Source organism: Massilioclostridium coli (genome assembly GCF_900095865.1).
Classification (GTDB): domain Bacteria; phylum Bacillota; class Clostridia; order Oscillospirales; family Ruminococcaceae; genus Massilioclostridium; species Massilioclostridium facile.
Window position 1 is genome coordinate 57,672 of sequence record NZ_FMIZ01000004.1, and the last position, 52,956, is coordinate 110,627.

The 52,956-nt window shown below is 38.5% G+C and carries 36 protein-coding genes, 2 tRNA genes and 3 rRNA genes (1 of these 41 cut by a window edge); 31 read left to right on the top strand and 10 right to left on the bottom strand.

All coding sequences use genetic code 11. From position 1 onward, the window contains the following. The 3 genes from BQ2683_RS00335 to BQ2683_RS00345 all read left to right on the top strand — a co-directional run. A protein-coding gene (locus BQ2683_RS00335; protein ID WP_159427339.1) for a TrkH family potassium uptake protein crosses the window boundary here: on the top strand, positions 1 to 1,288 show its 3' portion. Its footprint begins 83 nt before the window's first position; only the last 1,288 of its 1,371 coding nucleotides appear in the window; its start codon lies off the left edge, out of view; it ends in the stop codon at positions 1,286 to 1,288. Positions 1,289 to 1,489: 201 nt separating this feature from the next. Continuing rightward, positions 1,490 to 1,867 (top strand): hypothetical protein, encoded by a 378-nt coding sequence (locus tag BQ2683_RS00340; protein WP_069986745.1) that lies wholly within the window; start codon positions 1,490 to 1,492, stop codon positions 1,865 to 1,867. Between the two features lie 169 nt (positions 1,868 to 2,036). Further along, positions 2,037 to 3,944 (top strand): TIR domain-containing protein, encoded by a 1,908-nt coding sequence (locus tag BQ2683_RS00345; protein ID WP_069986747.1) that lies wholly within the window; start codon positions 2,037 to 2,039, stop codon positions 3,942 to 3,944. A 3-nt stretch (positions 3,945 to 3,947) separates the two neighbouring features. On the opposite strand, the gene BQ2683_RS13855 is transcribed toward BQ2683_RS00345, so the two are convergent. Then, complete coding sequence (locus tag BQ2683_RS13855; protein WP_416348756.1) at positions 3,948 to 4,262, bottom strand: DUF2752 domain-containing protein; 315 nt, start codon at positions 4,260 to 4,262, stop codon at positions 3,948 to 3,950. A gap of 152 nt (positions 4,263 to 4,414) precedes the next feature. Here BQ2683_RS13855 and BQ2683_RS00355 point away from each other — a divergent pair, with 152 nt between their 5' ends. Both BQ2683_RS00355 and BQ2683_RS00360 read left to right on the top strand, forming a co-directional pair. Beyond that, positions 4,415 to 5,068, top strand: a complete 654-nt coding sequence (locus BQ2683_RS00355) for a DUF2238 domain-containing protein (RefSeq protein WP_069986751.1) — start codon at positions 4,415 to 4,417, stop codon at positions 5,066 to 5,068. Between the two features lie 640 nt (positions 5,069 to 5,708). Further along, a complete protein-coding gene (locus BQ2683_RS00360) occupies positions 5,709 to 6,785 on the top strand; it encodes a M23 family metallopeptidase (RefSeq protein WP_235843869.1) in 1,077 nt (358 codons plus the stop codon). Here the strand turns inward: BQ2683_RS00360 and BQ2683_RS00365 are convergent. Together BQ2683_RS00365 and BQ2683_RS00370 are read right to left on the bottom strand one after the other, a co-directional pair. After that, the gene (locus BQ2683_RS00365; protein ID WP_069986756.1) at positions 6,756 to 7,517 is read right to left on the bottom strand and encodes a biotin--[acetyl-CoA-carboxylase] ligase; all 762 of its coding nucleotides are present in this window, start codon (positions 7,515 to 7,517) and stop codon (positions 6,756 to 6,758) included. The genes BQ2683_RS00360 and BQ2683_RS00365 overlap by 30 nt on opposite strands. Then, positions 7,514 to 7,999: a YfcE family phosphodiesterase gene (locus BQ2683_RS00370; RefSeq protein ID WP_069986757.1), complete on the bottom strand. Its 486-nt coding sequence runs from the start codon at positions 7,997 to 7,999 to the stop codon at positions 7,514 to 7,516. Before BQ2683_RS00370 ends, BQ2683_RS00365 begins: the two co-directional genes overlap by 4 nt. Before the next feature lie 79 nt (positions 8,000 to 8,078). Between BQ2683_RS00370 and BQ2683_RS00375 the strand changes: the two genes are divergently transcribed. The 7 genes from BQ2683_RS00375 (at position 8,079) to BQ2683_RS00405 (ending at position 12,884) form a co-directional block, all read left to right on the top strand. Further along, the gene (locus BQ2683_RS00375) at positions 8,079 to 8,297 is read left to right on the top strand and encodes a hypothetical protein (RefSeq protein WP_069986758.1); all 219 of its coding nucleotides are present in this window, start codon (positions 8,079 to 8,081) and stop codon (positions 8,295 to 8,297) included. Further along, complete coding sequence (locus tag BQ2683_RS00380) at positions 8,290 to 8,694, top strand: hypothetical protein (RefSeq protein WP_069986759.1); 405 nt, start codon at positions 8,290 to 8,292, stop codon at positions 8,692 to 8,694. Before BQ2683_RS00375 ends, BQ2683_RS00380 begins: the two co-directional genes overlap by 8 nt. 19 nt (positions 8,695 to 8,713) lie before the next feature. After that, positions 8,714 to 9,067, top strand: a complete 354-nt coding sequence (locus BQ2683_RS00385) for a hypothetical protein (RefSeq protein ID WP_069986761.1) — start codon at positions 8,714 to 8,716, stop codon at positions 9,065 to 9,067. 196 nt (positions 9,068 to 9,263) lie between these two features. Beyond that, positions 9,264 to 11,063, top strand: a complete 1,800-nt coding sequence (locus tag BQ2683_RS00390) for an ABC-F family ATP-binding cassette domain-containing protein (protein ID WP_069986762.1) — start codon at positions 9,264 to 9,266, stop codon at positions 11,061 to 11,063. After that, positions 11,060 to 11,728 carry a M48 family metallopeptidase gene (locus tag BQ2683_RS00395; RefSeq protein WP_069986764.1) on the top strand — a complete coding sequence of 223 codons (669 nt, stop codon included), beginning with the start codon at positions 11,060 to 11,062 and terminating at the stop codon, positions 11,726 to 11,728. Before BQ2683_RS00390 ends, BQ2683_RS00395 begins: the two co-directional genes overlap by 4 nt. Further along, the gene (locus BQ2683_RS00400) at positions 11,729 to 12,175 is read left to right on the top strand and encodes a YaiI/YqxD family protein (RefSeq protein WP_069986765.1); all 447 of its coding nucleotides are present in this window, start codon (positions 11,729 to 11,731) and stop codon (positions 12,173 to 12,175) included. A gap of 13 nt (positions 12,176 to 12,188) precedes the next feature. Continuing rightward, a complete protein-coding gene (locus BQ2683_RS00405) occupies positions 12,189 to 12,884 on the top strand; it encodes a flavodoxin family protein (protein ID WP_069986766.1) in 696 nt (231 codons plus the stop codon). Positions 12,885 to 13,398: 514 nt separating this feature from the next. Here the strand turns inward: BQ2683_RS00405 and BQ2683_RS00410 are convergent. The 6 genes from BQ2683_RS00410 to BQ2683_RS00435 all read right to left on the bottom strand — a co-directional run bounded on the left by BQ2683_RS00410 (position 13,399) and on the right by BQ2683_RS00435 (position 25,576). Next, entirely contained in the window at positions 13,399 to 14,601 is a 1,203-nt protein-coding gene (locus BQ2683_RS00410; RefSeq protein WP_069986768.1) for an IS110 family RNA-guided transposase, read from the bottom strand. A gap of 285 nt (positions 14,602 to 14,886) precedes the next feature. Further along, positions 14,887 to 15,375: a DUF2798 domain-containing protein gene (locus tag BQ2683_RS00415; RefSeq protein WP_069986770.1), complete on the bottom strand. Its 489-nt coding sequence runs from the start codon at positions 15,373 to 15,375 to the stop codon at positions 14,887 to 14,889. 336 nt (positions 15,376 to 15,711) lie between these two features. Then, positions 15,712 to 17,184 carry a glutamate synthase subunit beta gene (locus BQ2683_RS00420; RefSeq protein WP_069986772.1) on the bottom strand — a complete coding sequence of 491 codons (1,473 nt, stop codon included), beginning with the start codon at positions 17,182 to 17,184 and terminating at the stop codon, positions 15,712 to 15,714. Between the two features lie 11 nt (positions 17,185 to 17,195). After that, positions 17,196 to 21,713, bottom strand: coding sequence for a glutamate synthase large subunit (gltB, locus tag BQ2683_RS00425; protein WP_069986774.1), 4,518 nt, complete (start codon positions 21,711 to 21,713; stop codon positions 17,196 to 17,198). Positions 21,714 to 21,733: 20 nt separating this feature from the next. Continuing rightward, the gene (gene asnB / locus BQ2683_RS00430) at positions 21,734 to 23,314 is read right to left on the bottom strand and encodes an asparagine synthase B (RefSeq protein WP_069986776.1); all 1,581 of its coding nucleotides are present in this window, start codon (positions 23,312 to 23,314) and stop codon (positions 21,734 to 21,736) included. Between the two features lie 165 nt (positions 23,315 to 23,479). After that, positions 23,480 to 25,576, bottom strand: a complete 2,097-nt coding sequence (locus tag BQ2683_RS00435; protein WP_069986779.1) for a glutamine synthetase III family protein — start codon at positions 25,574 to 25,576, stop codon at positions 23,480 to 23,482. Positions 25,577 to 26,400: 824 nt separating this feature from the next. Between BQ2683_RS00435 and BQ2683_RS00440 the strand changes: the two genes are divergently transcribed. From BQ2683_RS00440 to BQ2683_RS00460, 5 genes are all read left to right on the top strand, one after another. Beyond that, a complete protein-coding gene (locus BQ2683_RS00440; protein WP_069986783.1) occupies positions 26,401 to 27,591 on the top strand; it encodes a glutamine synthetase family protein in 1,191 nt (396 codons plus the stop codon). Between the two features lie 52 nt (positions 27,592 to 27,643). Next, a complete protein-coding gene (locus tag BQ2683_RS00445; RefSeq protein WP_069986785.1) occupies positions 27,644 to 28,231 on the top strand; it encodes an ANTAR domain-containing response regulator in 588 nt (195 codons plus the stop codon). 47 nt (positions 28,232 to 28,278) lie between these two features. Further along, entirely contained in the window at positions 28,279 to 29,079 is an 801-nt protein-coding gene (gene dapF / locus BQ2683_RS00450; protein WP_069986787.1) for a diaminopimelate epimerase, read from the top strand. After that, positions 29,076 to 30,284, top strand: a complete 1,209-nt coding sequence (locus BQ2683_RS00455; protein ID WP_069986788.1) for an LL-diaminopimelate aminotransferase — start codon at positions 29,076 to 29,078, stop codon at positions 30,282 to 30,284. The genes dapF and BQ2683_RS00455 overlap by 4 nt, the downstream gene beginning before the upstream one ends. Before the next feature lie 198 nt (positions 30,285 to 30,482). Then, complete coding sequence (locus BQ2683_RS00460) at positions 30,483 to 31,055, top strand: CDP-alcohol phosphatidyltransferase family protein (RefSeq protein ID WP_069986789.1); 573 nt, start codon at positions 30,483 to 30,485, stop codon at positions 31,053 to 31,055. A 62-nt stretch (positions 31,056 to 31,117) separates the two neighbouring features. Here BQ2683_RS00460 and BQ2683_RS00465 read toward each other — a convergent pair whose 3' ends face one another. Then, a complete protein-coding gene (locus BQ2683_RS00465) occupies positions 31,118 to 32,176 on the bottom strand; it encodes an AraC family transcriptional regulator (RefSeq protein ID WP_069986790.1) in 1,059 nt (352 codons plus the stop codon). A gap of 246 nt (positions 32,177 to 32,422) precedes the next feature. Here BQ2683_RS00465 and BQ2683_RS00470 point away from each other — a divergent pair, with 246 nt between their 5' ends. From BQ2683_RS00470 to rrf, 14 genes are all read left to right on the top strand, one after another. Further along, entirely contained in the window at positions 32,423 to 36,889 is a 4,467-nt protein-coding gene (locus BQ2683_RS00470) for a family 78 glycoside hydrolase catalytic domain (protein ID WP_069986791.1), read from the top strand. Between the two features lie 572 nt (positions 36,890 to 37,461). Further along, positions 37,462 to 38,406: an L-lactate dehydrogenase gene (locus tag BQ2683_RS00475; RefSeq protein ID WP_069986792.1), complete on the top strand. Its 945-nt coding sequence runs from the start codon at positions 37,462 to 37,464 to the stop codon at positions 38,404 to 38,406. A 557-nt stretch (positions 38,407 to 38,963) separates the two neighbouring features. Further along, positions 38,964 to 39,011 carry a potassium-transporting ATPase subunit F gene (locus tag BQ2683_RS13860; RefSeq protein WP_416348757.1) on the top strand — a complete coding sequence of 16 codons (48 nt, stop codon included), beginning with the start codon at positions 38,964 to 38,966 and terminating at the stop codon, positions 39,009 to 39,011. Positions 39,012 to 39,062: 51 nt separating this feature from the next. Further along, entirely contained in the window at positions 39,063 to 40,799 is a 1,737-nt protein-coding gene (kdpA, locus tag BQ2683_RS00480) for a potassium-transporting ATPase subunit KdpA (protein WP_069986793.1), read from the top strand. Positions 40,800 to 40,813: 14 nt separating this feature from the next. Then, a complete protein-coding gene (gene kdpB, locus BQ2683_RS00485) occupies positions 40,814 to 42,871 on the top strand; it encodes a potassium-transporting ATPase subunit KdpB (RefSeq protein WP_069986794.1) in 2,058 nt (685 codons plus the stop codon). 16 nt (positions 42,872 to 42,887) lie between these two features. Next, positions 42,888 to 43,541, top strand: coding sequence for a K(+)-transporting ATPase subunit C (locus BQ2683_RS00490; RefSeq protein WP_235843870.1), 654 nt, complete (start codon positions 42,888 to 42,890; stop codon positions 43,539 to 43,541). Positions 43,542 to 43,853: 312 nt separating this feature from the next. Continuing rightward, positions 43,854 to 44,531, top strand: a complete 678-nt coding sequence (locus BQ2683_RS00495; RefSeq protein WP_069986795.1) for a zinc ribbon domain-containing protein — start codon at positions 43,854 to 43,856, stop codon at positions 44,529 to 44,531. A gap of 337 nt (positions 44,532 to 44,868) precedes the next feature. Further along, positions 44,869 to 46,560, top strand: coding sequence for a helix-turn-helix domain-containing protein (locus BQ2683_RS00500; protein ID WP_069986796.1), 1,692 nt, complete (start codon positions 44,869 to 44,871; stop codon positions 46,558 to 46,560). A 24-nt stretch (positions 46,561 to 46,584) separates the two neighbouring features. Continuing rightward, a complete protein-coding gene (locus BQ2683_RS00505) occupies positions 46,585 to 47,382 on the top strand; it encodes an amidohydrolase family protein (RefSeq protein WP_069986797.1) in 798 nt (265 codons plus the stop codon). Positions 47,383 to 47,949: 567 nt separating this feature from the next. Beyond that, a 16S ribosomal RNA gene (locus BQ2683_RS00510) occupies positions 47,950 to 49,474 on the top strand. Between the two features lie 117 nt (positions 49,475 to 49,591). Then, positions 49,592 to 49,667: transfer RNA gene (locus tag BQ2683_RS00515), tRNA-Ala, on the top strand. A gap of 51 nt (positions 49,668 to 49,718) precedes the next feature. Beyond that, a tRNA-Ile gene (locus BQ2683_RS00520) sits at positions 49,719 to 49,795 on the top strand. Positions 49,796 to 49,937: 142 nt separating this feature from the next. Beyond that, positions 49,938 to 52,775, top strand: a 23S ribosomal RNA gene (locus tag BQ2683_RS00525). Between the two features lie 63 nt (positions 52,776 to 52,838). Next, positions 52,839 to 52,955, top strand: a 5S ribosomal RNA gene (gene rrf / locus BQ2683_RS00530). The 16S, 23S and 5S rRNA genes sit together here with 2 tRNA genes alongside, the layout of an rRNA operon. The last annotated feature ends 1 nt before the right edge of the window (position 52,956 follow it).

Below are 52,956 nucleotides of genomic sequence, written 5' to 3' on the forward strand. Positions count from 1 at the left end.
TGTAGGAACAATTTTATTAACCCTTCCCATATCTTCAAAAGCGGGAACGGTTACTTCTCCTTTAAACTGCTTATTCACTGCAACTTCAGCTACTTGTGTAACAGGATTAGTTGTATATGATACGTTTACCCAGTGGACACCATTTGGGCAAGGGGTTATTTTGGTACTCATCCAGTTGGGTGGATTAGGGTTAGTAAGTTTTACGACATTTTTTACTCTTTCTATCCGTGGAAAATTAGGGCTACGTGATTTGCGGATAGCTGGGGAACATATGAATTTTGGCAGCTTAGATGGGATTCAAAGTGTTATGAATACCATTATTCGTGTAACCCTTTTATGTGAAGGCATTGGCGCTATTTTATTAATGTTCCGTTTTATTCCCATGTTTGGATTAGAAGGTATTTTTGTTTCTGTCTTTATGGCGGTTTCAGCTTATTGTAATGCTGGTTTTGATTTGTTAGGACAATTAGAGCCTGGAGCTAATTTAACAGTAATAGCGGACGATTGGTTTGTGCAGCTAGTATTAGCGGCTTTAATTATCGTGGGTGGCTTAGGTTTTATTGTTTTCCATGATATTTTTACTTCTAGAAGGCACCATGAAAAAGTGCATAACTTAATGTTACATTCTAAGATAGTGTTAATTACGACAGGGCTATTATTATTGATAGGAACTGTATTAATTTTTATTTTAGAATATAATCATACCTTAAGTGGAAAACCATTGTGGGAAAAAGCTGTGAATTCGTTTTTCAGTTCTACAACCGCCCGTACAGCAGGATTTAATGTAATTAATTATGGCGAGGCTGTCCCTTTAACTAAAATGCTAACCTGTGTATTGATGTTTATTGGAGCGTCCCCAGGTGGTACAGGGGGTGGTGTAAAAACATCTACTCTATTTGTATTGTTAATGACAGTATACAGTGTGATGAGGGGGTTTGAGGACACCACGACATTTAAGCGCCGTGTAGGGCGTTCCACCATTTATAAAGCGATTGCTTTGGTGTTTTTTTCTATTATGCTATTGACTATTTCTACAATATTATTGATGATTTTCGATAGTGATCAAAGTGGATTAAATTTATTATTTGAGACTACATCAGCCTTTTCTACCACTGGATTAAGTGCAATTGGTTCTGGAAATCTTTCGGCACCGTCTAAAATTGTTTTAATTTTATTGATGTATATTGGAAGGGTAGGACCCATTTCATTTATTTTAACATTAAATAGTACCTATGGTTCTAAAGGTAAAAATATGACTTTACCAGAAGGAAAAGTGATGGTAGGGTAACTTCTATTGTATAAAACTGCTTAAATCCCGAAATTTTTTTGGATTTAAGCAGTTTTTTGATTAATTAGATTGATTTTTATAATAATTTGTTGACAATTAACAAATATTCCGATATAATGATAGATAATTAGAAAATAGAAAAAATAATCCAAATATAACGGAAGAATAACATATTATTTGGTAATAAAAGGAGAATGAAATATGCAAAACGGTTTTTCACAACCACCTTACCCAAATCCCAATATGCCACCATACTATCCACCTCAACCGCCACGTAAATCCAGTGGAAAATCAATCGCTTCTTTAGTGTTGGGAATCATTTCAGATGCATTATTGGTAATTACTTGTTGTGTTTTCCCTTGGATTTCATTAATATGCTCTATTATTGGTATTATTTTAGGGATGTTAGGGAAAAAAGAAAATTCGAATGGAGTTGCAATTGCCGGATTAATCACCAATATTATTGCATTGGTTTTATCTATTGCAATGGTATTTTTGGTTATTTTAGTTTATATTGGTATCTTGGATACTTCTGGATGGTACTATAATTATTCTTTCTATAGTCCATTTATTCAATAATGAGGAATTAGATAAAGACCTGTAGTAAATTACTACAGGTCTTTTATTATGTCGGAAATTGAAGCCATATTATTGACAATAGATAGAAAAATAGATATATTAAATAATGGAAAATAATATAATAATGATGGCATAAATTGAAACTTTATTTAGCTCAGGAGGAAAAATAATGGAGATTTTAAAATGTAAAATGTGTGGAGGAGATATCCAAGTAGAAGGAAACCAAGGATTTGGAACCTGTGAATACTGTGGAACCACCATGACTTTACCAAAAATAGATAGCGAACAACAGGCCAACCAGTTTAATCGCGGAAATCATTTTAGAAGGAATGGAGAATTCGATCGTGCCTACCAAGTATATGAACGTATCATAGAGCAGAATCCTACTAATGCGGAAGCTCATTGGTGCTTAGCATTGAGCAGATATGGGATTGAATATGTAGAAGACCCAACCAGCCATGAGAGAATACCAACTTTTCACAGAATGAGCTATGACCTGATCATGAATGATGCTGATTATCAGGCGGCATTACAGTATTCAGAAGGGATAACCCGTTCGTTATATGAAAAAGAGGGGAATCGGATAGCGGAAATCCAGAAAGGGATGCTGGCGATATCACAGCAGGAAGATCCATATGATGTATTTATTTGTTATAAAGAAACGGATGAGAAAGGAGAAAGGACGCAGGACAGTGTGATAGCCCAGGATATCTACTACCAATTGGTAAATGAAGGGTATAAAGTGTTTTTCTCACGGATTACATTAGAAGGAAAATTGGGACAAAAATATGAGCCCTATATTTTTGCAGCATTAAACAGTGCAAAAACAATGCTGGTAGTGGGAACAAAACCAGAGTATTATAATGCAGTATGGGTAAAAAATGAATGGGGTAGATACCTACAATTGATGAAAAAAGATAAAAATCGGTTAATAATTCCATGCTATCGAGATATGGATCCATATGACTTGCCAGAGGAACTATCTTATTTCCAAAGCCAGAATATGGGGAAAATAGGATTTATACAAGATTTAATTCATGGGATAAAAAAGATATTATCCGACAAACAGGAACCTGTCCAAGCAACAGTACAGCAGGCTGTATCTGTCCAGAATACGGTGAATGACCAATTGCGAAATATTGTGGCATTGGGTTTCATGGATTTAGAACAGGGGAAAAATGAGTCCGCAGAACAAACTTTTCGAGACGCATTGAAAATGGATATGAAATGTGCTGAAGCATATTTGGGATTATATATTGTAACCCATAGCAAAGGGCATAAAAATTTGCAAGGAGAGTTAAACTCATATGCATCCAAAATGAAACGGTATGCTCCACAAATGACAGAATTTGAAAAAGAACTGTTTCAAGATGAAATGCAGTTGAAAATTGTACAGTCATACCTTTATATGAAGGACAACGATCGTATTAAAACAATTCTACAGATACAACCGGATATTTTAGAATCCAGAATATATGAACCAACAGCCCATTATCCGTTGTTGACCTGGGCCATTTTAGAAAAAGATATGGAAATGGTGGCCGTCTTATTAGAAAATGGAGCAAATCCAAATGGAGAGAGAATTTGTACAACAGATTATGCCGAAGTACATATTAGCCCGTTAGGGGATGCTATTTGGAATGAACCAAATGTAGAGATTGTAAGGTTGCTATTGCAATATGGAGCGGATGCCAATGGATATAGAGTATATCAAAAAGACAATGAGTATGCTGTATACAGTTTACTATCCGATGCCATTTGGAATGCACATAATATAGAGATGGTACAGCTATTGCTACAACATGGCGCAAACCCCAATTTTATGTATCAAAGCCATAATGAAGATGGAACAGTAGATGAATATACTATGTTATCCGATGCCATTATTTATGCACAAAATATGGATATGGTGCAATTATTGTTGCAATATGGAGCCTCTTTAGATACTGAAATTACAGTGGAAAGAAGAAAAAAACCAATCCGGAAATTTCCATTCCGCCGTTTAATGAAAACGACCATATCCCCTGACTTTTTAAGACAGTTAAAAACTATTGGTTGGAAAGAGGGATGGTTTTAATCTCTAAAAGTAAAAATACTGTAAATACCAGCTGGTATTTCGGAGAATAAAAAAAGCAATTAAACTGATCATAAACAGTACAGCATACCACCAGTGAAATTTTATTTTAATCGGTTTATCTGCAAAGAAAATAGAATGGATGGTAAACCAAATAAGAAATAATAACCCTATAACAATCCACAGGAAAAAGTAAGGATTGTATCGAAAGGCTTGTAATAAATCCAACTGTATGATACAATCGAACATACGGGTTAATCCACAGGACCAGCAAGCTAATCCAGTGGTGTTTTTTATGATACAACCTTCTGATAGTCCCATCCATTGGGTGGGATACCATTGGAAGTGATGGAATAAAAACCAGCCAACGAACAATACGGTCCAGATACCGATACATAAAATACGTTTTGTTTTATGGGAAAGTGTCAATGGAAAATCCCTTCCTTTCAAAAATCTCAAATAGGGGTGTTATGATGGAACGACAAGAAAAAATTTTTCAGCATGTGACCAAATATCTCACCATTGGTTTTATCCTTTTCGGACTAGTGATGACGATATACAATCTATTTTATTCTACACCATACTATATAGCTTTAAGTGCGGCATCTATTTTGTTCGCATTTATCCCTGCTGTGGTGTACAAGATATTCCGATTAAAACCAGTATACTCGTTAACTTTTTTATCCGATTTATTTTGCATTTTAGCCTTTACCATAGGGATGGTATTTCATGGTTATACAACCCTTCCCGGCTTTGATAAATTTGTGCACACATTATCAGGGGTATTTTTTGCCTTGGTAGGGTTAGGCCTTTATTATCTGTTAAAGCCAGATCGAACAATGCAAAAATCCGATGGACCACAAGCAATTGTGTTTAGTGTCTCGTTTGCTATGTTAATTGCGGTAGTATGGGAAATTTTTGAGTACGCAATTAATTTAGTGTTGCATAATGACCCGCAAAAAGTGTTAAATACTGGTGTAAATGATACGATGCTGGATATGATTGTGTGTTTGATTGGCGCACTGTTTTTGGCTATCTGTATGTATTTTTATTATCAAAAAGGAAAAAAAGAGTTTTTTATGCGAACCTTTGAAATCTTTTGTATTAAGAATATTCAGAGAAAATAATTTATTTTTTTACCCATTTACAGCATTGCTGTAAATGGGTTTTTTATTGATTAGGGAAACCACCGGCTATGCCAGTGGAGGTGCCTCGTAAAAAAGCTTTCGCTTCAAATATCGAGCGAAGCGAGCTACTAACAAGCAATCTAGCAAGTTCATCAAGCTCGGAAAGAAGCATAAGTGCCTGTTTACGGGCGGCGGAGCAGTAGATGCAAGAGAAAGAATGTTCAGTGCATCTTTAGATGCCCGCCAGTAAAATGCCCTTCTAGGGCTTAATCAAGCCTCCGGCTTAGCCGGAGATCATGGCTGCTATAATAACACAAATAAATAGATTGTTAAATGACTTGGATTATATGTAAATAAATAATATCTATTTTAGAAATTTTGCACTTACTATTTTATCAATTCTTATTTTGGGTCATAAAATATTAAACCTTATCCAATAGGAAAAATATGATTCATTTTCGTCAATAGTATATTTACAGCCAAAAAGGTTTCGTATGATAAATCATTTTTATTACATCATGTTAAACCATATTTTGTTCCGTATGGTTTTTATTATAATAAAATTTTATCATAAATACAACTGGGATTTTGTTCTGTTTTTTCGGTAGCATCCATATAATTTGGATATGGGGTGATGCCAGTGAATTGGAAACAGAAATTATTTGGTTCGGTTTGTGTTCTCTTAGTAGCTGCAATCGGATGCAATTTTATTGGAGCTGTTCAGAAATATACATCTTCCCAGTCGTTGGTGCAGGCAGCAGATGGAAAACCAATCCAGTGGGTAACATTTGATCCCCCTTATTCTGCATTAGTAAAAGCAATGAACTATGATATAGAGAGCCAGTCTCAAGAAATCCAAATTGACTGGGTGGATCTGCTCGCCTATTTATCCGCCAGTTATTGGGGGGAATGGAAAAAGTATAAGGCAAAAGATATGGAGGAAGCAGTAGAAAAGTTAAAGTCAGGTGTAAAAATAGAAGAACTAGCAGCCGATTATCAATATTTTTCTTATTATCAACAAGCTTATACCGCTGTACTTGGCGGGATGGTAGGGGAATATCAAATTGGAAATGGAGAAACCGATGCTTCTGGTAACCCTATTATGGAAACAAAATATGGATTAAAGGCATATTCCCCAATTGCATATGGATATTCTTTTAGCCATTATGATGATTTTGGAAATTCCCGAAACTATGGATATAAACGAAAGCATCTTGGAAACGATCTGCTTGCTTCAATTGGAACGCCAATTGTCGCAGTAGAAAGTGGGATTATTACCCATATAGGTTGGAACCAATACGGTGGATGGAGAATTGGCATCCGAAGTTTAGATGGAAAGCGGTATTACTACTACGCTCACTTGAGAAAAGACCATCCCTTTCGGCAAGACTTGACAGAAGGTACCTTAGTGGAAGCCGGTGATTTGATTGGTTATGTTGGAATGACTGGATATAGCACGAAAGAGAATGTGAACGGGATGCAAGTACCACATTTGCATTTTGGCATGCAGTTGATTTTTGATCCATCCCAGGAAGAAGGAGAACATGAGATTTGGATTGATGTGTATGAAATTATTAAATTACTGGAAAAACACAAATCGCCCCTCTTGCAGCAAGAAGGGCAATCCGATTATATTCGTAAATATGAATTTGTTGACCCAACAGTAGAAGAATATGTTCGTAAAGGTTCAGATATAACCCCACAACCCTCTAATTGAGGCTTCTCCGTGATGGATATATTGTTGCTTACCGTCAATTTCACAAATTAATTGGCCAGTATCTGAAATAGCAACTGCTTTGCCTTGTTTTTCTACTTGGTGAAATAATACCCGGACCTGTTTTCCCAGTGTAATACAATGCTTTTGATATTGTGGTAGGATGCCTTCTACAAAACCTAATTTTTGGTATTGTTTCCACAATTGGTTGAATTCCTCCAGATAACCGGATAAGATTTCTTCCATGGTATAGTTTTTTTGGGTTTCCAACCATAAGCTAGTAGCATAAGTAAGCTGTTGTTGCTCAAATTTGTTTTGCGTTTGATGCAAGTTAATCCCAATCCCACAAACCACATGAATGGAGGAACCTTCAATTGTACTTTCACATAGAATACCGGAGACCTTTTTTTGGTGAACAACAATATCATTTGGCCATTTAATTCCAGCATCTGAAACAGATAATTTTTGAAATAATACTATTTCAGCTAAGCCACAAATCAAAGATAAAAAACTTAAATCCTGCGGTTGGCAATTTTTTAGTACAAAGGAAAAAGCAATTGCGTCCCCAGGCGCAATCTCCCAAGACCTTCCTTTGGTACCTTTTCCGCCAGTCTGGCAATCAGTATAAACAACAGTGCCATTTTCTAGTAGGTCCATTCGCTGTTTACAATAGGTATTCGTAGAATCCACTTGCTTTAAATAGATGGTGCGGTGCCCAACAAAAAATGGTTTCAAAACCGTTCCACCTCCACTGTATGCATGGCGATACCAGCTTTGGTAATATCAATAACGCCGTAGCTGGGTAAACCGTTCCGTGGCAATGTTATGCTGCCAGGGTTCATAATATATAAGCCGTCTTCATAGTCTGTAAAGTTTTTATGGGTATGGCCATATAATGCAATAGAGGCATTTTCCATCCGCGCTTTGGCTTTTAATTTGTCCAAATTGGATTTTACACCATAAATATCCCCATGGCATGCAAATATAAGATTACCATTACAGTCAATAGTACGGGTTAGTTTTTCATCGGAATAGCGGTCACAGTTGCCATGTACCGCAAGAAATTTTTGTTCCGGATACAGGCAGCGGATATCCTCTAACTCCTGCAAACCATCTCCAAGATGTAGGAATAAATCAGTAGAATCCAGGTGGCGCTTTATGACCCAGTGTAACCGTTTAAAGTTTCCGTGAGAATCGGATATGACGATTATTCTCATAACTTTTTACCTCCGGCAAGATATTTGTATGGTAAAACTTATTTTATCATAAAAAATTTAGAAAGAAAAGGGGACTCCTATGAACAACAAATCTTCTCAAACCAATATGGATGATTTTTTACAAAAACACAAAAATATGAAGGGCAAGCAGCCAGAAGAGATTTTAAAATCCTTAAAGCCAGAGGATGCTGAAAAAGTGCGTAATATTATGAATAACCCTGAAATGACAAAAAAAATTTTAAATTCCCCACAAGCTCAGGCGTTAATGAAAAAATTGATGGGTGGTAAACATGAGTGAAGATTTATCCCAAATGCTGCAAAATTTTTTGGGAACGAAAGAAGGGCAGCAACAGCTACAGTCAGTAGCGGAAATGCTTGGTTCGGGAGAGGGCGGTTTTGACCTTTCCCAGCTAAGTGGGCTGTTGGGTGGAGGGGAATCACCAAAAAAGGAAGAACAAAAACCCACCGCAATGGATTTTGGTGGGTTGGATATGAATATGATTATGAAATTACAACAGATGATGGGACAGTTCAATAGCCATGACAAAAATACAGATTTAATCATGGCGTTAAAGCCGCATTTAAAGCCAGAACGTCAGTCCAAAGCAGACGATGCTATTAAGATTATGCGGTTAATCTCCCTTTTACCTTTGCTAAAAGACAGTGGATTGTTTGGTAAGCTGGGTGGGGAATAATACGGGAAGGAGGAGTAAAATGGCACAACAATATTCTCATTCCGAAATGATGGCGATGCAGCAGGATGCAATCCGCAGGGTACAAGAAATGCATCGGCGTTCTCAGCAAAAAATTCAAAATCAATCCCACCATTCCCGTAATAATACCCATCCATCCTCCCAGCAGAAAAATCAGGAATTTCCTGACAAAAAACAGAATAGCCAACAGCCTATTGTACCCGCTAAGCCAAACGAAGAATCTCCATTATCCAAAATTTTAACAGATTTAAATCTGGACCATGACCGGATTATCATTTTAGCTTTAATTGTACTGTTGTTAAATGAAGGTGGAGATAAACTATTGATTTTAGCGTTGTGCTATCTATTAGGATAGTATTTAGAATTATATTTGAGTATTGGCGTTTTGATTTTGTTGTGATATAATACAAGATAGTTCAACCAAAATCCAATTAGATAAAATCTAATTTTGATAGGAGATACTGATAAAACCAGGAGATAGTTCCCGGTTTTATCAGTCTTTCTTTGTGCTCATTCAAAGGACAAGGCTGTTTTCTGTCAGGAGGTACAGTATGGTATTGCTAACATTAGATCAGATAACAAAATCTTATACAGAAAAAAAGCTATTGAATCAAATCAGTTTTACCTTAAACGAAGGGGATAAAGTAGGAGTTATTGGAATTAATGGTACGGGAAAATCCACCCTGTTAAAAATAGTTGCTGGGATTGAACAGCCGGATCAGGGAAAAGTGGTAAAAAGCAATTCGGTACGGATTGGGTACCTGCCACAAAACCCTGTGTTCACCCCTGGAAACACTGTTTTAGAGCAGGTATTAGATGGAATATCAAACCAGTTGGATACCAAAGAATATGAAGCAAAGGCGATGCTGCAGAAATTAGGGATTGCAGACGATACCCAGTTAGTGGATGAACTATCTGGTGGGCAGAAAAAGCGAGTAGCAATTGCGGCTGCACTGCTCCATCCCTGTGAAGTCCTAGTAATGGATGAACCTACTAACCATTTAGACCATAAAATGGTAACTTGGCTGGAAGAGTATTTGAAAAAATATCGTGGAGCATTGTTGATGGTAACCCATGACCGCTATTTTCTAGACCGTGTTACCAATCAAATTTTAGAAATTGACCGTGGCGCTATTTACCAATATGAAACCAATTATTCTGGTTTTGTACAGCGAAAAGCAGAACGTGAAGAAATGGAAGCTGCTTCAGAACGCAAACGGCGTTCTCTATTAAAGAAAGAGTTAGCTTGGATGCAGCAGGGACCAAAAGCACGAGGTACCAAAAGTAGATACCGAATTGAGCGATATGAAGAATTAAGCAGCCAACAAGGAAATCTACCAGAACAACAGTTAGAATTAAATTCCTTGGCATCTCGCTTAGGAAAAAAGATTGTAGAACTAGAGAATATTTCAAAATCCTATGATGGACAGCTTTATATTAACCAGTTTAGTTACAATTTGTTGCGCAATAGCAGGATAGGAATTGTCGGCCCCAATGGATGTGGAAAATCCACATTGCTAAAGATTATTTGTGGAAAAATCCAGCCGGATTCTGGAATAGTACATATCGGAGAAACGGTTAAATTTGGATATTTTTCTCAGGAATGTGATGAAATGGACCTTTCCATGCGGGTGATTGATTATATCAAGGAAGTGGCAGAAAGGATTCAAACTCCAGATGGTGTTTTGACTGCTAGCCAGTTATTGGAGAAATTTTTGTTTCCCGGGGATTTGCAATGGAATACGATTGGAAGATTATCCGGAGGAGAACGGCGGCGGTTATTTCTTTGCCGCATTTTGATGAATGTTCCTAATGTGCTTTTATTGGACGAGCCTACCAATGATTTGGACATCCAAACGATGGTAGTGTTGGAGGATTATCTGGAACATTTTGATGGTGCTGTAATTGCGGTTTCCCATGACCGTTACTTTTTAGATAAAATGGCAGATTTTATTTTTGCTTATCAACCTGGTGGGATTATCCGACAATATGTAGGCGGTTATACTGATTATGAACAGCAGATCAATTCGGAAGAACTATCTTCTAAACCAGTTCAATCCAACGGAAAAAATGTAAAAAATATACGGCCTAAAAAGCAGGATATGCCAAAAACAAAATTTAGTTATAAAGAACAGTATGACTATGACCACATTGACGGTGAAATTGAAGCATTAGAACAAAAGTTGGCAGAAGTTGCCCGCCTGATTGAAGAACAGTCCAGCGATTATAGTAAGCTGCAGGAATTGCTGGAAGAACAGGAACAATTGAATGAAAAACTGGAAGAAAAAACAGAACGCTGGGTCTATTTGAACGAGCTGGCGGAACAAATAGAAAATGCGAAAAAATCATGAATTATCAATTGATACGTTCTAAACGAAAAACAGTAGCGATTCAAATCAAACAAGATGGGACGATTCAAATTAAAGCACCGAATCGTCTTCCCTTGCGGTACATCGAACAGTTTCTTCGGGAAAAGCAAGGATGGATTCGGCAGCATGTTTATCAGATGTCACAATGGATGGAACAGAAACAGCAGTTTTCTATTCAACCGGGGGACAACATGTTGCTGTTGGGAAAAGAGTATCCAGTTCAGTTGGGGGACCAAGTATGTTTTCGAGAAAATAATTTTTATGTCCCCAAAATGGAATTTTCAGCATTGCAGCCAAGATTAATACAGCTTTATCGTGAACTTGCACAACAAATCATTCTTCCACGTGTAGAATGGTATGCAAAAAAAATGGGGCTATCCCCTACTTCAGTGAAAATTAGTTCCGCAAAGAAACGCTGGGGTTCCTGCTCTGGGACAAATCGGATTAACTTTAGCTGGAGGTTGGTAATGGCCCCTTTGTCAGCTGTGGATTATGTGGTGGTACACGAACTTTGCCATATGATAGAACATAACCACTCAGCAAATTTTTGGAAGTTAGTTTCCCAGATTGTTCCGGATTATTCAGAGCAAAAGCAACAGTTAGCAGAACTTTCCTATCGTTTGATACAAGAAAATTGGGGTGATTAAATGGTGACAATTTGGGTGGATGCAGATGGATGTCCGGTTGTAAACCAAACAATTCAGATTGCTTCAAAATATCAATTGGATGTTTGGCTGGTGTGCGATACTTCTCATGAATACCATCGGGAAGGTGCAAGAACTCTGGTAGTGTCTAAGGGGAGAGATAGCGCTGATTTCGTTTTGGTAAACCGTATCTGTAAAAATGATATTGTGATTACCCAAGATTATGGTCTAGCTGCCATGTGCTTGGCAAAACAGGCAGTTGTAATCAATCAGGATGGAATGCGATACAATGAATTTAACATTGACAGTTTATTGTTAGCACGGCATACAGCAAGAAAAATCCGAAATAGCGGCGGTAGGTTAAAAGGGCCTTCTAAACGGACAGAGCAACAAAATAAGATTTTTCAGAGAGAATTAGAACAGTTAGTAATAAATCAATTTGAAATATAGGAGGTGGGGTAGGATGAAAGTTACCATTATTCATTCTAACGGGAGAAAAGAGAACACATGGGAGATTACCCAGATGTTCCGGTATCAACTATCAAAATATCAAAAAATAGAATTTAAAGAGCATGATTTATCTTCTGAGTTTCCTTATTTTTGTACAGGTTGTCATAACTGTTTTTTACATGGAGAACAAACCTGTCCCCATTTTCAAAAATTGCAGCCTATTTTAGAGGATTTCCTCTCTGCAGATGGGGTGATTTTAGATAGCCCTGTATATTGCATGGATGTTAGCGGGCAGATGAAGTCTTTTTTAGACCATCTTGGTTATATGTGGATTGCGCATCGTCCACGAATCGCTAATTTCTTTGCGGTTGGAATGGCAATCTCTACAGCAAGCAATGGAGGTTGTAGTTATACAAATAAAACTATGGAGCGCAGTTTCGAATATTTAGGATTCCGGCGTTGGTATCATCTTGGTGTGTTAAAATCGGAAATTGAGGAGGAAAAGACCAGAAAAAGGGTTGTAAAAGCAGCAAAAAAATTTTATCAAACTATGCTAAATAAGGATGAGATTCATCCTCACCTTTATCAACAACTATTCTTCCAAATCATGAAAAAGAAAATTTTATCTGCTGACCAGCTTTCTTTAGACCGGCAATACTGGGATTCAAAAGGGTGGCTAGAAGGGATGAAGCCCTGGAAATACGAATAAAATGGTGGAAATTTTCTTTTGAGAAAGAAAATTTTTGGAAGTAAAATGTTATAAAAATAGAAAATTCTATAATAGAGGTGATTCCATGAAAAATAAGGACTGTCCCTGTAAAAGGAAACAGTGTAAACGGAGGGGAGATTGCGCTGCATGTATCCAGCATCATCGTCAATCGAAAAGAAAGCAAACAACCTGTGAACGGATAAATAAAAACAACACCAGTAAATCAATGGAACAATTATTTGTGTGATAAAATGTTAGGAGACTAATAATTTAAACGAAAGGGTTTATTCCTAGTTGTTTCAATCATTTTGCTAGTATTTTAAAATTAGGGAAAAGGTATTTTTTGTTGATATCTTTTTAGATAGAATTGGAAAGTTTATTTGGTAAAAAAACCTGCTAACAAAAGTCAAGTACTTTTAGGCAGGTTTTAAAAATTACTTCATCAATCTATTTTTGTGTACAACAAAAAGGCTGGCGTTGTTTCCAGCCTGTATAATCACGTAAGATTTTTGCCTTATTGGTAAATTTCCGTTACCCTTGCATAATAAATCCGCAGAAATTTATTCAAACCAGCAATCTTTGCATGTTTCTTACTTTTACCCTCACTTTCCTTTTTCAAAATGTAGTTATACACAGCATCATCTTTCGGCGCGGGATGACTCTTTAGGACTCGCATCACCTCATATCCGACCTTCCTCAGCGTTGAAGACCCTCGTTTCGTTATCTTGCGTTTTGATCCAATAAACTGCCCCGATTCATACGGTGGTGGATCTATTCCAGCCCATGCTATGAGGGCCTTTGCACTGTGCAGCCTTCTCACATCGCCAATCTCTGCAATCAATTTGACTGCAAGGACATCACCAACTCCGCCCATTTCCCTGACCGTTGAATATTCAGGAAGGGACTTCGCAAGCGTCTGCATTCGTGTTAAAATGAGAGACAGAGAACTATCTACAGTTCTCAATGTTGATACTGCTTCCTGTACTAACATTTTGGTCGATGGGGTACCGGACGACAGTGTGGGAATGCCACTTGAAGATAATTCATAGACTGCCTCAGCCTTGGATCTGCTTCGGTGGTATTTCTTTTCTTCTGCCCAGGCAATATATTCCTCTGTGAATTTTTCAAGGCTCATAGATGTAATTAGATCAAAGTGCCAGAATCTTTCCACAAAGTCGCTGAGTTTGTCCTTTCCATTAGCTTCATTCCAACTGTTAAACATCTTCTTGATACCTGGCATCACATAATCTAGGAGATGCGTCAACTCCTGCAAGGCTTTCACATGAAGATCCATATAGTAGCGGTATCTGCGACCCAGAAGTTTAAGTTCCGCATAGGTTTCTTCAGCGCCCTCATATTTTTGTAACTTAAACCATTTCTCGATTCCGTAGTTCGCAATCATCATGGAATCAAGCTTATCGGTTTTTGCCCCTCTGATACTGTTGTCTTTCGCATATTTTTTCATTGCAAATGGATTAACAACAGATACGAAATATCCTTTGTCATGAAGGAATGTCAAAATAGGAAGATGGTAAATTCCAGTAGCCTCCATTACAATTCGTATCTCTCCATCCAATCTTTGAAGCAAACCATGAAATGCTTCCAAATCCTTCTCTACATGCTGCATTTCAAAAGGTCGGCACACTATTTCTCCGTATGGCTTAAGTATGCAGATAGTGCTTTTCCCTTTCGATATATCAATTCCTACACTTATCATCTTGAACCTCCTATAACTGTTTTTCGTAATTGTTCCAGCCGCACTTATTACCATCCAGTTTAGTTGGTTACGCGGGAGCGAATCCCTACCTGCTTAATCGAATGCTTATAATAAGGGGGTTGGTTAACGGTTTTTATGACGGATGCAATGACCCAAATAAGCCCACGTCAGACCAATTACTCCCCTTATTATAAAATAAGTGCAGATGTCAGAGTTAATTACTCTCTAACAACTACACTTTTATGGTACTAAATAAGCGGTGAGATTTTTCTCACCGCTATTGTTTTATGGTTCTATACAAGGTTGTTGTGCAAGCTGTTTTTTAAAAATTGTTCGGAATATCAAACGGATAAAAGGCCCAACAAAAAAGATTTGCAAGCAAAGTGCCATTGGAAAATTAAAAACTGTGGTTTCCAGCCATACAGCAATCAGCTCTGTTCCAGGATGTTTAAACAGAATAGTGGCAACTAAACTCATCATAGGACACATCAGACAAACAATCATAGCGGAAATTGCCAAAATAATAAAAATTGGCCGGTCTTTTCCTGGAGTAACAATACGAAACGCTAGTTTTTGAGATAATTTTTCCACAACAAAGAATTCTAAGATAAATGCTACTGGCCACATGATAATTAACTCATGGAATGCCTTTAAAAAGACTTGATTACTCATACCACCCATATTTAACGCAATATTATAGCAGATCATTCCATAAACCATAGTGAATGCCATAAGGATGGTAAAAATAACTGACTGAAATTTTGTTTTTGGCATAATAAATAAGCTCCTTTTTTGAAAAATAGGCGCAAAAAAACACAGGTGTTGCCTGTGTTGTTCGTTAATCAGTGATGCCAAGCGGCCACATGTGTCGTTTCCAATCGTACCAATACCCTATATTTAATTGCAATAGTTATTATAGCATGGAACCGGAATGGATGCAACTATTTTTATGGATTACTACTATAATAAAATGATATTCATCAATTCCACATCAATAGTTTTAAGATAATAAAATAATTGGGTTATTGTTTAGAGAATTTAAAAGAAGGAGGTACAAGAACTGTACCTCCTGTGTATATAATAAATAGATTGATGATAATATCGCACTTCCTACATATTGGAGTATCCGTCCAGGAAATCATCCACTTCTTTTGCGCATGCTCTCCCTTCCTCAATTGCCCATACGACTAAAGACTGGCCACGGCGCATATCTCCAGCAGTAAAAACACCAGGAATATTGGTAGCATATTTTCCATCCTCTGTCTTTACTGTATTACGTGGGGATAATTCCAGTTGAAATGCTTTAGCGATGTACTGGTCACAGCCGGTAAATCCTGCTGCGATAATCAGTAAATCACAATCAATGATTTCTTCCGTTCCAGGAACGGGAAGATAACGATGTTGTTTATCAAAAGCCATGCGAATGGTTTCAATAGAAGTAATCATTTTATCCTCATTATAAAATACCCGATTAATGGTAGTACTATAGCGTCTGGGATCTTTTCCAAATACGGCAATAGCTTCTTCTTGGCCATAATCCACTTTACATATTTTAGGGTATTCAGGCCAAGGATTGTCGTCGCTTCGTGTGTCAGGCGCTTTTGGCATCAGTTCCAATTGGACAACCGATTTACATCCATGGCGTATGACAGTTCCTACACAGTCATTTCCTGTGTCACCACCACCTACGATTACTACATTTTTGTCTTTGGCATTAATGAATTTTCCGTCTTTGAAATTGGAATCTAGGTAGCTTTTTGTGTTTTGGGTTAAAAAATCCACCGCAAAATAGATTCCTTTGGTATTCTCCCGTCCTTCCGCTTGGATGTCCCGGGGTCGTTCCGCACCACAACATAGGATGACTGCGTCAAATTGTTCCTGCAATACATCGGATGGAATATCTTTTCCTACATTTACATTGGTAATAAATCGGACGCCTTCCTCTTTCATTAGATTGATACGGCGGTCAATAATCCTTTTATCTAATTTCATATTTGGAATCCCGTACATGAGTAGGCCACCAACACGGTCGTGTTTTTCGTAAACGGTAACATGGTGCCCTCTTTTGTTCAACATATCCGCGCAAGCGAGACCTGATGGACCGGAGCCCACCACTGCTACCTTTTTATCAGTTCGCATTTCGGGGGGGTGTGGTTGCATATACCCTTTGGCGAATCCAGCCTCAATAATTGCAAGTTCACTATCTTTAATGGTAACTGGAGCGTTATTTACCCCACATAGACACGCTACTTCACATAGGGCAGGGCAAACCCGGCCTGTAAATTCAGGAAAATTATTTGTTTTTAAAAGGCGAGATAACGCATGCCACATGTTGCCATGATAAACTTCATCGTTCCATTCTGGAATTAAATTGTGCAAAGGGCAACCTGTAGCCATTCCATGAAGCATCATACCAGATTGGCAAAATGGTACGCCGCAATTCATACAGCGGGCGCCTTGTTCCTTCCGATCTTCCTCGGATAGCATGCCATGAAACTCATCAAAATCCTGAATGCGCTCCAGTGGGTCTCGCACGGGTGTTTCATGCCTGTTATATTCTAAAAAACCTGTTGCTTTTCCCATGATTCATTCTCCTATCGTTTTGTATTTTGATAAAAAGCTTCAATTTGCGCTTCTTGTTTACTGATGCCTTTTTTCTCCAAGGAAGAAATGGTGTCCAACATTTTTCGGTAATCATTTGGCATAATCTTTTTAAATTGAGGAACAAAGGCATCAAAATCCATTCGTATTTTTTTAGCCAGTGGTGAGGATGTTGCTTGATAATGTTCTGTGATAATCTCTTTTAACTGTTTGATGTCATATGGTTCTGTGAGTGTTTCGATGCTGACCATTCCTTTGTTCACTTTGCGGTATAAATCATGATTGATGTCTAGGACATATGCAACGCCACCACTCATACCCGCTGCAAAGTTTTTTCCGGTTTTTCCTAAAATAACAGCAATGCCACCTGTCATATATTCACAACCATGATCTCCTACTCCTTCCACTACGGCAAGGGCACCGGAATTCCGCACACAGAACCGTTCGCCTGCGATCCCGTTGATAAATGCTTTGCCAGAGGTAGCGCCATAGAGGGCAACGTTGCCGATGATAATATTCTCTTCTGGTTGGAAACGACTTTCCTTTGGAGGAAAAACAACCAGTTTACCGCCGGACAACCCTTTTCCGAAATAGTCGTTACTATCGCCGGAGAGTACCATGGTAACCCCTTTTGGCAGGAAAGCGCCAAATGACTGGCCACCACCGCCATTACACAGGATGCGGAAGGTATCTTCTTGAAGGCTATTGCCAAACCGTTGGGTTACTTCAGATCCAAATCTTGTACCAACCGTCCTGTCGGTACTGGAAACATTGATTTCTACCTGACCCGGTTCCCCGCTGATCAGATTGTGGTGTAGTTTTGGAAGAATCACTTTTTCATCCACGGTTTTTTCCAGCTCAAAATTGTATGCGTCTTGTTTGTGGTAGCAGCAGGTTCCCTGATAGGGATGTGCTAATATGTTGGAAAGGTCTACTAATTTTCCACGGGGTGCGGAGGAGTTTTCCCTTTTTTTCAGTAAATCTGTTCTACCAACCAGGTCATTAATACAGCGGATACCTAGATGGGCCATAATTTCCCGAAGTTCTTCTGCGATAAAGCGCATGAAATTCACAACGTACTCTGGTTTACCAGAAAAACGCTTCCTGAGTTCTGGATTTTGGGTAGCGATACCGAATGGACAGGTATCCAGGTTACAAACACGCATCATCATACATCCCATAGTAACCAGTGGCGCAGTGGCAAAACCGAATTCTTCCGCACCGAGCATACAGGCGATTGCTACATCCCTGCCGCTCATGAGCTTGCCATCCGTTTCGATGCGCACTCTGGAGCGCAAACCATTTTTCATTAAAGTTTGATGCGCTTCCGAAAGTCCAAGTTCCCATGGCATTCCAGCATTGTGAATCGAATTTCGAGGGGCAGCTCCTGTGCCGCCGTCATATCCTGAAATAAGGACAACACTTGCGCCAGCTTTGGCAACCCCTGCGGCAATGGTTCCAACACCGGCTTCCGAAACCAGTTTTACTGAGATATCTGCATTGTGGTTTGCATTTTTTAAATCGTAAATCAGCTGCGCTAAATCTTCAATGGAATAAATATCATGGTGTGGAGGAGGGGAAATCAAGGATACACCAGGGGTGGAGTATCTGGTTTTTGCAATCCAGGGGTATACTTTTTTTCCTGGAAGATGTCCGCCCTCTCCTGGCTTTGCGCCCTGTGCCATCTTGATTTGAATCTCTTTTGCGGAAACCAGGTATTCACTAGTAACCCCAAAGCGTCCGGAAGCCACCTGTTTGATTGCGCTGCAATATTCAGAGGAAAGGCGTTCTGGCAATTCCCCACCTTCACCGGAGTTGGATTTACCACCTAATTGGTTCATAGCTGCTGCCAGGCATTTGTGCGCTTCTTCTGAAATGGAGCCATAAGACATGGCACCGGTTTTAAACCGTTTCACAATACTGTCCACAGGTTCTACTTCTTCCAGAGGAATCCCTCCGTTTTCATCAAACACAAAATCAAGGAGCCCCCGCAAGGTATGTGGTCTTGTTTCATCGTCTACCATAGCGGTGTATTCTTTAAATTTTTTGAAATCTCCTGTTCTTGTTGCCTGCTGAAGCGCTACAATAATTTGCGAGGAATACAGATGGTCGTCTTTATCTTTTCCGCTTCTTAGATTGTAGCTGCCGGAGGAATCCAAGGTGGTATCTACCCCTAATCCCAATGGGTCAAAAGCATGAGCATGGCGTACGTGGATGTCCTGGTCGATTTCTTCCAAGCCAATCCCTTCCACCCGGCTAACTGTATTAGTAAAGTATTCATCAATCACTGATTTTTTAATTCCGATTGCTTCAAAAATCTGAGCGGATTGGTAGGATTGCAAAGTGGAAATCCCCATTTTGGAGGCAATTTTTAGTACACCGCTTAGGATTGCTTGATTGTAATCTTCAATGGCAACATACAGGTCTTTATCCAGCATATTATTTTCAATCAGTTCACCAATTGCTTCGTGGGCAAGGTAAGGATTAATAGCAATTGCACCATAACCTAATAAAGTGGCAAAATGATGGACATCTCGTGGTTCCCCACTTTCTAAAATGATGGAAATAGCTGTCCGTTTTTTGGTTTTAATCAGATATTGTTCTACTGCAGATACTGCTAGCAGGGAAGGGATTGCCACATGGTTTTCATCTACCCCGCGATCGGAGAGGACAATGATATTAGCACCTTTTTTATAAGATTTGTCTATCTGCACAAACAAACGATCCAATGCCTTTTTTACTGGAGTATTTTTATAATATAGTAAGGAAACTATATCTGTTTTTAGTCCTGGCTGGTTTAGATTTTTAATTTTAAGCATATCGACACTGGTCAAAATAGGGTTGTTGATCTGTAATACCATACAGTTTTCCGGTTTTTCCTGTAAAAGGTTTCCGTCCGAACCAGCATATACGGTAGTGCTGGTAACAATATTTTCACGGATAGCATCAATTGGAGGATTGGTTACCTGGGCAAAGCTTTGTTTGAAATAGTTAAATAGAGGTTGATGTTTATCCGATAATACGGCAATTGGAATATCAATTCCCATGGAAGCTGTCTGTTCGTTTCCGTTTCGAGCCATAGGAAGAATAGCGGTTTTGAGGTCCTCATAGGTGTAACCAAATGCTTTATACAGTTTATCCCGTAATTTTTGTGGATGGATTTCTACTTTGTGGTTGGGGACTTTTAAAGCAGATAATTCCACAACATTTTGGTCGAGCCATTCTCCATATGGGTAGCGGCTAGCATATTTATTTTTGACTTCCTCATCGGTCAAGACAATGCCTTGTACAGTATCTACTACCAGCATTTTTCCAGGTTCCAAGCGGGATTTTTTGATGATTTTTTCGGATGGGAGTTCCAACACACCAACCTCGGAAGCCAGAATCAAAGTATCATCATCTGTAATATAATACCGGGAAGGACGAAGACCGTTTCGGTCAAGGGTGGCTCCTACCAAATCCCCATCAGAGAATAGGATGGAAGCAGGACCATCCCATGGTTCCATCATGGTAGCGTAATAACGGTAAAAATCTTTCTTATCACGGCTGATATCCTCTGTATCCCATGGCTCTGGAATGGTAACCATCATAGCAAGGGGCAGTTCCATGCCGCTCATAACTAAAAATTCAATGGTATTGTCCAAAATTGCGGAATCCGAACCACTGTCATCTACAACTGGTAAAATTTTATCCATATCTGCTTGGAGAACAGGGGAGAACATGGTTTCTTCTCTAGCAAGCATGCGGTCAATATTCCCACGGATGGTGTTGATTTCCCCATTGTGCAGCAAAAACCGGTTTGGATGCGCCCTTTCCCAACTTGGATTTGTATTAGTAGAAAACCGGGAATGGACTAGAGCGATTGCAGAAGTGTATTGTTCATCTTGTAAATCAGTATAAAATTGTCGCAGCTGATTAACCAGAAACATTCCTTTATATACAATGGTACGGCTGGATAAAGAAGCGATATAGGTATTGCTGTCACTCTGCTCAAAGGTGCGGCGTACTACATATAATTTTCGGTCAAAGTCGATTCCGGTAGGGATATCTTTTGGCTTTAGAATAAAACACTGATAGATTTTTGGCATACAATCCAAAGCCTTTTTTCCTAAAATTTCTGGATGGATAGGTACTTCCCGCCAAAAGCCAAAGGTAAGGCCTTCTTTTTTTACGATGACCTCTAGCATTTTTTGGGCTTGGGTTCGCAATAACAGATCTTGTGGAAAAAAGAACATTCCAACAGCGTATTCACGCTCTTTTCCTAAGAAACATCCTTTTTCCTGGGCAATTTTCTCAAAAAACGGATGGCAAATCTGCAACATGATACCAACGCCATCTCCTACTTCACCAGTAGCATCCTTTCCGGCACGATGCTCTAATTTTTCTACGATTTTTAACGCATCGTCTACTACTTGGTGACTTTTATTTCCTTTGATATGGATGACTCCTCCAATGCCGCAGGCATCGTGTTCAAAACTTTCCTGGTACAGGCTATTTTGTACTTGTTCCATTATGATTCCTCCATCTTGATTTATTTGCCACTATCCCCATAGTTGGAGAGTACCCGGGCCGAAGGGTCCGCAACATCGCAGCCTTCCCATTTTTTGTTTGGCATCCAAAAACCTGGGATCATTTCCACTTGCCCTGGATAATATTGTTCAAAAAGATCCCGGTATAGAAGGGATTCTTTTGTAAAAGGCGTTGCATAGGTATATTTTTTACAACCTTTTTCAAAGCATTCATCACTATATTGTTCTTCTGCATATGCTTTTAGGTCATCTACCATAGAATGTCCTACAGCATCGGAAAAAGCTGCTTTTTCTCTCATTAAAATAGAGTTTGGTAAAAAATCACCCTCAAAAGCATGGCGGAGCAAATATTTTCCTTTTCCGTATGTATTCATTTTTTTCTGAGGATCAATGCTCATCACGTATTGTACAAAATCCAAATCTCCAAACGGAACCCGTGCTTCCAAAGAGTTTACAGAGATACATCTATCCGCACGCAGCACATCATAACAATAGATTTCCCGAATACGCTTTTCTGATTCTTTTTGGAATTCCTGGGGATTTGGTGCAAAATCTGTATATTTATATCCAAACAATTCATCTGAGATTTCCCCAGTAAGCAATACACGGATGTCTGTTTGTTCATGGATTGCTTTACATACCAGATACATCCCAATACTAGCTCGGATAGTGGTAATATCATAAGTACCAAGTAAGGCTATTACTTCTGGTAGTGCATTAATAACATCCTCTTTTGTAATGATTACTTCATGATGGTTAGAACCGATAAAATCAGCTACTTCTTTGGCATATTTTAAATCAATAGCATCGGTATCCATTCCAATTGCGAACGTCTCGATTGGTTTTTGTAAAAGTTTTGCCGCTACCGAACAAACTAGGGAGGAATCTAAGCCACCGCTTAGCAAAAATCCCAATGGTGCATCTGAATCCAAACGTTTTTCAATCCCCGTGATTAATTTTTCACGGATATTCTTACAGATTGTTTCTAAATCATCGTTACAAAAACTATCTACTTTGGTAATATCGTGGTAACAGACGAATTGTTCTCCATCATAATAATATCCAGGTGGAAATGGGGTGATTTTATTACAGAGCCCTACCAGGTTTTTGGCTTCACTGGCAAAGAGCATGGCACCGTCTCCATCTTTTCCATAAAAAAGGGGACGGATCCCGATTGGATCCCTTGCGGCAAGATATTTTCTTTGTTTTCCATCATATAGGATAAGAGCGAACTCCGCATCTAACTTTTGGAACATCTCCACGCCATATTCTTGATAAAGGGGCAAGAGAATTTCACAGTCGGATTCACTTTGAAATTGATATCCTTTTTCCTCCAATTGTTTTTTCCATTTTCGAAAGCCATAGATTTCCCCGTTACAGACCAGATAATTCCCATCCCTGAAAAAAGGCTGCATGCCTTCTGGCTGGAGCCCCATAATTGCTAAACGATGGAACCCCAACAGGCCATTTCCTGTATTGATAATCCTGGTATCATCCGGACCACGGGAGATGGTTTTATCAAACCCTTTTTGGAATGTTGTAACCGGCATGCTTTTACCGCAATACCCCATAATGGAACACATATGTTTTACCTCATTTCTTTGTAAATATAACGGATAAGCAGATTCCCCCCGTAAAAACGAGGGGATTTTGTACTTTTTAATCTGCTATTTCAGTGGTTGGGGAAACTAAAATAACAGTATCATTGTTTGAAAAAGTTCAAAACACCATTGCTTTTCGTTGTTTTATTACCGGACACCAAATAATAAATCACCATAGTTTGGATATGGATATAATTTTCGGTCCATAACATTTTCAATTTCATCTGCAACGATACGAAGGTCGTTCATGGCCTGAAATACTTCAGTACGGTAATATTTTGCCTTTTCCAATTCGTCATATTCCCGATGAACCAATGCCATTAAACTTTCTTCCAATTCTTTTGTTTTTTGATACATACTTCCACATAAACCGGAGACTTTTTTAATCTGCTCTTCTTCATAACTGCAATCCACACCTGGCGCAGCCTCTTTTTTAGCAAGCAGTGTATCGCTGAGTTGTTTGGTATAAGCAGAAAACGCAGGGAGCAAATCTTTTTTTGCCATATCCAACATGGTAACCGCTTCGATATTTAAAGTTTTACTGTAATTATCCAGAATAATTTCGTACCTTGCATGGATTTCTGTTTCTGTGAGCACTTTATGTTCTGTTAAAAGTTTAATGTTTTTTTCGTTGATATAATAGGGAAGACAATCCGGAGTTGTTTTTAAATTGAGAAGGCCTCTTTTTTCAGCTTCTTGTACCCAAGATTCATCATAGCCGTTTCCATTAAAAATAATCCTTTTATGTTTTTTAATAGTATCTTGGATTAAATCGTGTAGTGTTTCATTAAAATCTGTAGCATTTTCCAACACATCTGCAAATTGTCGTAAACTTTCCGCCACAGCAGTATTTAACATCATATTGGTACAAGCGATGGAGTCGCTGGAACCTAACATTCTAAACTCAAATTTATTTCCGGTAAATGCAAATGGGGAAGTACGGTTTCTATCAGTTGTATCTTTTGGAAAACGTGGCAGAATATGTACACCAACTTTCCATAGTTCTTTTTCTTTGGTACCATATTGTTCCCCTTTTTCGATGGAATCGAGGATATCTGTCAATTCAGTACCCAAGAACATAGATACGATTGCTGGTGGCGCTTCATTGGCTCCCAAACGGTGATCATTTCCAGCGGAAGCAACCGAAATACGCAACAAATCCTGATAATCATCTACTGCTTTGATAACAGCACATAAAAACAGTAAAAATTGTGCGTTTTCATGTGGTGTATCCCCTGGTTCCAACAGGTTTTTTCCTGTATTAGTAGAAATGGACCAGTTATTGTGTTTTCCGGAACCATTGACCCCAGCGAATGGTTTTTCATGGAGCAAGCAAATCATACCGTGTTTTTTTGCGATGCGTTGCATTAATTCCATTGTCAACTGATTATGGTCAGTAGCGATATTGGTTGTAGTGAAAATTGGTGCCAATTCATGTTGTGCTGGCGCCACTTCGTTGTGTTCTGTTTTTGCTAGTACTCCCAGTTTCCACAAAGACCGGTTTAAATCATCCATAAATGCTGCGACCTTGCTTTTGATGGTGCCAAAATAATGGTCATCCAATTCCTGGCCTTTTGGAGGTTTTGCTCCAAACAGGGTTCTTCCTGTATAAATCAGGTCAGGACGTTTATCGTATAAATCTTTATCCACTAAAAAGTATTCTTGTTCTGGACCAACTGTGGTTTTTACTGAAGTGATATTTTGATCGCCAAAAAGTTTTAAAATCCGTACTGCCTGACGGTTGATTGCTTCCATGGAACGGAGAAGAGGTGTTTTTTTATCCAAAGCCTCGCCGCCATAAGAACAGAATGCGGTGGGGATACAGAGTGTTTTATCTTTAATAAACGCATAAGAGGTAGGGTCCCAGGCAGTATATCCCCGAGCTTCAAAGGTTGCGCGTAAACCGCCAGATGGGAAGGAAGAGGCGTCTGGTTCCCCTTGAATCAGTTCTTTACCGGAAAACTCTAAAATAACCCGTCCATCATTTGTAGGGGTGATGAAGCTATCGTGTTTTTCCGCAGTAATACCGGTCATTGGCTGAAACCAATGGGTAAAATGGGTAGCGCCTTTTTCTACTGCCCAGTCTTTCATTGCATTTGCCACAACATTGGCAACAGCATTGTCCAGATGTTTTCCTTCTTTCATTGTGCGTTGTAGCTGCCGGTATGTTTCCTTTGGAAGCCGTGCTTTCATGACAGAATCATTGAATACATCTGTACCAAAGACGTTTGTGATTGTGTTCATTATAACAACCTCTTTTCAAAATAAAATAAGCGGCAAAAACGGTAGAAAAATACTTTCTACGACGTCTTTGCCGCTTTGTATCAATAAAAAACGATGTTGGAATTATTTTACTGTGTATCCCCATTGATGCCAGTAAAAATTCATCATAATCTAGTTGGTTAGGGATAACTAGATTATTTACTATAAAAAAACAATGGTATAGCAGTAGCTTAAAATTACTGCGACACCATTGCCGTTTGTATGTGATATAGTATACACCCCACTTTAAGACTTGTCAACCTTTTTTTAAAAGTAAATATGGTTGGTATGACATGAAATTGCGGAGATAATCTTTTTCTCAGGCATATTTATGGCTTTTTTGCTGTATTTTATTTGTTCATCTATTAAGGAAATTATACCATTTCACAGTCTTGTTAAATAATTAATCTTTTTCTATTGACAAATAAAAATGGTAGCCATATAATAAAACTATAAATTAAATCATGAAGTGAGCAATGGCGTTCATAATATACAAAAATGAATTTTTCTTTTTTGTATATTGATGGACGCTTTTTACATATTTTTCAAAAATAGAATGTGTACTATCAAAAAGAACTTAATATCGCAATCAGGTTTAGTTTTGAAAATATAATTCATAGGCAATTTATCATATATAGATTTAAAGATATAAAAAATAATGTATGATTATGTAATTGATTACGCTTACCTTTTGTATTTAAAAATATAGAATCACAATATTACAGCACTATTAATAAATATTTGTAATAGGAAACTGGTTAGATATATTATATTTTAAAAATTACTGATAGAAAGGATGAAACAATATGTATTCTTACCATGAAGTTATGACATATTGCGAGGAAGAGGATGTTAAATTTATCCGTTTAGCATTTTGTGATTTAGCAGGAAACCAAAAGAATATTTCGATTATGCCTTCGGAGCTAAAACGCGCCTTTGAATATGGGATCTCGTTTGATGCTTCCGCCATCTATGGATTCGGTAATGAAGTAAAATCCGATTTATTTTTATTTCCTGACCCCTCAACTTTGTCTGTATTGCCATGGCGTCCAGCACAGGGAAGAGTGGTAAGGATGTACTGTGATATCCGTTATCCTGACGGAAAACCCTTCCGACGTGACAGCCGCTATTTACTAAAACAGGCAATTGCGGAAGCGGAAAAACGGAATATTTCCTGCTATTTTGGCGTTGAATTTGAGTTTTATTTGTTTATCACAGATGAGGAAGGAAATCCAACCAAAATTCCTTTTGACCAGGCTAGCTATATGGACATTGCTCCAGAGGATAAAGGGGAAAATATCCGTCGAGAAGTTTGCTTGACACTGGAAAGCATGGGGATACAGCCGGAGAGTTCCCATCATGAGGAAGGGCCTGGACAAAATGAAATTGATTTCCGCTATAGTGATGCGCTATCAGCAGCGGATAATGCGGTTACTTTTAAATCTGTAGTAAAAACCATTGCTATGCAAAATGGACTTTATGCCTCTTTTTCCCCAAAACCACTAAAAAACCAGAGCGGAAATGGAATGCACATCAATATTTCGATTAAAAGCCCTAATGGAAAAAAAGATTCCGATGCTTTTATGGCAGGAGTTTTAAAGTATATAAGAGAAATATCAGCTTATTTAAATCCAACAGAGGAATCTTATCTTCGCCTTGGAGAGAAAAAGGCACCCAAATACATTACCTGGTCTTCTGAAAATCGTTCCCAATTAATTCGCATTCCAGCGGCAAAAGGGGAATATGTACGGTTTGAATTGCGTTCCCCAGATCCTACTACAAATCCATATATCGCTTATGCATTATTGATTTATGCTGGATTAGATGGCATCCGAAAACAAATTCCACTATGTGAACCATTGGATCAAAATTTATTTATAGCAGACCAATCTGTTACAGATACTCTCGAAAAACTGCCTGCCAATTTAAAAGAAGCGATAGAACAAGCAAATCAAAGTAGTTTAATCCAACAATATATCCCTGATATCCTGGATTAGGATTGCCACAACAGATTTTTGTTCAGAAAAAAGAAGAAAGGAGACGCTCCATATGGTGCAAAACAAGGACCTTAACAGTGTATTGGTTGTTTCGTCAAGTAAAAAATTTTATCAGCAATTTATGGAGCTGTTACCAAAAAGTGAATTTTCACCATTATGTTCTGTTACAACTGTAGGGGAAGCAAAGCGTATATTGGTAGATCGTAGTTTTCGTATTGTAATTGTAAATACACCATTGTCAGATGATTTTGGCATCCATTTTGCAATTGAATTAGCGGAAAAACAAAATTGTGGTATTTTGATTTTTGTAAAATCGGAAATACAGGACGCCATCTGTCAACAGGTAGAAAATTACGGAATTTTAACACTGCCAAAACCGGTTAGCAAGCAAATGGTGTTTCAATCCATAAAGCTTTTGGTGGCAATGCAGCAAAAAATTAGAGCTTTAGAAACAAAGGCATCTAGTCTACAAAGCAAAATGGAGGATATTCGCCTTGTAAATCGGGCGAAATTATTGTTAATCGAACAGCTAAAAATGAGTGAATCAGAAGCTCATCGTTATATTGAAAAAAGGGCAATGGATACCTGCGTAAAGCGCAGAAAAGTTGCGGAAGATATTATTAAAACATATGAAAATTAGATGATACCAGTGAAGTAAAATATCTTTTTGAAAGGAATTAGTTTAGAATGAAATTTACAAAAATGCAGGGATTAGGGAATGACTATATCTATTTTAACTGTATGGAAAAGGAGATTGGACATCCTGAGGAACTCTCCATTCAATTATCCCAATACCATTTTGGTATAGGGGCAGATGGAATTGTTTTAATATTGCCTTCTGAAATTGCGGATTTTAGGATGCGTATGTTCAATGCTGATGGCAGCGAAGGAAAAATGTGCGGAAATGCAAGCCGATGCATAGGAAAATATGTATACGAACGTGGATTAACAGATAAAACCGAACTTACATTAGAAACATTAAGCGGTGTAAAACAGCTTCAGTTGCAGGTACAAGATAAGAAAGTAACTTCTGTATCCGTAAATATGGGAGAACCCAAAGTGCGGGATGTAAACGCAACATTGATTATTGATGGAGTTGAATACCAGTACACAGATGTTTCCGTGGGAAATCCTCATTGTGTTATTTTTTCCCATAATATTGACGAAATGGATCTAGAGACGCCAGGTAGAAAGATTGAAGTAAATGAAAAATTTCCAGAGCGGACCAACGTAGAATTTGTGGAATTGATAAACCGTAATTTCATAAAAATGAGAGTTTGGGAGCGGGGCAGTGGCGAAACCATGGCTTGTGGAACAGGAGCTTGTGCTAGTGTTGTCGCGGCAGTAGAAAACGGATTCTGTGACCAAGATGTAACTGTTTTATTAAAAGGTGGACCTCTCCATATTTCTTATGGTAAGGATTTAATTATGACTGGGCCAGCAGCTTTTGTATTTGACGGGGAAATCAATGAGGAGGATTTTTCATGACACAGATAAATAAAAATTACTTAAATTTAAAAGAGAGCTATTTATTCTCTGATATCGCAAAAAGGGTAAAGAATTATGAAAATGAACATCCAGGTAAAAAAATAATACGAATGGGAATTGGAGATGTTAGTTTGCCGCTTTGTCCAGCTGTTATTACAGAAATGCAGGAAGCGGTTGCGGAAATGGGAACAGCGGAAACATTTCACGGCTATGGACCAGAACAGGGATATAGTTTCCTGAAAAAGCCAATTATGGAATACTATCAAACATTTGGTGTTTTTTTGGAAGAAGATGAAGTGTTTGTTTCTGATGGTGCCAAAAGTGACCTGGGAAATATATTGGACTTATTTTCAAAAGAGAATACTGTTTTAATACCGGACCCTGTTTATCCAGTATATGTGGATACCAATATTATGGATGGACGAAAGATTATCTATTTAAAAGCAGACCAGGATAATCATTTTTTGCCAATGCCTCAAGAAAATATACAAGGAGATATTATTTATTTATGTTCTCCAAATAATCCAACAGGAGCGGCTTATAGCAAAGCACAGTTAAAAGAATGGGTGGATTTTGCGTTATCCCACAATAGCTTGATTCTTTTTGACGCCGCTTATGAGGCGTTTATTTCGGACGATAGCCCCCATAGTATCTATGAAATTGAAGATGCAAAACAATGTGCTATCGAATTTTGTTCCTTTTCTAAAACCGCGGGGTTTACTGGTACCAGATGTGGATATACCATTGTCCCGATGGCTTTGCATTTTCAAGATGTTTCCATTAATCATCTTTGGTTAAGGCGCCAGACTACTAAATTTAATGGGGTGTCTTATGTGGTGCAACGGGCTGCAAAGGCTGTTTTTTCCGCAGAAGGACAAAGGCAGACAAAGAAAAATATCGAGTATTATAAACGCAATGCTAAACTTATGGCTGATACAATGGAACGTTTAAATATTTGGTATACGGGAGGAAAAAATTCTCCTTATGTATGGATTCGTTGCCCGCATCAGATGAGTTCTTGGGAATTTCTTGACTATCTTTTAGAAAAAATTCAAGTGGTTGGAACACCTGGAGAAGGTTTTGGAAAGAATGGAGCAGGGTATTTTCGTTTTTCTGCTTTTTCCAGTTATGAGGATACTATAGAAGCGATGGAACGTTTTTACAATCTTTTTCAATTAAATGAGTTGCCGGACTTAACGAAATGAAGCATAAAAGAAAAGGGATATTACAATAATATCCCTTTTCTTTTATTATGTGGCTTAATGAATACAGTTTTAGATCTGCAGACAAAGTTATGTCGTTCATGAATTGTTTACTTTTATTTAAATGGAATCGGTGCATTTTATAGAGAAATTTGTTACAATGAATAAAATAGAAATGAATTTTAAGGAAGGCAAGGATATATGAAGTTAAAAAAAGAAGACATTATTACAATTCCTAATTTTTTATCTGCTGCTCGGTTTTTGATGATTCCAATTTTTGTTGCATTGTATTTGACAGCAGAAAATTCTACTCAAATACGTTGGGCTGGGTGTGTACTGATTCTTTCTGGGATTACAGATTTTTTGGATGGCTTTATTGCAAGGACATTCCATCAGATTAGTGAACTGGGAAAAGCAATGGATCCAATTGCAGATAAATTGACTCAAGCTGCGGTAATCTTTTGTTTTGTGTTCCGATATCCAGAGATTATATGGCTGGTAATTTTATTCGTTGTAAAAGAATTATTTATGGGAATTAACGGATTGATTTTAATCCAGTATGGAAAAAAACTTGGCGGTGCAAAATGGTATGGTAAATTATCTACTGCGGTATTTGATGTTGTAGTTGTAATACTGTTGATTTTCCCAGATTTAGATTATCGTATTATTATGGGGCTATTTTGGACCACAGGATTTTTCTTAGCTTTATCTTTTATTTTATATATTCCGGTTTTTGTAAAAATGTACCAAGAAGTAAAACAAGAACAAAAGTAAACCATATAAATGAACCAGGTCCTATCTTAATTGATAGGGCCTGGTTCATTATTAGATATACATTAAGCAATTTGATCACGGTACTGTTTTGGTGTAATTTGAAAAACATTTTTAAAAGCACGCTCAAAACTACGTCGGTCGCTATAACCCAGGGTAGCGGCAATGGTCTCTGTAGAAAAATCTGAATTTGCCAACATTTCTTTTGCTTTATTTAATTTCATTTTATTTACCGTTTCCGCAAACCCATGTCCAGTTTGTTTGGAAATAAATCTGGAAATGTAGTTGGCAGAATAATGAAATTTATCAGATAACTCAGTTAATGTAACCGTCATAAAATGAGAATTAATATAACTTAATAAATCTAAAATATTTAAAACTTTCGTATTACTCTGTATTACTTTATTTTTTTGGTATAGTGAAGATAGCTCTAACAGAAAACCGCTTAAAACCGCCTTCATCATAGATTGCCAGTTCGGTTCTTGAGTCAAATAGGTAGATAACAACTTATAGAGGAAAAATAATAGATCGCAATCCTCTTCTAATTGGCATGAAATATATTTTGGTTGAGCAACTGGACTATAGATAGAATTGACAAAGAACTGATACAACAGATCATCTGTATCCAGCATGTTAATCAAACTATCCATAAAGGTGGACTTTCGCACTAAAATATTAACAAGATTTGTTGTTTCGTCATCTAATACAACGTTATGGGCAAGTTGTGTATTTAAAATCCAGATTGCCCCTGGCTGTAAAATAAATTCAGATTCATCTACATAGATATGACAGGTTCCGGAATGCAGATAATAAAACTCAAAAAATTCGTGAGTATGCTGGTGTAATTTTGCTTTTTTACAGCGTTCTTTTAAAGGAGTTTTTGTCGTATTCCAGGGAAAAAACTGTTCCGTTAAAAAGTCTAAATAAATCGTAATATTTTCATCATCATCAAAGAAGTTGTTTTCTTTTCGGATAGATATAGAGGGTTTATTGGGATCCAGTTGGACAGATTGTTTCTGTTTAGAGTTATTAATTATGCGTTCTTTAAATTTTACCATATGTATAGGATTTTTTCTAATATCCCGTACAATAACATCCAGTTTTTTTATTAATTTATTTTCCATGATTTTCCCTTTCCTTCCTGTGTTTATCATAACAATAGTTAAAAAAATTGTCAATATATCATTTTTAATCTTAAAATTGAGTAAATAAAAAAAGTATAATATCCATAAAAATGATACAATTTATATTGCAAGAGTGTGAAAACTGTCCTATTAAAGGAAATGACCCACGTGATATAATTTAATCAACGCAAGGGATTGCGGGGAGTAAAAAATTGTTTTTTTATTTATGCAGAGAGGAGAAAACAAATGGCAAAAAGTTTAAAAACACGAATTGTTGCCGTTGTAACAGCTACAGCGTTGCTTGGTTCTATGCTGGCAGCTACCAATGTATTTGCGACATCAACCGAACGTTTGGAACTGGTTAATCTCAAAACGGATGGCTTAGTACAACCATTGGGTATTGATGATGCACAGCCAGAATTTAGCTGGCAGATGGATTCCAACATTATTGGAGTTAACCAGCAATCTTATCAGGTTATTGTAAAAGACAATAACAATAATGTGGTTTGGGATTCCGGTGTGGTAAAGGATAGCACTTCTACCTTTATTCAATACGAAGGTACAGAGTTGCAACCAAAAACCCAGTATACTTGGACGGTAACTGTTACAGATGATGCTGGTGATACCTATACTTCTGAACCACAAACTTTTGAAACAGGTTTGATGGATACAACAAGAACTTCTTGGGATGGAGCAGAATGGATTGGTGCGGATGAACTGACTTTGGATGCAACTTCCGCAGCACTGTTTGATTTAAGAACAGATTTAACAATTCCTGAAGGAAGCACAAAGGCATCTGTTATTTTTGGTGCAGATGATTTCCGTCTAAACGATGAATATCTGAACATTTGGCGTAAAGGTGGGGAAAACTATATTAAATATGAAATTGATGTAACTGATCCAAATGCAGCTAAATTGAATATTTATGTAGTTGGTATGCCAGCTAAAGGACAAGAAGTAGAAAATGATGCAGCAGAAGTTGATTATACAATTGATATTTCTAATGTAATTAACGCTGAAAATGCTCATGCCCCCCATAATATTCGTATTGCTACTGTAAATAATATTAACAACATTGATTGTGTTATTGACGATATAACAGTAGATAGCAAACGCACATTAAATGTATTGGGTAGCGGTCATAACTATAACAGCTTCCCGAACTTAAATTCCATTGGTTTTGCGGTTCCAGCTGGTGAAACTGCTACATACAGTAATATGACAGTAGAAAATATGGGCTATGGTACTGGTACACTGTTTGGGGCAGAAATTGGCGCAACCTATGACATTTTTAATGGTTTAGATGGCGTTACTGTAAATGATGACAATACGATTACTGTTGGAAAAGCTGATGCGGATGTTTTAGCATATGCTGACCCATCTTATGGTTCTGCCCCAATGTTACGTACAGAATTTAACGCAGATAAAGAAATCGCTTCCGCTAGAATGTATGTTACCGCTCAAGGTATTTATGAAATGTACATTAACGGTGAAAGGATGGGCGATGACTGGTTCAACCCAGGAAACGAAGAATACCGCGAAAGAATTGCTTATCACACCTATGATGTAACCGATATGTTACAGCAGGGTGAAAACGCTATCGGCGCCCAGCTAAGTGAAGGCTGGTGGAGTGGTTACCAAACTTATACTTCTTCCAACTATAACTATTATGGTGATAAACAAGCATTGATGGCTAAATTGGAAATCACCTATACAGATGGTACCACCGATACTGTTGTAACCGATGACGCTACGTGGGATTACTACGGTGATGGTCCAGTAGAATATGGTTCTTTCTATCAAGGCGAACGTTATAACGCATTAAAAGAACAAGATGGATGGTCCACAGTAGGTTATGATGACAGTGCTTGGAGAGATGCGACAGTCATTGAAACCCGTGAAGCGTTTGATGATTACGAATTAGTTACCCGTTATGATGAACCAGCGGGCATCGTAAACGAAATACCTGTAAAAGAAGCGTTGGGAGAATCCCGTCCAGGTTCTGGTTCTTACATTTATGATATGGGTGAAAACGTAATTGGTGTCCCACAGATTACAATTCCAGATGAATATGTGGATGAAGGTCAGGAAGTAACTGTACGTTTTGCTGAAATCCTCTATCCAGATAATTTAGCGGAATATACAGATGCTGATATCGATGGTATGTTGATGACAGAAAACTACCGTGCAGCTTTATCTACCGACTTCTATACAGCAAAAGATGGTGATAATGTAATTGAGCCTCATTATACCTTCCATGGCTATCGTTACCTGGAAATCACAGGTCTGAAAAAAGAATTGCCGGCTGAATATATTAAGACATTAGTACTTTCTTCTATTGAAACAACAGCTACTTATGATAGCTCCAATGCTTTGGCAAATAGACTGTTTAAAAACGTTCAAAATTCTCAGACAAGTAACTTCTTGTCTTTACCAACTGACTGTCCACAGAGAAACGAAAGAATGGGCTGGACAGGTGACGCACAAGTGTTCTCCCGTGCGGCAACCTATAATGCGGATGTATATAACTTCTACCGTCAATGGTTAGTAACTTTGAGGGATTCCCAAGGGGAAAATGGTTCTTTACCAGTAACCGCTCCTTCTTATGGTAAAGTAACGGATGGTGAAGTACAAGTAGGGCATCCAGGTAGTGGCTTTATGGGTATTTCATGGGATGCTGCGTTGACATTGATTCCATGGCAGTTATACCGTCAATATGGTAATACTGGTATTATCGAAGAAAATATTGACGCTATCTATAGCTATCTGAATTACCTTGATGCAAATGATATGGAGCTGGCTCAGCCAGATGGAACAAAAGTAGCTGAACCATCCTTAACCAGCAAAACGGGTATTTTGGCAGACTGGCTATCTCGTGTATCCACAGATGCTTCTTTGATCAACAACGGTGTATACATTTATTTGATGGATGTTGCTTCTCAGATGGCAGAAGTTGTTGGCAGAACTGATATGGCTACCGAATTGCGTACCCGTTATGATGCGGCAAAAGAAGCTTGGAATAGAATTTATGTTGATCCAGAAACTGGGAAAACACAATCTGCTCCAAGTATTGGTAGAGATGGTTCTTACACACCTCCAACAATTCAGGATACAGAAGCTTCCTACGCAACTGCATTGGTTTACAATGTATTTAACGAAGCAAATAAAGCAAAAGCAGTAGAAAACTATGTAAATATTGTGAAGAATCCAGATCCAACTTTTGAAGATGATAATGGTAAGATTCCAGCATATTCTATTACTTCTGGTTTCTCCGGTACACCAAACCTGGTTCCAGCATTAACCCAAAATGGTTATATTGAAGATGCTTATAAACTGTTTGAACAAACAGAATACGCTTCTTGGCTGTATCCAGTAACCCAGGGTGCAACCTCTGTTTGGGAACGTTGGAACTCCTATACCGTAGAAAACGGCTTTGGTGGAAACAACTCAATGAACTCCTTCAATCACTTCTCCTTAGGTGCTATCTCTGAATGGATGATGGGCTATCAATTAGGTATCACAGGCGATGATGCAAATCCAGGCTATCAAGAATTCATCCTTCAACCAACAGTAGGTGGGACATTCACTTATGCAAACGGTTCCTTTGAATCCAACTATGGTGAAATCTATAGTGGTTGGACAGCAGACAATGGTACTATCACTTCTTACAGTACAGTAGTACCTGCAAATACAACAGCTACTCTGTACTTACCAATTAGTGAAGAACAAGCTGCAACATTCGAAAATATTGATGGTGTTACCTACGAAGGTATGGCAGTTAACAATGAAACCACTGTAGCAAAATTTACAGTAGAAGCTGGTGGTTATGACTTTACTATTACAGCAGATGGCGTAAGTGCATCTATTAAAGATGGTTATGTATCTAGAGATAGTCAACCTACAACAAATAAAGGTATTTTGAATACTGTAATTGCATATGCAGAAAATGCACAAGCAAGCGAAGAATTTGAAAATGTAATTGCAGATGTACAGAAATCATTTACAACTGCTCTGGACAATGCTAAGGCAATAGCTGCAAACGATGATGCAACTCAGGAAGAAATTGATGCAGCATGGCAGACATTGTTGACAGAAATCCATAAATTAGGATTTGTCAAAGGGGATATTACCTCTTTACAACAACTGGTAACATTAGGCGAAAGCTATGATATGAATGATTTTGTGCAAGCAGGCCAAGCAGAATTTAAAGAAGCATTGGAAGCAGCACAAGCAATCCTTGCAGATAAAGACAACGCAATGCAGGCAGAAATCGAAACAGCAGAAACCAATCTGCTGAACGCAATGTTGAACCTGAGATACAAAGCGGATAAATCCGTCTTAGAATCTGTATTGGCAGAAGCGAATGGTAAAGACGCATCTGCTTACACAGCAGAAAGTTACGCAGTATTAACAGCGGCAGTAGCGGAAGCAAATACAGTAATGGAAAATGAAAACGCAACCCAGGAAGAAGTAGATGCAGCTGTACAATCTGTACAGACAGCAATCGATGGTTTAGTAGCAGTAGATGGAACCGTTCCAGAAGAAACAACACCATCCACTGATGATGTAGCTACTCAAACTGGACAGGAATCTACAACAACCAAAGCGAATGCAGCTAAGACTGGTGACTTTGCTCCAATTGCTGGTGTAGTAGCCCTGATGGGTATTGCAGGTGTTTCTGCAATGGTACTCCGTAAAAAACATAATAAATAATTTAGTATCTTTTCTCTAAATTAAAAATAGGTGTTTTACAACCCCTCCAATTTATAATTGGAGGGGTTGTTTATTGCCATGGAAACGTTCCGTTTAACAGGGAGAGATATTCTGCAAAAAATGTTAATTTCAAGTTATAAACCAAGCAAGCTATTAGAAAAGGTACTACAAATATAAATAAATTGAATTGTGTGAATAACATTTTTTGGAGTGATAGGATAATAAATACAAGTAAAGGAAATTTTCAGTGCTTTTTCGATGTTTTTTAGTACTATTTTCGAGCTATTCAAGCCTCTGGTTTAGCCGAAAGTTGTGACTTTAAATTCATAGAATATTTGGTAAATAGAAAAATGTTACATTAAAGAACACTATAGCGGATAAGTTGATGATATGATTAAGATAGTTTACAATACGATAGTTTTTGAGAACTTAAAAAATGAAATTAATAGAATATGAAAAATTCTAATATGTAAAATCTGGTATACTCTTTCCAAGTTAGATGGATTATTTTATAGAATAATTATTCTATGATGATAAAAGATAATATTAAAATAGAAAAGAGGTGTGCCAATATGATAAATATTAGAAAAGTTGCTATAATTGGTTGTGGATTTGTTGGTTCTTCGATTGCGTTTAGTTTAATGCAGCGAGGGTTATTTTCTGAAATGGTTTTAATTGATTCCAATCAAGAGAAAGCGGAAGGAGAAGCAATGGACTTGGGGGATGGCCTACCTTATACTGCTTCTATGGATATCTATGCTGGGAGATATGATGATATTGCGGATTGCGCTTTAGTGATTATCACAGCTGGAGCAAATCAAAAACCAGGGGAAACCCGTTTAGACTTAATTGATAAAAATGTAGCAATTTTAAAAACTATTATTCCAGAAATAAAAAAACGTAATTTTGAAGGTATTTTAATGATTGTCTCTAATCCAGTAGACGTTTTAACCTATGCTGCTTATAAAATTTCTGGTTTTCCTGCCCATCGTGTGATTGGTTCCGGCACTGTATTAGATACGGCTAGGCTAAAACAATTATTAGGGGAATATTTAAGGGTAGATGCCAGAAGTGTACACGCTTTTATCGTCGGGGAACATGGGGACAGCGAACTTGCGGTATGGAGCAGCGCCAATGTGTCAGGTATCGATTTAGATCATTTTTGCGAAATTCGTGGAGAATCCAACCATGAAAATTCTATGGAAAATCTATATGAAATAGTTCGAGATAGTGCTTATGAGATTATTAAACGGAAAGGAGCTACCTATTATGGTATTGCGATGGCTGTTGCAAGGATTTCTGAGAGTATTGTAAAAGATGAACATTCTGTTTTACCAATTTCAGTCGTTCTGGAAGGAGAGTATGGATTAAAAGGATTAAGTTTAAGCATTCCCTCTATTGTAGGAAAGAATGGGCTGGAGACGATATTGGAAATCCCATTAAGTAAAAAAGAAAATGACGCATTAGCAGCTTCCGCAAAGCAGCTAGAACAAGTAATACAGAAAATCCATTTTTAAAACAAGTGGCCTAGATTTTTCTAGGCCATTTTTGGTGTTTTTTCGATGATAAGTAGTATATTATATGAGAAAGATTGCTATAAGATTTTCTGGAACTATAATCAACTAAAAATCCGTGATTTTAGGTTAATGATTTTTCGATAGCAAGGTGTTTTTATCCTATATTATACTCCATATTTACTTGTGAAGGAAAAAAATCAACTATGAGGATGATAAAATATATGGAGTTTATTTTGTATATATCCTATAAAATTTAAAAATTGTAATCGTTTTTTAGTACAAGTATAGTTTGGTTACAAATCTTTATGTAATCTTTATGTATATACAAGATAGATTAATATCATGTTAACGAAATAAGTGATATTATCTTTTTAGGCCTTAATGGACTTCAAAAAGGAGGGCACTATAATGTTGGATTTAGCGATGATAGGCACATTGGCTGTTTGCTTTCTATTAATTAAATTGCTAGCAGACTGGTGCGGCCATCAAATCGACAGAAAAGATTAAGGATAGGAGGACGATATAGAATGATTCTGTTAATCTTAATTTTGATCTTTATGTCAGGCTATTTACTATATGCTTTAGTAAATCCAGAAAAATTTTAATACTTGCTTATAGTAAATACAAAAAGAAATTTTTAGGAGGATAATCAAACTATGTTACAGATGATTGTAATACTAGCTGTTTTCGTTGCTTTGATCATTCCTTTAGGTACTTATTTATATCATATTGCAGAAAGAAAACACACATTTGCTGATCCTGTGTTTGACCGTGTAGATGGTGTTATCTATAAAGTATGTGGTATAAACCCTGATAAAGGAATGAACTGGAAGAAATATGCGCTTTCTTTAGTACTGGCAAATGCCGTAATGGTTTTTGTAGGGTATTTGATTTTGCGGATTCAATTTCTTCCAATTTTCAATCCAAATGGAATTGAAGGGATGCCTGCTGACCTTTCCTTTAACACCATTATATCATTTATGACCAATACAAACTTGCAACATTATTCTGGTGAAAGTGGACTGTCCTATTTAAGTCAGATGTTGGTAATTATTTTTATGATGTTTACTTCAGCTGCAAGCGGCTATGCAGCTTGTGTAGCTTTTGTGAGAGGTCTCTCCGGTAGAGGAAAAGACATGGGTAACTTTTATGCTGATTTAATCCGCATTACAACTCGTGTTTTAATTCCATTATCTATCATTGTTGGTTTATTGCTGGTATGGCAAGGATGTCCACAAAACTTATCTCAAAATGCTACTTTCCAGACTATTGAAGGAAATTTCCAAGATATGCAGATGGGTCCAATCGCCTCACTTGTATCTATCAAGCACTTAGGAACAAATGGTGGTGGTTTCTTGGGGGCAAACTCTACAACTCCATTGGAAAACCCAACCATTCTTACCAATATGATTGAAATGCTGTCCATGATGATTTTACCAGGTGCTTGTGTACTGATGTTTGGCAAAATGGTCCGCAGCCGTAAAAAAGAAAAAGACCTAAGAAAAATGAAAAATGGTCAGATCCGTACCCCTATTTTTGGAACAGAAGGCCGCACCATTTTCTGTGCAATGGGTGTCATTTTCTTAATTGGTTTAGCTGTTTGCTATTTTGCAGAATTAGCAGGAAACCCAGCATTGGCTAAGGTTGGTTTAAACCAGAGTATGGGCAGTATGGAAGGAAAAGAAGTTCGTTTTGGTATAGCACAATCCGCTATGTTTACTACTGTAACAACTTCGTTTACAACTGGTACTGTAAATAATATGCATGATACTTTGACGCCACTTGGTGGTATGATACCATTACTACATATGATGTTAAATTTGGTATTTGGCGGTAAAGGCGTTGGCTTGATGAACATGGTTATGTATGCTATTTTGGCTGTATTTATTTGCGGTTTAATGATCGGACGTACACCAGAATATTTAGGCAAAAAAATTGAAGGTAAAGAGATGAAGTTAACCGCTCTTTGCATTATTGTTCATCCGTTATTGATTTTAGCATTCTCTGCAATTGCAGTTGGAACAGCAGCTGGCTTAGAGGGAATTACAAATCCAGGTTTCCATGGTCTGAGCCAGGTGTTATATGAATTTTCCTCCTCTGCTGCTAACAATGGTTCTGGTTTTGAAGGATTAGCGGATAATACCTTGTTCTGGAACGTTACCGCAGGGTTAGCAATGTTCTTTGGCCGATATATTTCGATTATTATTCAGCTTGCAGTTGCAGCTTCCTTGATGAGAAAAGCTCCAGTAAATGAATCAATTGGTACCTTGCGTACAGATACACCAACCTTTACTATTGCATTGATAGCGGTTGTATATATCTTTGCTGCATTGACATTCTTCCCAGCATTGTCACTTGGCCCAATTGCTGAGCATCTAACTCTATGGGGTTAAGGAGGGGTTGAACGATGAGTAAAAAACAAAAAACTAAATTTATTACTGCCGATATTTTAAAAAGTGCAATTGGAAATGCGTTTATTAAGTTAAACCCAAGATATATGATGAAAAATCCAGTTATGTTTGTAGTAGAAGTTGGATGTATCATCACTTTGATCCTTTGCTTTGTTCCAAATTTATTTGGAACTACAGATATTCCAAATGTTCGCACTTATAATATTATTGTTACAATTATTCTGTTTATCACGGTTTTGTTCGCAAACTTTGCGGAAGCTGTGGCAGAAGGTCGTGGTAAAGCACAAGCTGCTAGTTTGAAAAAGACACAAAAAGATACAGAAGCACGTTTGATTCATGAAGATGGGACAGAAGAAATTGTTAGTTCTAGCCAATTAAAAAAGAGTGATATTGTCCTGGTAAAAACAGGAGAAATTATTCCAAATGATGGCGAGGTAATTGAAGGGGTTGCTTCTGTTGATGAATCTGCTATTACTGGGGAATCCGCTCCGGTTGTTCGTGAAAGCGGTGGAGACTTTTGCTCTGTTACTGGTGGCACCACTGTGGTAAGTGACTGGCTGCGTATTAAAATTACATCTTCCCCTGGTGATAGTTTCCTGGATCGTATGATTGCACTGGTCGAAGGTGCTTCACGTAAAAAGACACCTAACGAGATTGCTTTGAATACTTTATTGGTAAGTTTGACCATTATCTTTATGATTGTAATTATCACTTTATACCCTATTGGTATTTATAGTGGTGTAACACTTCCTGTTGCTACTTTGATTGCTCTGGCTGTTTGTTTGATTCCAACTACCATTGGTGGTTTGTTATCCGCAATTGGTATTGCTGGTATGGACCGTGTAACTCGTTTTAATGTTATTGCAATGTCTGGTAAAGCAGTAGAAGCATGTGGCGACGTAGATACCATGATTTTGGATAAAACAGGTACCATTACATTCGGTAACCGTCTAGCAGCTGATTTTTATCCAGTTGGCAATGCTGATAAAAATGATTTAATCAATTGTGCGGTACAAAGTTCTTTACATGACAGTACTCCAGAAGGAAAATCTACAGTTGAACTGGGACGGAAATTAGGCTGTGATATACAGGAAATGGATGGTGCAGAATACATAGAATTCTCCGCACAAACCCGTATGAGCGGTGTGGATTTGCCAGATGGAACAAAGATCCGGAAAGGTGCAAGTGAAGCGATCCAAGAGTATATAGTAGCGAATGGAGGTACCATTCCAGCTGATTTGGAAGAACGTGTGAATGAAGTAGCACGTTTAGGGGGTACACCATTAACTGTATGCAAAGGAAATGTAGTGCTTGGTGTTATCTATTTAAAAGATACCGTAAAACCAGGTATGAGGGAACGTTTTGAACGTTTGCGTGCAATTGGTATAAAAACCATTATGTGTACAGGAGATAACCCATTAACTGCAGCAACCATTGCTTCAGAAGCAGGCGTAGACGATTTTATTGCGGAATGTAAACCAGAAGATAAAATCCGTGTTATTAAAGAAGAACAGGCACATGGTAAAATTGTTGCCATGACAGGTGATGGAACCAATGACGCCCCTGCCCTTGCACAGGCAAATGTTGGTTTGGCGATGAACAGTGGTACTGCCGCTGCAAAAGAAGCTGCTAATATGGTAGACTTGGATTCTAACCCAACCAAAATTTTGGAAGTTGTAGAGATTGGTAAACAATTATTAATTACTCGCGGAAGCTTAACAACATTCAGTATTGCAAACGATATTGCAAAATACTTTGCAATTATTCCAGCTATGTTCATGAGTTATATCCCTGCGTTAGGTGTATTGAATATCATGCATCTGGCTTCTCCATTGAGCGCGATTCTATCTGCATTAATCTTTAACGCCATTATTATTCCTTGCTTGATTCCTTTGGCAATGAAAGGTGTTAAATATAGACCAATGAACAGCAGCAAAATGTTACGCCGTAACATGTTAATTTATGGTTTAGGCGGTATTATTGTTCCGTTTGTGGGAATCAAAATTATTGACTTAATCATCCATCCATTATTAATGTTGTTGGGTTTGAATTAAGGGAGGATATACTATCATGGGAACAAAATTAAAAAATGCAATGAGTGGACTGAAAAAGGCTTTTCTGGTTACAGTAGTATTGCTGATTCTTTGTGGCTTGATTTATCCATTAGTATTAACGGGTATTTCTCAAGTGATATTTCCAAAACAGGCAAATGGTAGTGTAATTACTGTAGATGGAAAACAAGTTGGTTCTGAATTGGTTGGCCAGGATTTTACTGATGAACGCTTTATGAAGTGCCGTCCATCTTCTGTAAACTATAATACTTATACCCAGGAAGATGTAGATAACGGTGACCATACTATGGGTGCGCCATCTTCTGGCTCTAATAACTATGCTCCTTCTAACCCTGAATTGGCAGAACGTGTACAAGCGGATATTGACGCATTTTTAGAAGAAAATCCAGATGTGAAAAAAGAGGATATACCAACTGATTTGCTAACGGCTTCCGGTTCTGGTTTGGATCCACATATCTCTCCAGAATCTGCTGAAATACAGATTCCACGTTTGGTAGAAACTACAAAATTATCCGAAGATGAATTAAAACAGATTGTAAAGGATAATACAAACGGTAAATTCCTTGGAATTTTTGGTGAAGAGACTGTTAATGTATTAGGTGTTAACCTGGACATTGCAGAAAAACTTGGTATGATTGGCAGTGAAGAATAATTGCTAGAAAACCTAATAAAAGGCTACTATTGAAATTTCAATAGTAGCCTTTTTTATATGAAAGAAATATAAGGTAGTAGTATAGGAAATATTAATAAAAATAGGTAGAATTTGAGGTAATGAAAAAATGATAGCAGTTTTTTGGACAAATTAGAAGCTTGATGAAATCTTCACATTAGAGAATATTACAAGACTGTAAGTTTATTTTCTATTTTGACGTAATTTGATAAAAAAAACGATTTACTTCCTTCATATTCATTCCATATAATATAAATACAATAATGACTGATCTACTGAAAGGAGGGAATTGTTTTGCGTTGTCCAAATTGCGGAAAGGAAAATCCACAGGGATATTTAATATGTTATTTTTGTCATGAGCTTTTAACACCACGCCCCAATAAAATTTATGGAGTGGATACAAGACCAACGATTGATCTTGAACAAAACAACAAGCAAGAATTAAATCAATGGAAAGAAGAACCACATTTACAGTTTGAAACATCATCTCCAGTTAGTCAGCAAAAAAAGGAACAGGAGAATTTAAAAAATACAACATCAAAGCCACAAAAAATAAAACAGCAGAAAACAAAAGCTGCAAAATCAAAACGTCCTAAACGATCAAAATCTCCAAAAAGGGTAAAACAAAAGAAACAAAAACGAGTGAGTTCTCCTCGGAAGCAAGTAAAAGAAGTTCATACAGTGAAAAAACGGGGAGGTTTTTTGGCAGCATTTTTAGCACTATTGTTGCTTGCTATTGCCGCTATTGTCATTGCTGGAGCTTTGTTGATTCACCATTATGGATTACAAACAATATTAAACCATTTTGGATATCAAATTACTACAGTACAACAGGATGAAACATCTTCTCAAGAAGTATCAGAATTCAGTTCCATACAACAAGAAACTGAATCGAAAGTGGATCAAAAAGGGGAAAGTTCTTCAGAACCGGAAACATCTTCGGAACCAGAAGAAAACAAAGAACTAGAATAAGAAACTTAGCCTGCTCAAATTCTATTTATGATTGGGCGGGCTAAGTTTTTATAGAGGGTCATCAGTAAAGGTGGACATATGATTCCAATCATTATTATTGGTAGGAATCTATTTGGCTAATTGTATAGGAACATTTTGATTTCTTGACAGTAGTAGAAAAAAGGTGTATCCTTTCATTAATAAATAAGCTGATGTAAAAAGAAACAATTGATGCTAAAATTTTGGTTAATATTACTTAAATCTACTTTACGTAGATAGAAATAGAACAGCATGTGAGTTGTTTTTAAAGATAAATTTGTTATGCTAAGGTATACAAATAAATGAGGAGGAAAACTTTTTGGACAGTAAAAGGACGGGGCTGTTTATTGCTTATTGCCGCAAACAAAAACAGATGACCCAACAACAATTAGCAGATACTTTAGGAGTAACCAATAAAGCTGTTTCGAAATGGGAAACGGGCCAGGGAATGCCAGATATTAGTATTTTAGAATCTTTAAGTCAGATATTAGGTGTTAGTATTGATGAGATTATCAGAGGAGAGAAACAAAAAAATACTACAAATCATCCAGAAGAACAAAAAGAGGATATGCCAGAAGAAAATACAGTTGAAATAACCACAAAGATGGATGAAACTATTTTGTTGGATTATTATAAAAATATGTTTCCAATAAAAACAAGAAAAAGAAGATATCTTATTTATTTTCTATTAATTATTTTAGGTATTAGTATTGGTATGGTCGTTTGGGATACCAACTGGATTGTTACGATTCTGGTTGGATGTTTATATATTGCAATAGTAACGATTACCATTTGTTTTGTTCAGCAACAATATAAATTGGCTGCGAAAAGGAAATTAAAGAAAAACCATCAATTATATGGTGGCATTCCAATTTTAAAAGTTTTGTTGCAACAAGAAAAAATTCATTGTATGGATTCTTTTTTAGACATACAGCTTCCATATCATAAAATTAAAACAATAATAGAAACAGAGTGCCTTATTCTTTTGACTTATGAAACGAATACAGTTTTATTAGATAAAAGAGGAATAAAAGACCATACTGTTATGGAAGTATTGGAATTATTCCATCAAAAAGCCCCGCAAGCATTCTGCAAAAAATATATTCCTAGCAATCAGTCAAAAATAAAGAACATAGTTGGAGTTAGCTGTATTATCATAGGAGCATTATTACAATTATTACAGATTGTTTATTATGGATTGCATTACTCTCAAGGAGTAGAATATCTTTGGGATGGTATGCTGTACTGGATCAATGGCATTTTAATCGCTTTGGTTGGAATAGGGATTATCAGTTTGGTTTGGCCAAAACGAAAATGGATACTGACAAGTTCGATCTTAGCTATGTTATTGTTGGTACTCAATTTATTTGGTTCATTTATTTCACAAAATAAAAATGAGACGATCTGGTCTATATCACCAGATGGAAGCAATAGCATGGTAATGAAGCGAAATCCAGATACAGGAAGAACATATGATTACCATCATCATAAACTGTTTTTTATTTCATCTGGCAGCCAGCTTCCGTACACAGTAAGTAAAAACAAAAAAATCCAATGGCTTACCAATGATATTTGCGCTTTTACGTATATGTCCCCGGACGACAGTCAGATCCACCAATATATTGCTACTTATGGAGATAGAACATTGGGATCCTATTATTATGTTACAAATGTGATTGGCGGAGATTGGACAACTTATGATACGAACAATACGGTTGGATGGCATATTCTTGTAGATGACGGAGTTATGCTAAAATATGGAGAAACCAAAGAATATTATTCGTTGGATGATTGCGTCCAATTTGGAACTACTGCGATAGCTTTATGTAAAAATGGGATTCCCCAATGGACAATTGTGTTGAATGAAGATTGTGAAGTAACAAGTGGAAGCGATTTAACAGGAACGATTACTTTATGTAAGGTATCAATGGATCAAACTGCTCCAACTATATTTCATCGTAGTTCATCTGAGGCGAATTTAGATGAGTTAGAAGAATTGAAACTGGGGTAAAATTTTAGGAAGGAAGGTGATAGTTTGGTTATTGATGTGCATACACATATTTTTCCTGAACATATTGCAGAAAAAGCAACAAACAATATTGGAAATTATTATCAAATACCAATTCAATTTAACGGTACAGTAAATCAATTATTAGATAATATGCAACAATACCATATCGACAAATGTGTTGTAAATTCTGTTGCGACAAATCCTCATCAAGTACAAACTATTAATCAATTTGTGGCAGAACAAGTTAAAAATTATCCTAATCAGTTAATTGGGTTTGGTTCATTGCATCCTGATAGTGAAAATTTAGAACAGGATTTTCAACAATTACGGGAACTTAAGTTAAAAGGAATCAAATTGCATCCTGATTTTCAAGGAAGAGCAATTGATGACCCAAAAGTAATGAAAATCTATGAAATGGCGGAAGGATGTTGTCCGATCTTAATGCATATGGGAAGTACAGATTCGGATTTATCCAGCCCAAAGCGCTTGGCGAAGATATTGGACTTGTTTCCGAAATTAGATATCATAGCAGCCCATTTTGGAGGTTGGTCCCATTGGGAAGATGCGGCATTAGAGTTGGCATTAAAACGTGTCTATGTAGACACCAGCAGTACCCAATATGCAGTAAAGCCGCATCAAATTCGGGAATTAATCGATATCTTTGGAATTCATCATGTGATTTTTGGTTCAGATTATCCTATCTTTAACGCAGGAGATGAATTAAAACGATTTGAAAACATTCCAATGACAGAAGAAGAAAAGGAATGTATTTTCCATGGCAATATAGAGCGTCTCCTATTAAAATATAAAACAAATAGCTGATTTATTTGGATTTATTATCTTATTAGATAATATTTCTACTGAATTGTTGTTGCTATAATATCAGAAAAACCTGTTATAAATAAGTAAATTTTAGTAAATCAATCCATAATAAGGAAAATATAATAGAAAAAAGGAAAAAGTAGTTGACAAAAGGGAGAAGGTGTGATATATTATTAAAGCTGCAACGGAAGAGCGGCCGGGAGGGCAAGAGGCGCCGTTGAGCAAAAAGGAAGAAACGAAAAAAGATGAAAAAACATCTTGACAAAGAGGAAGCGATATGATATAATAAATAAGTCGCTTCTGAGGCAAGCGAAACGAAAGAAACAAAAAACTTTCAAAAAAAGCTTGACAAAATCACAGAGATGTGATAAAATAGTAAAGCTGCTTGAGGGCAGCGGTCAAGAAACGACAAAAACAGGACCTTGAAAATTAAACAATATAGTAAGTAACGAAAACGAACCAATCCTTGTTAATTCAAGAGTTTTAGTTATTTTAGAAAAAATGACGTTAGCGTATTCGAGTAATACGAGCTAGATTAAATCATTCGAGAGGATGTTTTGATATGATTAAATTAAGAGTTTGATCCTGGCTCAGGACGAACGCTGGCGGCGCGCCTAACACATGCAAGTCGAACGGAGATACCTGTTAGATCCCTTCGGGGTGACGATGGACTATCTTAGTGGCGGACGGGTGAGTAACACGTGAGCAACCTGCCTTACAGAGTGGGATAACGTTTGGAAACGAACGCTAATACCGCATAACATTAACTTATCGCATGGTAAGATAATCAAAGAAATTCGCTGTAAGATGGGCTCGCGTCTGATTAGATAGTTGGTGAGGTAACGGCTCACCAAGTCGACGATCAGTAGCCGGACTGAGAGGTTGAACGGCCACATTGGGACTGAGACACGGCCCAGACTCCTACGGGAGGCAGCAGTGGGGAATATTGCACAATGGGGGAAACCCTGATGCAGCGACGCCGCGTGAGGGAAGAAGGTTTTCGGATTGTAAACCTCTGTCTTCAGGGACGATAGTGACGGTACCTGAGGAGGAAGCTCCGGCTAACTACGTGCCAGCAGCCGCGGTAATACGTAGGGAGCGAGCGTTGTCCGGAATTACTGGGTGTAAAGGGAGCGTAGGCGGGACAGCAAGTTGAATGTGAAATCTATGGGCTCAACCCATAAACTGCGTTCAAAACTGTTGTTCTTGAGTGAAGTAGAGGTAGGCGGAATTCCTAGTGTAGCGGTGAAATGCGTAGATATTAGGAGGAACACCAGTGGCGAAGGCGGCCTACTGGGCTTTAACTGACGCTGAGGCTCGAAAGCGTGGGTAGCAAACAGGATTAGATACCCTGGTAGTCCACGCTGTAAACGATGATTACTAGGTGTGGGGGGGTCAACCTTCCGTGCCGGAGTTAACACAATAAGTAATCCACCTGGGGAGTACGACCGCAAGGTTGAAACTCAAAGGAATTGACGGGGGCCCGCACAAGCAGTGGAGTATGTGGTTTAATTCGAAGCAACGCGAAGAACCTTACCAGGTCTTGACATCCAACTAACGAGATAGAGATATGTTAGGTGCCCTTCGGGGAAAGTTGAGACAGGTGGTGCATGGTTGTCGTCAGCTCGTGTCGTGAGATGTTGGGTTAAGTCCCGCAACGAGCGCAACCCTTACCATTAGTTGCTACGCAAGAGCACTCTAATGGGACTGCCGTTGACAAAACGGAGGAAGGTGGGGATGACGTCAAATCATCATGCCCCTTATGACCTGGGCCACACACGTACTACAATGGCTATTAACAGAGGGAAGCAATACCGCGAGGAGGAGCAAACCCCTAAAAATAGTCTCAGTTCGGATTGCAGGCTGCAACCCGCCTGCATGAAGCCGGAATTGCTAGTAATCGCGGATCAGCATGCCGCGGTGAATACGTTCCCGGGCCTTGTACACACCGCCCGTCACACCATGAGAGTTGGCAACACCCGAAGCCAGTAGCCTAACCGCAAGGAGGGCGCTGTCGAAGGTGGGGTTGATGATTAGGGTGAAGTCGTAACAAGGTAGCCGTATCGGAAGGTGCGGCTGGATCACCTCCTTTCTATGGAGAACTGACAGGATGGTAAGTGTTAGGAGCTATATTGTTTAATTTTGAAGGCCCTGAGTCTTCAGAAAAATAATTGATGGGAAAAGCGGCAACCTAGAAACCCTGGAAAATGGGGGTGTAGCTCAGCTGGGAGAGCACCTGCCTTGCACGCAGGGGGTCAGGAGTTCGATCCTCCTCATCTCCACCACAACCGAAAGGTTGAACAGGGAAAAGAGAGACCGACAGCCGAATCTAACATGGGCTCATAGCTCAGGTGGTTAGAGCGCACGCCTGATAAGCGTGAGGTCGGTGGTTCGAGTCCACTTGAGCCCACCAAGTTACTTGAAAAAGTAACAAAGAAGAAGTACCTTGAAAACTGAATAAGTAAAGCGATAAAAGTAGTTAAGACAAATATCTTTTTTAAAAAAGGGTAAAAATACTACTACAATTTGAAAAAGTTGGAGAACATAATTCAAATGGTCAAGCTACAAAGAGCGCAGAGAGAATGCCTTGGCATTAGGAGCCGATGAAGGACGTGGTAAGCAACGATATGCTACGGGGAGTCGCAAGCAGACATCGATCCGTAGAATTCCGAATGGAGGAATCCGGCAGTGGTTATGCACTGTCATCATATACTGAATCCATAGGTATATGAGGGGAACCGCCTGAACTGAAACATCTAAGTAGGGCGAGGAAGAGAAATCAACCGAGATTTTCCTAGTAGTGGCGAGCGAACGGGAAAGAGGCCAAACCAAAGGTAGCAATATCTTTGGGGTTCGGACTGCAATGTGTATCTGACGAGTTAGGAGAAGTGCATGGGAAGGCACACCAAAGGAAGTGAAAGTCTTGTATCCGAAAACAGATCAGAGCTAGCAGTATCCAGAGTACCGCGGGACACGTGAAACCCCGTGGGAAGATAGGGGGACCACCCTCTAAGCCTAAATACTACCTAATGACCGATAGCGAAAAGTACTGTGAAGGAAAGGTGAAAAGAACCCCGGGAGGGGAGTGAAATAGAACCTGAAACTCTGTGCTTACAAGCAGATAGAGCACGTCAAAGTGTGATATCGTACCTATTGTAGAATGGTCCGGCGAGTATACGTATGTAGCAAGGTTAAGAACTTCAGGTTCGGAGCCGAAGCGAGAGCGAGTCTGAATGGGGCGTTTAGTTTCATGCGTATGACCCGAAACCAGGTGACCTATCCATGTCCAGGTTGAAGTGACGGTAACACGTCATGGAGGACCGAACCCACTCCCGTTGAAATGGTAGGGGATGAGATGTGGATAGCGGAGAAATTCCAATCGAACTTGGATATAGCTGGTTCTCCCCGAAATAGCTTTAGGGCTAGCGTTGCCATAAAGATTACCGGAGGTAAAGCACTGAATAGTCTAGGGGCCGAGAGGCTACCGAAACTTATCAAACTCTGAATGCCGGATAATCATGGGCAGCAGTCAGACTGTGTGAGATAAGTCTCATAGTCAAAAGGGAAAGAGCCCAGACCCACAGCTAAGGTCCCAAAGTACATTTAAGTGGAAAAGGATGTAGGATTGCGAAAACAACCAGGATGTTGGCTTAGAAGCAGCCACACATTTAAAGAGTGCGTAATAGCTCACTGGTCGAGTGGTCCTGCGCCGAAAATTTAACGGGGCTAAAATGTACACCGAAGCTTGGGCTTGATACGTAAGTATCAGGGGTAGGGGAGCGTCGTATACGGAGAGAAGTCATAGCGGAAGCGGTGGTGGACTGTATACGAGTGAGAATGCCGGAATGAGTAGCGAGAATTATGTGAGAATCATAATGGCCGAAAGCCTAAGGTTTTAGGAGGAAGGTTCGTCCGCTCCTAGTAAGCCGGGAGCTAAGGTGAGGCCGAAAGGCGTAGCCGATGCACATACGGTTGATATTCCGTAGCCTCCAAAAGATTTAAGCAAAGGGACACTTTAGAAGGGTGTAAGCCGGGCGTTGGTAGACCCGGTCGTAAGGGACTGAAATTAGAGTAAGGAAGTACACTTGGATGAAGGCGAGAAAAGCTTTGTGGATATCTTCGGAGCCCGTACCGCAAACCGACACAGGTAGGTAGGAAGAGGATTCTAAGGCCAACGGGAGAAGGGTTGTTAAGGAACTCGGCAAGTTGACCCCGTAACTTAGGGATAAGGGGTGCTCTAGCAATAGAGCCGCAGAGAATAGGCCCGGGCGACTGTTTATCAAAAACACAGGTCTCTGCTAAATCGAAAGATGACGTATAGGGGCTGACACCTGCCCAGTGCTGGAAGGTTAAGAGGAGGAGTGAGAGCTCTGAATTGAAGCCCCAGTGAACGGCGGCCGTAACTATAACGGTCCTAAGGTAGCGAAATTCCTTGTCAGGTAAGTTCTGACCCGCACGAATGGTGTAACGATCTGGGCACTGTCTCAACAATCCACCCGGCGAAATTGTAGTACCGGTGAAGATGCCGGTTACCCGCGACTAGACGGAAAGACCCCATGGAGCTTTACTGTAGCCTAATATTGGATTTTGGTATTTCATGTACAGGATAGGTGGGAGGCTAGGAAGCAAAGGCGTCAGCTTTTGTGGAGCCATCGTTGGGATACCACTCTTGGAGTGCTGAAATTCTAACCTGCGGCCATGAATCTGGTCGGGGGACATTGTTAGGTGGGCAGTTTGACTGGGGCGGTCGCCTCCTAAAAGGTAACGGAGGCGCTCAAAGGTTCGCTCAGTACGGACGGAAACCGTGCATTAGAGTGTAAACGCATAAGCGAGCCTAACTGCGAGACTGACAAGTCGAGCAGTAACGAAAGTTGGAGTTAGTGATCCGGCGGTATGTGAGTGGAAATGCCGTCGCTCAACGGATAAAAGCTACCCTGGGGATAACAGGCTGATCTCCCCCAAGAGTCCACATCGACGGGGAGGTTTGGCACCTCGATGTCGGCTCATCGCATCCTGGGGCTGGATTCGGTCCCAAGGGTTTGGCTGTTCGCCAATTAAAGCGGTACGCGAGCTGGGTTCAGAACGTCGTGAGACAGTTCGGTCCCTATCTGTCGTGGGCGTAGGATATTTGAAAGGAGCTGTCCCTAGTACGAGAGGACCGGGATGGACGCACCTCTGGTGTACCTGTTGTCATGCCAATGGCACGGCAGGGCAGCTATGTGCGGATCGGATAAACGCTGAAGGCATCTAAGCGTGAAGCCGTCCTTAAGATAAGATATCCCACTGGGTTAACCAGGTAAGACCCCTTGTAGACTACGAGGTTGATAGGCTCAAAGTGTAAGCGTCGTGAGGCGTTAAGCTAGCGAGTACTAATCGGTCGAGGGCTTGACCAATGATATGTTCTAAAATCGTGATACTTATTCAGTTTTGAGGGTACTGAACCTTCAAAAGAAATAGACGGTGTTAATGGCGATGAGGATCCACCTGTTCCCATACCGAACACAGTAGTTAAGCTCATCAACGTCGAAGATACTTGGCTGGAGACGGCCTGGGAAAATAGAAAAATGCCGTCAC

Bases quoted from the DNA above. Each gene is read 5' to 3' on its own strand.
- BQ2683_RS00340 (WP_069986745.1), top strand. From the start codon at position 1,490: ATGCAAAACGGTTTTTCACAACCACCTTACCCAAATCCCAATATGCCA.
- BQ2683_RS00345 (WP_069986747.1), top strand. From the start codon at position 2,037: ATGGAGATTTTAAAATGTAAAATGTGTGGAGGAGATATCCAAGTAGAA.
- BQ2683_RS13855 (WP_416348756.1), bottom strand. From the start codon at position 4,262: ATGGGACTATCAGAAGGTTGTATCATAAAAAACACCACTGGATTAGCT.
- BQ2683_RS00355 (WP_069986751.1), top strand. From the start codon at position 4,415: ATGGAACGACAAGAAAAAATTTTTCAGCATGTGACCAAATATCTCACC.
- BQ2683_RS00370 (WP_069986757.1), bottom strand. From the start codon at position 7,999: ATGAGAATAATCGTCATATCCGATTCTCACGGAAACTTTAAACGGTTA.
- BQ2683_RS00375 (WP_069986758.1), top strand. From the start codon at position 8,079: ATGAACAACAAATCTTCTCAAACCAATATGGATGATTTTTTACAAAAA.
- BQ2683_RS00380 (WP_069986759.1), top strand. From the start codon at position 8,290: ATGAGTGAAGATTTATCCCAAATGCTGCAAAATTTTTTGGGAACGAAA.
- BQ2683_RS00385 (WP_069986761.1), top strand. From the start codon at position 8,714: ATGGCACAACAATATTCTCATTCCGAAATGATGGCGATGCAGCAGGAT.
- BQ2683_RS00390 (WP_069986762.1), top strand. From the start codon at position 9,264: ATGGTATTGCTAACATTAGATCAGATAACAAAATCTTATACAGAAAAA.
- BQ2683_RS00395 (WP_069986764.1), top strand. From the start codon at position 11,060: ATGAATTATCAATTGATACGTTCTAAACGAAAAACAGTAGCGATTCAA.
- BQ2683_RS00400 (WP_069986765.1), top strand. From the start codon at position 11,729: ATGGTGACAATTTGGGTGGATGCAGATGGATGTCCGGTTGTAAACCAA.
- BQ2683_RS00405 (WP_069986766.1), top strand. From the start codon at position 12,189: ATGAAAGTTACCATTATTCATTCTAACGGGAGAAAAGAGAACACATGG.
- BQ2683_RS00410 (WP_069986768.1), bottom strand. From the start codon at position 14,601: ATGATAAGTGTAGGAATTGATATATCGAAAGGGAAAAGCACTATCTGC.
- BQ2683_RS00415 (WP_069986770.1), bottom strand. From the start codon at position 15,375: ATGCCAAAAACAAAATTTCAGTCAGTTATTTTTACCATCCTTATGGCA.
- BQ2683_RS00420 (WP_069986772.1), bottom strand. From the start codon at position 17,184: ATGGGAAAAGCAACAGGTTTTTTAGAATATAACAGGCATGAAACACCC.
- gltB (WP_069986774.1), bottom strand. From the start codon at position 21,713: ATGGAACAAGTACAAAATAGCCTGTACCAGGAAAGTTTTGAACACGAT.
- asnB (WP_069986776.1), bottom strand. From the start codon at position 23,314: ATGTGTTCCATTATGGGGTATTGCGGTAAAAGCATGCCGGTTACAACA.
- BQ2683_RS00435 (WP_069986779.1), bottom strand. From the start codon at position 25,576: ATGAACACAATCACAAACGTCTTTGGTACAGATGTATTCAATGATTCT.
- BQ2683_RS00440 (WP_069986783.1), top strand. From the start codon at position 26,401: ATGTATTCTTACCATGAAGTTATGACATATTGCGAGGAAGAGGATGTT.
- BQ2683_RS00445 (WP_069986785.1), top strand. From the start codon at position 27,644: ATGGTGCAAAACAAGGACCTTAACAGTGTATTGGTTGTTTCGTCAAGT.
- dapF (WP_069986787.1), top strand. From the start codon at position 28,279: ATGAAATTTACAAAAATGCAGGGATTAGGGAATGACTATATCTATTTT.
- BQ2683_RS00455 (WP_069986788.1), top strand. From the start codon at position 29,076: ATGACACAGATAAATAAAAATTACTTAAATTTAAAAGAGAGCTATTTA.
- BQ2683_RS00460 (WP_069986789.1), top strand. From the start codon at position 30,483: ATGAAGTTAAAAAAAGAAGACATTATTACAATTCCTAATTTTTTATCT.
- BQ2683_RS00465 (WP_069986790.1), bottom strand. From the start codon at position 32,176: ATGGAAAATAAATTAATAAAAAAACTGGATGTTATTGTACGGGATATT.
- BQ2683_RS00470 (WP_069986791.1), top strand. From the start codon at position 32,423: ATGGCAAAAAGTTTAAAAACACGAATTGTTGCCGTTGTAACAGCTACA.
- BQ2683_RS00475 (WP_069986792.1), top strand. From the start codon at position 37,462: ATGATAAATATTAGAAAAGTTGCTATAATTGGTTGTGGATTTGTTGGT.
- kdpA (WP_069986793.1), top strand. From the start codon at position 39,063: ATGTTACAGATGATTGTAATACTAGCTGTTTTCGTTGCTTTGATCATT.
- kdpB (WP_069986794.1), top strand. From the start codon at position 40,814: ATGAGTAAAAAACAAAAAACTAAATTTATTACTGCCGATATTTTAAAA.
- BQ2683_RS00490 (WP_235843870.1), top strand. From the start codon at position 42,888: ATGGGAACAAAATTAAAAAATGCAATGAGTGGACTGAAAAAGGCTTTT.